Origin of the sequence: Streptomyces armeniacus (assembly GCF_003355155.1) — a bacterium.
GTDB lineage: Bacteria > Actinomycetota > Actinomycetes > Streptomycetales > Streptomycetaceae > Streptomyces > Streptomyces armeniacus.
In genome coordinates this window covers 1-57671 of record NZ_CP031320.1, presented here as the reverse complement: position 1 = coordinate 57671, position 57671 = coordinate 1, and the positions used below count along the sequence as shown (strand labels likewise).

At 72.3% G+C, this 57671-nt stretch carries 52 protein-coding genes and 1 pseudogene (1 of these 53 running past the window's edge); 26 read left to right on the top strand and 27 right to left on the bottom strand.

All coding sequences use genetic code 11. From position 1 onward, the window contains the following. From DVA86_RS00260 to DVA86_RS00245, 4 genes are all read left to right on the top strand, one after another. Positions 1–133 carry the 3' end of a carbohydrate ABC transporter permease gene (locus tag DVA86_RS00260; RefSeq protein WP_208874703.1) on the top strand. 866 nt of this gene lie to the left of the window's left edge, so only the last 133 of its 999 coding nucleotides appear in the window; its start codon lies beyond the left edge, outside the window; its stop codon occupies positions 131–133. Further along, on the top strand, positions 126–1043 hold the full coding sequence (locus DVA86_RS00255; RefSeq protein WP_208874702.1) for a carbohydrate ABC transporter permease: 918 nt from the start codon (positions 126–128) through the stop codon (positions 1041–1043). The genes DVA86_RS00260 and DVA86_RS00255 overlap by 8 nt, the downstream gene beginning before the upstream one ends. A gap of 80 nt (positions 1044–1123) precedes the next feature. Then, positions 1124–2494, top strand: coding sequence for a GH1 family beta-glucosidase (locus tag DVA86_RS00250; RefSeq protein ID WP_208874701.1), 1371 nt, complete (start codon positions 1124–1126; stop codon positions 2492–2494). 122 nt (positions 2495–2616) lie between these two features. Continuing rightward, a complete protein-coding gene (locus DVA86_RS00245; RefSeq protein ID WP_208874699.1) occupies positions 2617–4089 on the top strand; it encodes a glycoside hydrolase family 30 protein in 1473 nt (490 codons plus the stop codon). Between the two features lie 34 nt (positions 4090–4123). Here the strand turns inward: DVA86_RS00245 and DVA86_RS00240 are convergent, their stop codons facing one another. The 3 genes from DVA86_RS00240 to allB form a co-directional block, all read right to left on the bottom strand. Beyond that, on the bottom strand, positions 4124–4567 hold the full coding sequence (locus DVA86_RS00240; RefSeq protein WP_208874698.1) for a guanyl-specific ribonuclease: 444 nt from the start codon (positions 4565–4567) through the stop codon (positions 4124–4126). Between the two features lie 183 nt (positions 4568–4750). Then, the gene (gene alc, locus DVA86_RS00235; RefSeq protein WP_245997502.1) at positions 4751–5869 is read right to left on the bottom strand and encodes an allantoicase; all 1119 of its coding nucleotides are present in this window, start codon (positions 5867–5869) and stop codon (positions 4751–4753) included. A 71-nt stretch (positions 5870–5940) separates the two neighbouring features. Further along, on the bottom strand, positions 5941–7299 hold the full coding sequence (allB, locus tag DVA86_RS00230; protein WP_208874696.1) for an allantoinase AllB: 1359 nt from the start codon (positions 7297–7299) through the stop codon (positions 5941–5943). A gap of 302 nt (positions 7300–7601) precedes the next feature. Between allB and DVA86_RS00225 the strand changes: the two genes are divergently transcribed. Beyond that, complete coding sequence (locus DVA86_RS00225) at positions 7602–8414, top strand: IclR family transcriptional regulator (protein ID WP_208874695.1); 813 nt, start codon at positions 7602–7604, stop codon at positions 8412–8414. 108 nt (positions 8415–8522) lie between these two features. Here DVA86_RS00225 and DVA86_RS00220 read toward each other — a convergent pair whose 3' ends face one another. Next, positions 8523–8831, bottom strand: coding sequence for a DUF5955 family protein (locus DVA86_RS00220; protein WP_208874694.1), 309 nt, complete (start codon positions 8829–8831; stop codon positions 8523–8525). 251 nt (positions 8832–9082) lie between these two features. Here DVA86_RS00220 and DVA86_RS00215 point away from each other — a divergent pair, with 251 nt between their 5' ends. Further along, a complete protein-coding gene (locus DVA86_RS00215) occupies positions 9083–9718 on the top strand; it encodes a nucleotidyltransferase family protein (protein WP_208874693.1) in 636 nt (211 codons plus the stop codon). Positions 9719–9801: 83 nt separating this feature from the next. Here DVA86_RS00215 and DVA86_RS00210 read toward each other — a convergent pair whose 3' ends face one another. Beyond that, positions 9802–10422 carry a DedA family protein gene (locus DVA86_RS00210; RefSeq protein WP_208874692.1) on the bottom strand — a complete coding sequence of 207 codons (621 nt, stop codon included), beginning with the start codon at positions 10420–10422 and terminating at the stop codon, positions 9802–9804. Between the two features lie 110 nt (positions 10423–10532). Between DVA86_RS00210 and DVA86_RS00205 the strand changes: the two genes are divergently transcribed. The 4 genes from DVA86_RS00205 to DVA86_RS00190 all read left to right on the top strand — a co-directional run bounded on the left by DVA86_RS00205 (position 10533) and on the right by DVA86_RS00190 (position 17212). Further along, the gene (locus tag DVA86_RS00205) at positions 10533–11672 is read left to right on the top strand and encodes a sensor histidine kinase (protein WP_208874691.1); all 1140 of its coding nucleotides are present in this window, start codon (positions 10533–10535) and stop codon (positions 11670–11672) included. Then, positions 11663–12307 (top strand): response regulator transcription factor, encoded by a 645-nt coding sequence (locus DVA86_RS00200; RefSeq protein ID WP_208874689.1) that lies wholly within the window; start codon positions 11663–11665, stop codon positions 12305–12307. Before DVA86_RS00205 ends, DVA86_RS00200 begins: the two co-directional genes overlap by 10 nt. Before the next feature lie 268 nt (positions 12308–12575). Further along, positions 12576–14189, top strand: coding sequence for a malate synthase A (aceB, locus tag DVA86_RS00195; protein WP_208874688.1), 1614 nt, complete (start codon positions 12576–12578; stop codon positions 14187–14189). 134 nt (positions 14190–14323) lie between these two features. Further along, a complete protein-coding gene (locus tag DVA86_RS00190) occupies positions 14324–17212 on the top strand; it encodes an AfsR/SARP family transcriptional regulator (protein WP_208874687.1) in 2889 nt (962 codons plus the stop codon). Between the two features lie 124 nt (positions 17213–17336). Here DVA86_RS00190 and DVA86_RS00185 read toward each other — a convergent pair whose 3' ends face one another. After that, positions 17337–17939, bottom strand: a complete 603-nt coding sequence (locus tag DVA86_RS00185; protein WP_208874686.1) for a M23 family metallopeptidase — start codon at positions 17937–17939, stop codon at positions 17337–17339. Positions 17940–17970: 31 nt separating this feature from the next. Further along, a pseudogene (locus DVA86_RS35075) lies at positions 17971–18222 on the bottom strand (hypothetical protein); the annotation flags it as partial. Between the two features lie 362 nt (positions 18223–18584). Between DVA86_RS35075 and DVA86_RS00180 the strand changes: the two are divergent. Both DVA86_RS00180 and DVA86_RS00175 read left to right on the top strand, forming a co-directional pair. Next, the gene (locus tag DVA86_RS00180; RefSeq protein WP_208874684.1) at positions 18585–20645 is read left to right on the top strand and encodes a phosphocholine-specific phospholipase C; all 2061 of its coding nucleotides are present in this window, start codon (positions 18585–18587) and stop codon (positions 20643–20645) included. 150 nt (positions 20646–20795) lie between these two features. After that, the gene (locus DVA86_RS00175) at positions 20796–22910 is read left to right on the top strand and encodes a SpoIIE family protein phosphatase (protein ID WP_208874680.1); all 2115 of its coding nucleotides are present in this window, start codon (positions 20796–20798) and stop codon (positions 22908–22910) included. A gap of 55 nt (positions 22911–22965) precedes the next feature. On the opposite strand, the gene DVA86_RS00170 is transcribed toward DVA86_RS00175, so the two are convergent. From DVA86_RS00170 to DVA86_RS00135, 8 genes are all read right to left on the bottom strand, one after another. Beyond that, positions 22966–24447, bottom strand: coding sequence for an arylsulfatase (locus DVA86_RS00170; RefSeq protein ID WP_208874679.1), 1482 nt, complete (start codon positions 24445–24447; stop codon positions 22966–22968). 370 nt (positions 24448–24817) lie between these two features. After that, positions 24818–26323, bottom strand: a complete 1506-nt coding sequence (locus DVA86_RS00165; RefSeq protein WP_208874678.1) for a nucleobase:cation symporter-2 family protein — start codon at positions 26321–26323, stop codon at positions 24818–24820. Positions 26324–26681: 358 nt separating this feature from the next. After that, positions 26682–28064, bottom strand: coding sequence for an 8-oxoguanine deaminase (locus DVA86_RS00160; protein WP_208874676.1), 1383 nt, complete (start codon positions 28062–28064; stop codon positions 26682–26684). Positions 28065–28245: 181 nt separating this feature from the next. Continuing rightward, on the bottom strand, positions 28246–29178 hold the full coding sequence (pucL, locus tag DVA86_RS00155; protein ID WP_208874675.1) for a factor-independent urate hydroxylase: 933 nt from the start codon (positions 29176–29178) through the stop codon (positions 28246–28248). Positions 29179–29186: 8 nt separating this feature from the next. After that, a complete protein-coding gene (locus DVA86_RS00150; RefSeq protein WP_208874674.1) occupies positions 29187–29648 on the bottom strand; it encodes a hydroxyisourate hydrolase in 462 nt (153 codons plus the stop codon). Between the two features lie 2 nt (positions 29649–29650). Further along, positions 29651–30226, bottom strand: coding sequence for a 2-oxo-4-hydroxy-4-carboxy-5-ureidoimidazoline decarboxylase (uraD, locus tag DVA86_RS00145; RefSeq protein WP_208874672.1), 576 nt, complete (start codon positions 30224–30226; stop codon positions 29651–29653). A 233-nt stretch (positions 30227–30459) separates the two neighbouring features. After that, the gene (locus tag DVA86_RS00140) at positions 30460–30780 is read right to left on the bottom strand and encodes a helix-turn-helix domain-containing protein (RefSeq protein WP_208884247.1); all 321 of its coding nucleotides are present in this window, start codon (positions 30778–30780) and stop codon (positions 30460–30462) included. Between the two features lie 98 nt (positions 30781–30878). Next, positions 30879–31139: a YkoF family thiamine-binding protein gene (locus DVA86_RS00135; protein ID WP_208874670.1), complete on the bottom strand. Its 261-nt coding sequence runs from the start codon at positions 31137–31139 to the stop codon at positions 30879–30881. 123 nt (positions 31140–31262) lie between these two features. Between DVA86_RS00135 and DVA86_RS00130 the strand changes: the two genes are divergently transcribed. The 6 genes from DVA86_RS00130 to DVA86_RS00105 all read left to right on the top strand — a co-directional run bounded on the left by DVA86_RS00130 (position 31263) and on the right by DVA86_RS00105 (position 39327). Continuing rightward, positions 31263–32126, top strand: coding sequence for a TIM barrel protein (locus DVA86_RS00130; RefSeq protein ID WP_425470723.1), 864 nt, complete (start codon positions 31263–31265; stop codon positions 32124–32126). After that, positions 32123–33019 (top strand): 2-hydroxy-3-oxopropionate reductase, encoded by an 897-nt coding sequence (locus DVA86_RS00125; protein WP_208874668.1) that lies wholly within the window; start codon positions 32123–32125, stop codon positions 33017–33019. The genes DVA86_RS00130 and DVA86_RS00125 overlap by 4 nt, the downstream gene beginning before the upstream one ends. 250 nt (positions 33020–33269) lie before the next feature. After that, complete coding sequence (gcl, locus tag DVA86_RS00120) at positions 33270–35048, top strand: glyoxylate carboligase (RefSeq protein ID WP_208874666.1); 1779 nt, start codon at positions 33270–33272, stop codon at positions 35046–35048. 103 nt (positions 35049–35151) lie between these two features. After that, positions 35152–36639, top strand: a complete 1488-nt coding sequence (locus DVA86_RS00115; protein ID WP_208874664.1) for a catalase — start codon at positions 35152–35154, stop codon at positions 36637–36639. Positions 36640–36958: 319 nt separating this feature from the next. Next, positions 36959–37864, top strand: coding sequence for a hypothetical protein (locus DVA86_RS00110; RefSeq protein ID WP_208874662.1), 906 nt, complete (start codon positions 36959–36961; stop codon positions 37862–37864). Between the two features lie 134 nt (positions 37865–37998). Beyond that, complete coding sequence (locus tag DVA86_RS00105) at positions 37999–39327, top strand: M64 family metallopeptidase (RefSeq protein ID WP_208874660.1); 1329 nt, start codon at positions 37999–38001, stop codon at positions 39325–39327. Between the two features lie 117 nt (positions 39328–39444). Here the strand turns inward: DVA86_RS00105 and DVA86_RS00100 are convergent, their stop codons facing one another. Further along, positions 39445–41124, bottom strand: a complete 1680-nt coding sequence (locus tag DVA86_RS00100) for an AMP-binding protein (RefSeq protein ID WP_208874655.1) — start codon at positions 41122–41124, stop codon at positions 39445–39447. A 352-nt stretch (positions 41125–41476) separates the two neighbouring features. On the opposite strand from DVA86_RS00100, the gene DVA86_RS36235 reads away from it, so the two are divergent. From DVA86_RS36235 to DVA86_RS00085, 3 genes are read left to right on the top strand one after another with little or no spacing between them, the layout of a single operon-like run. Continuing rightward, positions 41477–42073 (top strand): cellulase family glycosylhydrolase, encoded by a 597-nt coding sequence (locus DVA86_RS36235; RefSeq protein ID WP_425470721.1) that lies wholly within the window; start codon positions 41477–41479, stop codon positions 42071–42073. Positions 42074–42119: 46 nt separating this feature from the next. Then, positions 42120–43970 (top strand): glycoside hydrolase family 15 protein, encoded by a 1851-nt coding sequence (locus DVA86_RS00090; RefSeq protein WP_208874653.1) that lies wholly within the window; start codon positions 42120–42122, stop codon positions 43968–43970. Next, positions 43967–45358: a glucose-6-phosphate dehydrogenase gene (locus DVA86_RS00085; RefSeq protein ID WP_208874652.1), complete on the top strand. Its 1392-nt coding sequence runs from the start codon at positions 43967–43969 to the stop codon at positions 45356–45358. Before DVA86_RS00090 ends, DVA86_RS00085 begins: the two co-directional genes overlap by 4 nt. Here the strand turns inward: DVA86_RS00085 and DVA86_RS00080 are convergent. Next, positions 45348–45830, bottom strand: coding sequence for an SRPBCC family protein (locus DVA86_RS00080; protein ID WP_208874651.1), 483 nt, complete (start codon positions 45828–45830; stop codon positions 45348–45350). The two genes, DVA86_RS00085 and DVA86_RS00080, sit on opposite strands and share 11 nt — an antisense overlap. Positions 45831–46156: 326 nt before the next feature. Between DVA86_RS00080 and DVA86_RS00075 the strand changes: the two genes are divergently transcribed. Further along, entirely contained in the window at positions 46157–47251 is a 1095-nt protein-coding gene (locus tag DVA86_RS00075) for a baeRF2 domain-containing protein (protein ID WP_208874650.1), read from the top strand. 36 nt (positions 47252–47287) lie between these two features. Here DVA86_RS00075 and DVA86_RS00070 read toward each other — a convergent pair whose 3' ends face one another. From DVA86_RS00070 to DVA86_RS00045, 6 genes are all read right to left on the bottom strand, one after another. Then, positions 47288–48382, bottom strand: a complete 1095-nt coding sequence (locus DVA86_RS00070; protein ID WP_208874649.1) for a DUF2332 domain-containing protein — start codon at positions 48380–48382, stop codon at positions 47288–47290. Between the two features lie 91 nt (positions 48383–48473). Further along, positions 48474–49604, bottom strand: a complete 1131-nt coding sequence (locus tag DVA86_RS00065) for a winged helix DNA-binding domain-containing protein (RefSeq protein WP_208874648.1) — start codon at positions 49602–49604, stop codon at positions 48474–48476. Between the two features lie 99 nt (positions 49605–49703). Next, positions 49704–49907 carry a hypothetical protein gene (locus DVA86_RS00060; protein ID WP_208874647.1) on the bottom strand — a complete coding sequence of 68 codons (204 nt, stop codon included), beginning with the start codon at positions 49905–49907 and terminating at the stop codon, positions 49704–49706. A gap of 275 nt (positions 49908–50182) precedes the next feature. Then, positions 50183–50506, bottom strand: a complete 324-nt coding sequence (locus DVA86_RS00055) for a hypothetical protein (RefSeq protein ID WP_208874646.1) — start codon at positions 50504–50506, stop codon at positions 50183–50185. Between the two features lie 96 nt (positions 50507–50602). Further along, positions 50603–51034 (bottom strand): hypothetical protein, encoded by a 432-nt coding sequence (locus tag DVA86_RS00050; protein ID WP_208874641.1) that lies wholly within the window; start codon positions 51032–51034, stop codon positions 50603–50605. A gap of 135 nt (positions 51035–51169) precedes the next feature. Continuing rightward, positions 51170–51661: an ATP-binding protein gene (locus DVA86_RS00045; protein WP_208874640.1), complete on the bottom strand. Its 492-nt coding sequence runs from the start codon at positions 51659–51661 to the stop codon at positions 51170–51172. Between the two features lie 170 nt (positions 51662–51831). Between DVA86_RS00045 and DVA86_RS00040 the strand changes: the two genes are divergently transcribed. From DVA86_RS00040 to DVA86_RS00025, 4 genes are all read left to right on the top strand, one after another. Continuing rightward, the gene (locus DVA86_RS00040; RefSeq protein ID WP_208874639.1) at positions 51832–52647 is read left to right on the top strand and encodes a helix-turn-helix domain-containing protein; all 816 of its coding nucleotides are present in this window, start codon (positions 51832–51834) and stop codon (positions 52645–52647) included. Next, the gene (locus DVA86_RS00035) at positions 52644–52895 is read left to right on the top strand and encodes a DUF397 domain-containing protein (protein ID WP_208874638.1); all 252 of its coding nucleotides are present in this window, start codon (positions 52644–52646) and stop codon (positions 52893–52895) included. Before DVA86_RS00040 ends, DVA86_RS00035 begins: the two co-directional genes overlap by 4 nt. Positions 52896–52990: 95 nt before the next feature. Then, on the top strand, positions 52991–54598 hold the full coding sequence (locus DVA86_RS00030; protein ID WP_208874637.1) for a PH domain-containing protein: 1608 nt from the start codon (positions 52991–52993) through the stop codon (positions 54596–54598). A gap of 79 nt (positions 54599–54677) precedes the next feature. After that, positions 54678–55751, top strand: coding sequence for an endonuclease/exonuclease/phosphatase family protein (locus tag DVA86_RS00025; RefSeq protein ID WP_245996170.1), 1074 nt, complete (start codon positions 54678–54680; stop codon positions 55749–55751). Here DVA86_RS00025 and DVA86_RS00020 read toward each other — a convergent pair. From DVA86_RS00020 to DVA86_RS00005, 4 genes are all read right to left on the bottom strand, one after another. Next, positions 55729–56394 (bottom strand): SAM-dependent methyltransferase, encoded by a 666-nt coding sequence (locus DVA86_RS00020; protein WP_208874636.1) that lies wholly within the window; start codon positions 56392–56394, stop codon positions 55729–55731. The two genes, DVA86_RS00025 and DVA86_RS00020, sit on opposite strands and share 23 nt — an antisense overlap. Continuing rightward, entirely contained in the window at positions 56384–57010 is a 627-nt protein-coding gene (locus tag DVA86_RS00015) for a GNAT family N-acetyltransferase (RefSeq protein ID WP_208874634.1), read from the bottom strand. The genes DVA86_RS00020 and DVA86_RS00015 overlap by 11 nt, the downstream gene beginning before the upstream one ends. Before the next feature lie 79 nt (positions 57011–57089). After that, on the bottom strand, positions 57090–57326 hold the full coding sequence (locus tag DVA86_RS00010; RefSeq protein ID WP_208884242.1) for a nickel-binding protein: 237 nt from the start codon (positions 57324–57326) through the stop codon (positions 57090–57092). 158 nt (positions 57327–57484) lie between these two features. Further along, the coding region (locus DVA86_RS00005; RefSeq protein WP_208874633.1) for a nickel-binding protein at positions 57485–57671 on the bottom strand (187 nt) is incomplete at its 5' end.

The following is a 57671-nucleotide window of genomic DNA, read 5'->3' as shown; positions in this document are numbered from 1 at the left end:
CTACCAATCCTCGTTCGTCACCTGGGACTTCGGCGCCGGCTCAGCCATGTCCGTGCTGCTGCTGCTTTTCCTGCTGCTGGTGACGGCCGTCTACCTGCTGGTGACCAGCCGGGGGAGGAAACACGATGGCTGACACCGCCACACGCCCCGCGGCTCCCGCGCCCACCCCCGCTGCCGTACGGGCGCCCGTACGGCGGTCGCCGACCGCGCCGCCGCGGTCGTTCGTGTGGACGCGGCGGATCGTGCTGTCGCTGCTGGGAGTGTTCACGGCCACGCCCGTGTACGTGATGCTCAGCAGCTCGCTGAAGCCCCTGGACGACGTCACGGGGTCCTTCCGCTGGTTCCCCAGCAACCTGACCGTGCAGCCGTACATCGACATCTGGGACACCGTCCCGCTCGCCCGCTACTTCCTCAACTCGCTGATCGTGGCGGGCGCGGCGACGGTCTGCTCGGTGGTCATCGCGGTGTTCGCGGCGTACGCGGTGAGCCGCTACCGGTTCCGCGGCAGGCGGGTCTTCACCGTCACCATCCTGTCCACGCAGATGTTCCCGGGCATCCTCTTCCTGCTGCCGCTGTTCCTGATCTTCGTCAACATCGGCAACACCACCGGGATCGCGCTCTACGGCTCGCGCGGCGCGCTGATCCTCACGTACCTCACGTTCACGCTGCCGTTCTCCGTCTGGATGCTCATCGGGTACTTCGACTCGATCCCGAAGGACCTCGACGAGGCCGCGCTCGTGGACGGCTGCGGGCCGCTCGGCGCGCTGTTCCGCGTCGTGGTGCCCGCCGCGATACCGGGCATCGTCGCCGTCGCCGTCTACTCGTTCATGACCGCCTGGGGCGAGGTCCTCTTCGCCTCGGTCATGACCAACGGCACCACCCGCACGCTCGCCATCGGGCTGCAGGGCTACGCGACGCAGACGCAGGTCTACTGGAACCAGGTCATGGCCGCCTCGCTGGTCGCGAGCGTGCCGGTGGTCGCCGGGTTCCTGCTGCTGCAGCGCTATCTCGTCGCCGGGCTCACCGCGGGGGCCGTCAAGTAGCCCCGGCGGGCGGCAGCCCGCGAACGACCGCGACCACGCACCGACCGCAGCGCGCTCCGCGCCCGTGAGAAAGGCCGTCCGTGACCGACCTCTCCCCCTTTTCCCCCCTCTCCCTGCCCGCCGACTTCCGCTGGGGCGTGGCCACCGCCGCGTACCAGATCGAGGGCGCCGTCGCCGAGGACGGCCGCGCGCCCTCCATCTGGGACACGTTCTCGCACACCCCCGGCAAGGTCGAGGGCGGCGACACCGGCGACACCGCCTGCGACCACTACCACCGCTGGCCGGAGGACCTGGCGCTGATGCGGCAGCTCGGCGTGGACGCGTACCGCTTCTCGATCGCCTGGCCGCGCGTACTCCCCGGCGGAGACGGCCCGGTCAACGAGCGCGGGCTCGCCTTCTACGACCGCCTCACCGACGCACTGCTGGACGCGGGCATCACCCCGTTCCCCACGCTGTACCACTGGGACCTGCCGCAGGCGCTCCAGGACCGCGGCGGCTGGCCGGAGCGGGCCACCGCCGAGGCGTTCGGCGAGTACGCCTCGGTCGTCGCCGAACGGCTCGGCGACCGCATCACGGACTGGGCCACCCTCAACGAGCCGCTGTGCTCCGCCTGGATCGGCCACCTGGAGGGCCGTATGGCGCCGGGGTTCACCGACGTCACCGCCGCCGTACGCGCCTCCGTGCACCTGCACCTCGGGCACGGCCTGGCCGTGCGGGCGATCCGGGCGGCGGTGCCCGGCGCCCGCGTCGGCATCGTCAACAACCTCACCCACTGCGAGCCCGCCACCAGCCGCGAGGCCGATGTGGCCGCCGCCGTACGCGCCGACGGGCACACCAACCGCTGGTGGATGGACCCGCTGCACGGCCGCGGCTACCCGGAGGACATGACCGGGCTGTACGGGGTCGAACTGCCGCTGCGCACCGGAGACCTGGACACCATCGCCGCGCCCCTGGACTGGCTCGGGCTCAACTACTACTTCCGCAACGTCGTCGCCGACGACCCCACCGGGCCGCCGCCGCAAGCCCGCGGCGTGCGGCTGCCGGGCGTGCGCCGCACCGGCATGGACTGGGAGGTACACGCCGAGGGGCTGACGAAGACGCTGCACCGGATGGCCGACGACTACGGCGCCCGGCACCTCTACGTCACCGAGAACGGCGCCGCGTACCCCGACGTGGTCGGCGCCGACGGACAGGTCGACGACCCGGAGCGGACCCGCTACCTCGAGGAGCACCTGGCGGCCTGCGCCCGCGCCGTACGCGAAGGGGTGCCCCTGGAGGGCTACTTCGCGTGGTCCCTGCTCGACAACTTCGAGTGGGCGTACGGCTACGACAAGCGGTTCGGGCTCGTCCACGTCGACTACCCCACCCAGCGGCGGACGGTGAAGGGCAGCGGCCACCGCTACGCCGACATCGTCCGCGCACACCGCCGCCGCGCACGCAGGGCGGCGTGAGAACCCGCCGCGCGCGGAGGTGTTTCCCGCTCCGCGCGCGCGGCGCGGCGCGGCACCACCCCGCGGCGCCGGCCACGGCGCCGCGGTGTCCCCCCACCCCCGTCCGGAAGGACAGCACCCTCATGACACCGCAACGGAGACGTCCACGCCTGCTCAACCCCCGTACGCGGCGCGCCAGGCTGGCCGTGCTGGGGAGCACGCTCGCCCTCACCGCCAGCGGCTACGCGCTGGTGAACACCGCCCAGGCGGACGAGAGCGCGGCCGCCACCACCGCGCAGGTCTGGATCACCACGGCGGACGGCAGCCAGAAGCTCGCCCGGGCCGACGACGCCGCCTTCGACGGCAGCCCGCAGAGCATCGACATCCAGGTCGACGCGGGCGAGCAGGGCCGCCAGTTCACGGGCGCGGGCGCGTCCATGACCGGCGCGTCCGCGCGGCTGATCTCGCAGCTGCCCGCGGACGCGCGGGACTCGCTGCTGAACGACCTGTTCTCCGGCGAGGGCGAGGGCATCGGCCTGGACTACGTGCGCCAGCCCCTCGGCGGCTCCGACTTCGTCGCCGAACTCCCCTACTACACCTACGAGGACACCCAGGGCGAGTTCTCCATCGCCAAGGCGCAGGAGGAGATCATCCCGCTGCTGGAGCAGGCCAGGGGCATCAACTCCGGCATCCGCTTCATGGGCTCGCCCTGGTCGCCGCCCGCGTGGATGAAGGACGGCGGCAAGCTGGAGGGCGGCAAGCTCTCCCCGGACCACTACGGCGACTACGCCGACTACCTGGTCCGTACGGTGCAGGCGTACGCCGACGCCGGCGTCCCGCTCACGGACCTCACCGTGCAGAACGAGCCGCTGTTCGAGACCACGTACCCGTCCACGGACATGTCCGCCGCCGAACAGGCCGACTTCTTCCGCGTCCTGGACGAGAAGCTGACGGCGGCCGGGCTGGACACCAACCTGTTCGCGTACGACCACAACTGGGACAAGCCCGAGTACCCGCTGGAGGTGCTGGACAAGACGGCGGACATCGAGCGCGTACGCGGCGCCGCGTTCCACTGCTACGGCGGGCAGCCCGAGGCTCAGCAGCAGGTGGCGGACACGGGCAAGAGCGTGTTCTTCACGGAGTGCTCCGGCACCGACAGCGACAACCCGGCCAACACCTTCGCGGACACGCTGAAGTGGCAGACCGAGAACCTGGTCATCCGCAGCCTGCGGTCGGGCTCGGAGACCGTCGTGGTGTGGAACCTGGCCCTCGACCAGAACGGCGGCCCGCACTTCGGCAACTGCCAGAACCGCTGCAACGGCGTGGTCGAGATCAACGGCGGCAACGTGACCAAGAACGCCGAGTTCTACGCGCTGGGCCACGTCTCCCGGTTCGTGGACCGGGGCGCCCACCGCATCGGCTCCACCACGCAGGAGCCGGGCGGGCTGCAGAACGTGACGTACGAGAACCCGGACGGCTCACGCGCGTCCGTCGTGCTCAACGCCACCGGTTCGAGCCAGACGTTCTCGATCACCGAGAACGGCAAGTCGCTCTCGTACGAGCTGCCGGCGGGCGCCGTGTCGACCTTCACCTGGCCGGAGGCGCCCACCGGCTGACGCACGTGCGTGACGTGACGCCGGCTGACGGGTGTCAGCAGGCGTAGTCGACGAGGTCGAAGGACTCGTAGTGGTCGGCGGTGTAGTAGTCCTCCTGCTCCTGCTCGCCGGTCACGATGCGCCGGGCTCCACGGTCGTCGGAGCCCGGCGTCTCGACGGTGTACTCGTGGTAGTAGCCCTCGCTCTGGTCGGGCAGGAGGCCCTCACGGTTCTGGAAGACGGTGCCGTCCTGCGGGTACGGGTAAGGGCCGCCCTGCTCGATCAGGTCGAGCGTCTCGTGCGCCTCGGGCGGCAGCTCCGAGTGGCAGATGTCGCCGACGGCCGCGACGCCCTGCGCGGGCTGTGCGGACTGCGACTGGGCGACCGGGGCGGGCGGTGCGGACTGGGTGGCCTGGGCCACGGCCGAGCCGCCCACGAAGAGGGAGGCGGCGAGAGCGGCGGCGGCGCCGATGCGGGTGAAATGTGGGGGGATCTTCATGCCACCTATGGTGACGCGCGTAGATGACATGTCAATGGCAACAGCACGGAATTCACTCGTTATTGGGCCGCCCCTGGCGCGTACGTTCCCGTGCCGGTGCGGGAACGTACGCGCCAGGGGCTCGCGTTGGGGCCCGTGCTGTGGCTCGTGCTGGGGCCAGCGTTGAGGCCGCGGGCCCCGAGCTCAGCCGGTGGTGAGCGCGCGGTGCCGGGCCGCGAGGCGCGCGGCGCCGTCCTCGGTCAGCGAGCCGTAGAGGCGGAGCCGCGCGATGCCGCCGTCCGGATAGATGTCCAGCCGTACGCGGCTCGCCGGACGCGCGTCCGGCACGAGGAAGCGGTGCACGGTGTCGGGCTGGAGGCGGGTGCGCGGCAGGAGTTCGTACCCTGTGCCCTTCCCCTCCGGACCCTCGGCGGTGAGCGCCGCCCAGCCCGCCGCGTTGCCCTTCAGACAGCCCGTGTCGATCTCGACCGCGCGGATCACGGCCTCCTCGGTGAGCGCGTACCGGATCCAGTCGTTGCCCTTGTCCCGGCGCCGCCGCGTCTCCCAGCCGTCGTCCATCTTGCGCGGGCGGCCGGGCTGGATCGTGTTGGTGGCGGGCGAGTAGAAGCGGTCGGAGGAGTCCAGGGCGGCGCCCCCGTTCTCCAGCGCCACCAGGTCGAACGTGCCGAGCGCCGTCAGCCACTCCGGGTCGGGCTGCACGCGCCCGTACACGCGCAGCCGGGCGACGCCGCCGTCCGGGTACTGCCGCAGGCGTATGTGCGTGAAGCGGCGCCGCGCGGTGACGGCGAAGCCGTTCGCGGCGTGGCCGCCCACCCGGGTGGGCGGGACGAGTTCGGTCCACTCCACGCCGTCCGCGAGCACCTCGTCCGGGCCCGGCGCGCCCGGAACGCAGGCGGCCTCCACGGAGACGGCCTGCGGGTGGTTGCCGCGGAAGTGCGCGGTGTCCACGACGACGCCGCTGATCACGCCGGGCGCGCCGAGCCGCACCAGTGCCCAGTCGTACGCGCCGTCCTCCGGGTGCGGGGAGCCGGCGGAGGCGCCGCGCCTGCGGCGCGTCTCCCAGCCGTCCATGACCTTGCCCTTGTGCCCGAAGCGCTCGGGGTCGAACTCGGCGGGGGCGGGCAGCAGCAGGTTCTCGCGCTCGGCGAAGAACTCGTCGTTGGCCGCGACGACCCCGGCGCCGAGCTGACGGCCCGCCAGGTCGGCGAGATACTCGAAGGGGAAGCCGCCGTCGGGGGCGCGGTAGTCGGCGTACGGGTCGCCGCCGCCGTACGGGCTGGCGGCTCCCGTGAACCGGGGCAGGGCCTCGCCCGCGGCAGCGGTGTAGTCGGCGGCGGTCGTGGCGGTGTCGGTCGTGGCGGTGTCGGGGGCGGTCACGGCGTGGTCCTCTCGATCAGTCGGCCGGTCTTGCGGAGGAGCTGTCCGTGGTCGGTGATCTGCAGGCCGCGCAGCCAGCTGGACCGTACGACGCCGTGCAGCGTCCGGCCCGCGTACGCGGTGACCTGGTTGCGGTGGTGCAGCTCGGCCGCGTCCACGGTGAAGGTCTCCTCGGGCGCGAGGACGGCGAAGTCCGCGTCGCGACCCGGCGCGATGGCGCCCTTGGTGCCGAGGCCGGCCAGGGCGGCGGGCCCGGCGGACATCCACCGCGCGACGTCGTCCAGACTGTGCCCGCGCCGCCGGGCCTCGGTCCACACCGCGGGCAGGCCGAGCTGGAGCGAGGAGATGCCGCCCCAGGCCGAGCTGAAGTCGGGGGTCTTGAGGTCGACGGTGCACGGCGAGTGGTCGGAGACGACGCAGCTGATGGTGCCGTCGGCCAGGCCCTGCCACAGCGCGTCCTGGTTCTCGCGCTCCCGGATCGGCGGGCAGCACTTGAACTCGGTGGCGCCGTCCGGGACTTCCTCGGCGGTCAGCGTCAGGAAGTGCGGGCAGGTCTCCGCGGTGACCCGTACGCCCTCCCGTTGCGCCGAGGCGATCAGCGGCAGCGCGTCCGCGGCGGACAGGTGCAGGATGTGCACTCGCGCGTCGAGCTTGGCGGCGAGGTCGACGAGGCGGGTGATGGCGTCGGTCTCGGCGTCGCGCGGGCGGGACGCGAGGAAGTCGGCGTACCGGCCGCCGGTCCGCTGCGGCGCGGCGGCGAGCTGGTCCGGGTCCTCGGCGTGGACGATCAGCAGCCCGTCGAACGCGGCGATCTCGGTGAGCGCGGTCTCCAGCCCGTCCGGGTCGAGTTGGGGGAACTCGTCGACGCCGGAGGGCGAGAGGAAGCACTTGAAGCCGTACACGCCGGCCGCGTGCAGGGCGCGCAGCTCACCGGCGTTGCCGGGGATGGCGCCGCCCCAGAAGCCGGTGTCGATGTGCGCCTTGCCGCGCGCCACGTCCTGCTTGACGCGGAGGTTCGCGACGTCGGTGGTCGGCGGCAGCGAGTTGAGCGGCATGTCGAGAAGGGTGGTGATGCCGCCCGCGGCGGCGGCGCGGGTGGCGGTGTAGAAGCCCTCCCACTCGGTGCGGCCCGGATCGTTGACGTGGACGTGGGTGTCGACGAGGCCGGGCAGCAGCACGTCGTCGCCGAGGTCCGCCAGCCGTGCGCTGTCGGGCGGCGCGGACGCGTACCGGTCGTACGCCTCGTACGGGAGCACGTCCGTGATCCGGCCGTCGTCGACCGCGACAGTGGCCGCGCGTGTCCCTTCTGGGGTGCTGACGCGTGTCGAGCGCAGCACGAGCGGGGCGTCGGACAAGGCGGCCCTCCTCTTCTCGTTTCCTCACCCGCTCCGCTGGACAGACTTCCACAGAGCGGAAATTCAACGTTCTGTTGAGAGTCTTCACGGTCCACCCCGAGCCCGTCAAGGCTTGGAGGTTTCCATGAAAAGGAATCGGGTTTCCGAATAATAGAATGTAGGGACTGTCGCTGGCGCTGCACAACGGGCCCGCACAGGGCCCCGCAAACCGGCCGTGACCGGCCCCGACGCCGCCCTTGGGACCGTCGCGCCGCCCCACACGGCCGGTAGCATGCGCCACACCCGCAGGAAAGGAAAGCGAAGTGCCGCCGACCGCCGAGCCCAAGTCCGCCACCACACCCCCGGCCTCCTCAGGGGGCGTCCAGTCGCTTGAGCGCGCCTTCGATCTGCTGGAGCGGATGGCCGACGCGGGGGGCGAGGTCGGCCTGAGCGAGCTCTCCACCAGCAGCGGCCTCCCTCTGCCCACCATCCACCGGCTGATGCGCACGCTGGTCGCCTGCGGCTACGTACGCCAGCAGCCCAACCGCCGCTACGCACTGGGCCCCCGCCTCATCCGGCTCGGCGAGACCTCGTCCCGGCTGCTCGGCACCTGGGCCCGCCCGTATCTGGCCCGGCTGGTCGAGGAGACCGGCGAGACGGCCAACATGGCGCTGCTGGACGGCGACGAGGTCGTCTACGTCGCGCAGGTGCCCTCCCGGCACTCCATGCGGATGTTCACCGAGGTCGGCCGCAGGGTGCTGCCGCACTCCACGGGTGTCGGCAAGGCGCTGCTCGCGCACACGCCGCCGGAGGAGGTGCGGGCGCTCCTCGCCCGTACGGGCATGCCTGCCGCCACGGAGAAGACCATCACGACGGCGGACGGGTTCCTCGACGCGCTGGAGCACGTACGGGAGGTGGGCTACGCGATGGACGACAACGAGCAGGAGCTCGGCGTGCGCTGCATCGCGGTGTCCGTGCCGGACTCGCCGAGCGCCGCGGCAATCTCCATCTCCGGGCCGGCGGGGCGGGTGACGGAGGCGGCGACGGACAAGTTCGTCCCGGTGCTGCGCGAGGTCGCGGAGGACCTCTCCAAGGCCCTTGCCACGACGGGCGGCACGAGCCCGAGCGCGGGCTGACGGGGGCGGCTTGCCGCCCCGCCGGCCCCGCCGCACCGCCCACCGGGCGCGCACGCGCCGCACGCGGGTGCGCGCCTTGCCGGGGTGCCCGACGCGCGCGCGGCGGGGTCAGGCGTCGCCGAACAGTTCTATCGCCTTCCTCAACTCCGCCAGCGGTGACGCGAGCGCGCTCACCGAGCCCAGCGCCGCCGCGACCAGCAGCAGCGAACGGCGCAGCCGCGGCACCTCCGGGGCGCCGCCGCGAGCCATCGTGTCGAGTGCGGCCAGCTCGTCCTCCGCCGTCTGCCTGTCCGGCAACCGTGCGGGATGCGCGGCCAGTTCACGGCGGAGCCGGTCCACTGATCTTCGCAACGTGGCGGCACGCGGGTCCTCACCACTGGCCGCCAGCGTCCGCTGCCCCACAGCCTCGCTTCGCAACGCGATCTCCCCCCACGGGTATCACTTCGGCCTCTGCCCCAACGGCCCGGCGCGAGAGGTCCGGACAGTAAACGCCACTCTCCGCGCATCCCGCCACACGGAGGGCGAAATTCAGGCCGTAATTGTTATCACCCCATGCCACTCAGTCACCAACCGCCCCCCGTTCCTCCCCCGCCTGCTCCGTGGCCGACTGGCTCAATCCCTGCGCGTCGCCGACCCGTACCGCGCCGCACCGGCCGTAGAGAGGGCCCATGACCACATCTGAGACTCCGCTTCCCGGCGCACCGGCCCCCGTCGCCGCGCTGCTTCTCGCCGCGGGCGGCGGGCGGCGGCTGGGCGGACGCCCGAAGGCGCTGCTGCCGCACCACGGCCGCCCGCTGGTCGAGCACGCGGTCCGCGTGCTCAGGGCCGGCGGCTGCGATCCGGCCGTCCGCGTGGTGCTGGGGGCCACCGCGGCGCACGTACGGGAGCGGGCGGATCTGTCCGGATGCGTGCTCCTTGACAACCCGGACTGGGAGCAGGGCATGGGGAGTTCGCTCCGCGCCGGACTCGCCGCCCTGAGCGCTACGGCCCCGGCCCCGCCCGCCGCGCTCGTCTTCCTGGTCGACCAGCCGGGCATCACCGCGGCCGCCGTGGCCCGGGTCCTGCGAACGACCGGCCACGACCCCGCCGTGCTCGCCGCCGCCACGTACGGGGGCCACCGCGGGCACCCCGTGCTGCTGGGCGCCGACCACTGGCCGGGCGTCGTACGGGAGGCGGGTGGCGACCGGGGCGCGCGGGGCTATCTGCGCGCGCACGCCGCGCAGCTCACGCTCGTGGAGTGCGGCGATGTCGCCGACCCCGCCGACATCGACACCCCGGACGACCTCCGCCGCCTCGCCCCCTGACCCGAGCGGCCCGCACGCGCGCTGCCGCCCGGCCCGACCCCGCGTGCTGACCCGCGCGAGGGCCGGGCTCGCGAGTACGAGGGTCAGCGCGAGGCGCGCCGGCTGCCGCGCCCGGACCCCAGCAGCCGTATCGCCGCGAACGCGAGCACGCACAGCAGCACCGCGGCCAGCACCGCCTTGGAGTACGCGCCGACGTAGTCGGTGACACGGTGCCAGTTCTCCCCCAGTGCGTAACCGCCCAGGATGAAGAGGGAGTTCCATATCAGGCTGCCGAGCGCGGTCAGCACTCCGAATGTCGCGAGCGGCATCCGCTCCACCCCGGCCGGCAGCGAGACGAAGCTGCGGAACAGCGGGATCATCCGGCCGAAGAACACGGCCTTCGTGCCGTGCCGCGCGAACCACGCCTCTGTCCGCTCGATGTCGGAGAGCTTCAGCAGCGGCAGCCGGACGGCCAGCGCGACCGTACGCTCCCGGCCGAGGAGCGCGCCTATGCCGTAGAAGGCGTACGCGCCGAGCACCGCGCCGAGCGTGGTGCAGACGATGGCGGCCAGCAGGTTCATGTCGCCCTGGCTCGCGGTGAATCCCGCGAGAGGCAGGATCAGTTCACTGGGGAGCGGCGGGAAGAGGTTTTCCAGCGCGATGGCGACCCCGGCGCCGACGGCGCCCAGGGACTCCATGAGGTCCGTGGCCCATTCTTCGATCATGCAAGCAAGGCTAGAAACGGCAGGTCATCCCCACCATGGTGATCTCCGCACAACAACCCTGCGGAAAACCGCAGTCCGCCGGCCGCCCCCATCCCGCTAGCGTGTCGATCATGCGGAAAGTGCAGGCGCGGACGACGCGGATCGTGAGCAGTGTGCTGGTGGGGGTGGCGTACGCCTTTGCCGAGCTGCTGTTCACCCTGCTCACCGGGCTCTGCCTGGTGCCCGTGCTGGGCTCGCCGCGCGGCAAGCGCGCGGTGCTGGACCGTGCTCGCGCCCTCGCCGTGACGCTGGCCGGGCGGCAGTGCGTCCGGCTGGCGCGCTCCGCCCCGGAGCTGTTGGCGTCGGCGTACACACCGGACCGCGCGCTGCGGTACGTCGCGGTGCGCTGGACGGCGGGGATGCTCGGCGGGCTGGTGCTGGGCACGCTGCTGCTCGGCGCGCTCTACGCGTCGTCGGCGCTGTGGATGTGGGCCGTCACGGAGATCGACGCGCCCTGGACCGTCTTCTTCTCCAGCCTGGGCGGACTCTTCCTGGTCTTCCTCGGTGTCCACGGGCTGCACGGGGTGGCCGCGCTGGACATGCGGCTGGCCCGGCACCACCTCGGTCCGAGCGAACAGACGCTGCTGGAGCGCCGTATCGCCGAGCTGGCCAGCACGCGCGCCGGGGTGCTGGACGCCGTGCACGACGAACGGCGGCGCATCGAGCGCTATCTGCACGACGGCATGCAGCAGCAGCTCGTGGCCCTCGGCATGCTGCTGGCCCGCGCGCAGCGCAGCGGCGACCCCGCGCGCAGCGCCGAGCTGGTGGGGCAGGCGCACGAGGTGGCCCGGCGCACCCTGGACGAACTCCGCGACGTGGCCTGGCGGGTGTATCCGGCGGCGCTGGACGAGTCCGGGCTGCACGCGGCGCTGGAGACGGTCGCGGAGCGGTCCGTGCTGCCCGTACGGCTGCGGGTCTCCCTCGGCCGCGAACCGCCGGACACCGTCCGTACGGTCGCCTATTTCGTCGTCAGCGAGGCGGTCACGAACGCCGCCAAGCACGCCCGCGCCACGCGCGCCGAGGTGCGGGTCGGCCTGCGCCGGGGCGTGTTGTCGGTCCGGGTCAAGGACGACGGGCACGGCGGTGCGGACCCCGAGGGAAGCGGGCTGCTCGGGCTGGCCCGGCGTGTGGCGGCGCTCGACGGGCGGCTGTGGGTGGACAGCCCGCGGGGCGGCCCCACCGTGCTCACCGCGGAGCTGCCGTGCGACTGATCCTGGCCGACGACTCGACCCTGCTGCGCGAGGGCCTCGCCCGGCTGCTCGCGGACGAGGGCCACGAGGTGACAGCGACGGTCGGCGACGCGGACGCGCTGCTCGAAGCCGTCGCGGCAGACCCGCCGGACGTGGCGGTGGTCGACGTGCGGATGCCGCCGACGCACACCGACGAGGGTCTGCGCGCGGCGCTGCGCATCCGCGAACGGCATCCGGGGGTGGGCGTGCTGGTGCTGTCGCAGTATGTGGAGAAGCGGTACGCCGCGGAGTTGCTGGAGCGGAACACGGAGGCGGTCGGCTATCTCCTCAAGGACCGCGTGGTCGAGATCGACGAGTTCCTGGACGCGCTGGCGCGGGTCGGTTCGGGGCGTACGGCGTTCGATCCGGAGGTCGTGCGCCGCCTGGTCTCGCGCAGCACCCACACCGATCCGCTGCAGCGGCTCACCCCGCGCGAGCGCGGCGTGCTCGAGCTGATGGCGCAGGGGCACACGAACGCGGCGGTCGCGAAGCGGCTCTACGTCTCGCAGAGCGCGGTGGAGAAGCACTGCAACGCGATCTTCGACAAGCTCGGGCTGTCCGGGACGGAGGGCTACAGCAGACGGGTGCTCGCCGTGCTGCGCTACCTCGGCTCGTAGCCCGCTCGGAGCGTCACTGTGATGGCACTCCGAGCCACCGGCAGGCACGGTGGGGTGTGGAGAATCTCTCGACATCAACAAACTATTGAAGTTCCACTATGAGGAAACTACTCTCCACTGGTCAGAAGCGCCGTACACCCACGACGGCGCCCGCGACCGTATCCCGGAGCCTTCGGATCCGTTTGGCACTCTGTGCCGCGCGAGTCCGGGGGCGGCCCGGCGGTCGCGTAGCAGGCTGTTGAAGGCCCGTTTGAAGGAGTGACAGAACATGTCCGCACCAGCACCGTCCCGCCCGGCCCTCGTGGAAGCCGAGCCCGTCGCGCGCCAGGGCGAGGTGCTGACCGACGCGGCCCTCGTCTTCCTGGCCGAGCTGCACCGCCGGTTCACCCCGCGCCGCGACGAGCTGCTGGCCGCGCGCGCCGAGCGGCGCGCCGAGATCGCCCGCACGAGCGCGCTCGACTTCCGCCCCGAGACCGCCCACGTCCGCGAGGGCGACTGGCAGGTCGCGCCCGCGCCCGAGGCGCTGAACGACCGCAGGGTGGAGATCACCGGCCCGACCGACCGGAAGATGACCGTCAACGCGCTCAACTCCGGCGCCCGGATCTGGCTCGCGGACTTCGAGGACGCCTCCGCGCCCACCTGGGAGAACGTCGTCGGCGGCCAGCTCAACCTCACCGACGCCTACGAGCGCCGCATCGACTTCACCGACGAGCGCGGCAAGTCGTACGCACTGCGCCCCGCCGACGAGCTGGCCACCGTCGTGGCCCGGCCGCGCGGCTGGCACCTGGACGAGCGCCATCTGACGGTGGACGACCGCCCCGTGCCCGGCGCCCTGGTCGACTTCGGGCTGTACTTCTTCCACAACGCGCGCCGGCTGCTGGACCTCGGCAAAGGGCCGTACTTCTACCTCCCCAAGACCGAGTCGTACCTCGAAGCGCGGCTGTGGAACGAGGTGTTCGTCTTCGCGCAGGACTACTGCGGCATCCCCCAGGGCACCGTCCGCGCCACCGTGCTGATCGAGACGATCACCGCGGCGTACGAGATGGACGAGATCCTCTACGAGCTCCGCGACCACGCCTCCGGGCTGAACGCCGGCCGCTGGGACTATCTCTTCTCCATCGTCAAGAACTTCCGTGACGGCGGCGCCAAGTACGTGCTCCCGGACCGCAACGCGGTCACCATGACCGCGCCGTTCATGCGCGCCTACACCGAGCTCCTCGTGCGCACCTGCCACAAGCGCGGCGCACACGCCATCGGCGGCATGGCCGCGTTCATCCCGAACCGCCGCGACCCCGAGGCCAACGAGCAGGCGCTCGCCAAGGTGCGTGCCGACAAGGACCGCGAGGCGGGCGACGGCTTCGACGGCTCCTGGGTCGCACACCCGGACCTGGTGCCGGTCGCCCGTGAGTCGTTCGACGCGGTGCTCGGCGACCGCCCGCACCAGAAGGACCGGCTCCGCGAGGACGTGCGTGTCGGGGCCGCCGACCTGACGGCCGTCGACTCGCTGGACGCCCGCCCGACGTCCGCGGGGCTGCGCAACGCCGTGCAGGTGGGCACCCGTTACATCGAGGCGTGGCTGCGCGGCATGGGCGCCGTCGCCATCTTCGGGCTGATGGAGGACGCGGCCACGGCGGAGATCTCGCGCTCGCAGATCTGGCAGTGGGTGAACGCGGGCGTCGTCCTGGACACCGGCGAGACGGTCACACCCGAGCTCGTACGGAAGGTCGCCGCCGAGGATCTCGCCGCGATCCGCGCCGAGCTGGGCGACGAGGCGTACGCGGCGGGCCGCTGGGAGCAGGCGCACGACCTGCTGCTGAGGGTGTCGCTGGACACGGAGTACGTGGAGTTCCTGACCCTGCCCGCGTACGAACTCCTGGGCTGAACTCCGCCGCACCACCGGCTGAACTTCCGGTTCAGCACTGGCGGCACGCGAGGAGATCGTCGGAACCCCTGTCCGGTTACCGCCGCGTACCAGTACGCTGCGCCGCAATTGCGGACTGGCGCGGAGGCACGCGGATGGGGGAACCGACGTTCGGCGTACTGGGATCGCTCCAGGTGCGGGTGGGCGGTGCCCCGGTCCGCATCGGTGGTCCCAAGCCCAGGGCGGTCCTCGCCACGCTGCTGCTGCAGCCCGGCGGGTTCGTCTCGGTGGACCTGCTCACGGAGGTCCTGTGGCCCGGTGGTGCGCCCCGGTCCGCGGTCGCCAACGTGCGCACGTACGTACGCACGCTGCGGCAGACGCTGGCGGCGGCCGGGGTGCCCACCGACGGGCTCAAGACGGAGCCGTCGGGGTACGCGTTCGATGTCGCGCCCGGCGATCTGGACATGCTGCTCTTCGAGCAGCGGCTGGCCCAGGCCCGCGCCGACTGCGAGCGGGGCGACGACGCCGCCGCCCTGCGCGCCTACGAGGCGGCGCTCGGCCTCTGGCGCGGCAGCGTGCTGCAGGATTTACCGCCCACCGTGGTGTGGGATCCGGCGATCACCCGGATCGAGGAGCTGCGCTCGGTCGCGGTCGACAAGTGCCTCGAAGTGCGGCTGCGCCTGGGCGAGTACGCGCCGCTGGTCGCGGAGTTGCGCGCGCGGCTGACCGAGGACCCGCTGCGGGAGGACCTGTGGCGGATGCTCGTGCACGCGCTGCACGACTCGGGCCGCACCACCGAGGCCCGTTCCGCGTACGCCGAGGCGGAGCAGACCCTCGCCGCCGAGCTGGGCGTCGAGCCGAGCGCGCCGCTGCGCGCCATCGGCGAGGAGGTCAACGGGTACGTGGGCCGGCGCCGTACGCCGCCGCTCGGGCCGGTGTGCCAGCTGCCCATGGACGTACCGGACTTCACCGGCCGCGCCGACGAGATCGCCGTGCTGGAGCGGCTGCTGTCGACGGCGGGGCGGCAGCCGGTCGTCGCGGTCGTGTCGGGCCCGCCGGGTTCCGGGAAGACCACGCTGACCGTGCACGTGGCGCACCGCGTACGGGACGCCTTCCCCGACGGCCAGCTCTACGTCGACCTGGGCGGGCTGAGCGACCAGCCGCGCGAACCCGCCGACGTACTGGCCGAGATGCTGCGCGGCCTCGGCGTCATCGACAGCGCCGTCCCCGAGAAGCTCAGCGAGCGGGCCGCGCTGTTCCGGTCGCGGCTGGCGCAGCGGCGGTTCCTCATCGTCCTCGACGACGCCGCCGGCAGCGCGCAGGTGCGCCCCCTGCTGCCGGGCACCGGCGGTTCCGCCGTGCTGGTCAGCTCGCGCCGCCGGATGCCGTCGCTGCCCGCGTACCACTCGCCGCTCGGCGTGCTGGAACGGGACGACGCCCGCGCCCTCTTCGGCGCCATCGTCGGCCCGGACCGGCTGCGCGCGGAGCAGGCGGACGCGGACCGGGTGCTCGCGGGCTGCGGCTCGCTGCCGCTGGCCGTACGGATCGCCGGCGCCCGGCTGGCGAACCGGCCGGGCTGGTCCGTCGGCACGCTGGCCGACTTCCTGCACGACGAGCGCGGCCGGCTGGACCAGCTCCAGACCGGCGAGCTGGAGGTACGGGCGAGCGCCGAGCTGAGCTACCGGCACCTGTCCGAACCGGCGGCGAAGGCGTTCCGCGTGTTCGGCCAGCTCGCCGACGAGGCGCTGCCGGGCTGGCTCATCGCGGTGGCCACGGGCGGCGCCGACACGGCCGCCGGCGGGCTGGAGACGCTGCTCGACGAGCATCTGGTCGAGGTGGTGGGCGCGGACCGGCTGGGGCTCCAGCGCTACCGCATCCACGACCTGCTGCGCTGCTACGCCCAGGAGTTGACGGACGCCGAGGGCCCCGGCGTACGGCGGCGGCGCCGGCTGCGCGTCCTGGACACGCTGATCGCGCTCGCCCGCTGCGCGAACGCCGCGATGCCCACCCGTTTCCTCGGCGTGCTCGGCGAACCGGTCCGGCCGGCCGGGCCCGCGGCGGCGATCGCGGACACGGTGCGCGCCCGGCCCGTCGAGTGGCTGGAGACGGAACGCCGCATCCTGGTCGCCGCCGTGGAGTCCGCGCTGCGCGACGGGCACGTCGCGCACGCAGCCGACCTCGCCATCGAACTGGCGGGCTTCTTCGACATGCGCGGCTACTACGGCGACTGGCTGCGCACCCACCGGCTCGTGCTCGACGCCATGCCCGCCCCGAACGACGCCCGCGCCGGCGCGCTGCTCCGCAACCTGGGCCAGCTCCACCTCTACCAGGACCGGTACACCGACTCGCTGGACGCGTTCGAGACCTCGCGCGCGATCTTCGCGCGGCTCGGCCACGAGTCCGGCGAGGCCGTCGCCGCGGTCGGCTCGGGCTCCGTGTACCGCATCGTCGGACGGCTCGACGACGCGCTGGAGGCGTTCGCGGAGGCGCTGAGCGGCTTCGCGAAGGCCGGTGACCGGCACGGTGAGGCCGTCGCGCACAACGCGGTCGCCTCCGTGTGGCTGGAGCGGCAGGACCCAGACGCCGCCGCGCCGTGGCTCGCCGACGCGCTGGAACTCTCGCGGGAGCTCGGCGACCGGCACCGGGAGGCGCAGGTGCGCCGCCGGATCGCCGTCCTGCACGAGCTGCGCGGTGAACCGCACGTCGCGCACGCCGAGTTGGAGCGGGCGCTCGGCATCTTCGACGACCTGGCCGACGCGCACTGCGCGGCGTACGTGCAGCAGAGCATCGGAGAGCTGTGCCTGCGGCAGGGCAACGCGGGGAAGGCGTCGGCGCTGCTGGTCGACGCGCTCGCCGTACAGCAGCAGCTCGGCGACCGCCGCGCGGAGGCCAGCGTGGCGTGCCTGCTGGGCGAGCTGCACCGTACGACGGGCCGGGAGCACACCGCGCGGCGGTACTTCCACCGCTCGCTGTCGACGTGGCGTCGGCTGGAGGTGCGGGACCAGGCGGAACTGGTGCACGCGAAGCTGCGCGCGCTGCGGTGAGGCGGGGCGGCGCGGCGCGGCAGGGGTGACTCGGTGCTGCAGTACGGGCGTTGCTGAGTTGCCGTACGGCGTTGCTGACCGCGGCCCCCGTGTCCGCGGTCAGCGCCTCGTACGGGCCGCCGTGTCAGCCGCAGTTCCGGCTGGTCTGCGAGCGCTTCATGAAGTCGCTCCAGCGGACGCCCTGGATGACCGAGACCACGACGGAGCCGTCGTGTATCTGCTCGTAGTGCAGGTGCGGGGAGAGCTCGTATTTCGCGGACGAGGCGCCGACACGGCCGATCCGCTGGCCCTGCTTCACGGTGTCGCCGCGCGAGACGCCGCGGGACTTGAGGTGCGCGTAGCGGGTCTGCCAGCCGTTGCCGTGCCCGATCACGACCGTGTTGCCGTAGCCGGTGTCGGTCGAGTAGTACGAGGCGATGACCTTGCCGCCCGCGCTGGAGAACACGCGGCGGCCGAAGTCGTCCGTGCTGCCGTCGGCGGCGTAGTGGTTCCAGTCGATCGAGTGACCCGGGCTGTGCCCGTCCCAGTTGCTGCCGACCCAGGTCTGGCCGCAGAGGAACGGCATCTTGAAGTTGGGCCGGGCCAGTTCGGCGGCGGCGCTCGGTTCCCCGGTCCTCGGCCCGGCGGACGAGCCATCACCCGGAGCCGCGACGGCGACCGGAGCCGCGATCACGACGGCGGCCACCGCGCCCACGGCGGCCATCAGCCGGCGGACATGTCTCTGCATGACTCTCTCCTTGTCGTCGGTCGGCACCGATTCAAGGAGGCTGGGATACAAAGCGGATACATTCCGTCCGCGCGGCGGGCGCGGGCCGCTCCGGCGGAGCCAGGACGCGGCTGTCCGCGTCCGCCCAGCAGGAGGAGGGGGCGACGTACGGGCGGAGCAGCGCGGTCAGCCGCGCGTCGCCGCGCCCGTTCAGCTCCTCCGATGCGATCTTCCGTGCCACGCCGGCGAGGTAGTCGGCGAGTTGGACGCGCGTGTCCGTACGGGACCAGACGAGCCGCGGGCCGGCCATGCCGGGCGGGCTCTCCGCGCGGTGCTTGCCGCGGAGCAGTTGGTTGGCCTCCGCGTACGTACGGCCGCCTCGGCGGGCGACCGGATTCCGGCGCGGACCTCCTGCACGGCGCGGCCCGCGCGCTCCGCGTCGAGCCGTACGCCGGCGTGCGCGAAGCGGACGCGGGCCACCATGGCTTTTCGTCCCGTACAGACAGCAAGACCCGTACGCGCGTCAGCCCGTACGGGCCTGCCCTGTTCGCGGTGCGTACGCTGCCGCTTCACGCCGCGGACACGGCCTCTTCCCTCCCGGTCGCCGGTCTTGAACACTGCGCTGCTGACGCATGTTTCCTCCCCCACCGAGAGGTCCCCACAGCCATGCCTGATCTCAATCGGCGCCGCTTCCTCCGGATCGCCGGTGCCAGCACGGGCTTCGCCGCCCTGTCGGACAGCATCGCCCGCGCCGCGGCGATCCCCGCGAGTCGCAGGTCCGGCACCATCGAGGACGTCGAGCACGTCGTGGTGCTCATGCAGGAAAACCGTTCCTTCGACCACTACTTCGGCGCGCTCAAGGGCGTACGCGGCTTCGGCGACCCCCGCCCGGCGGCGCCCGGCGGGCGCGAGAACGTGTGGCACCAGTGGGACGGCGTCCGGGACGTGCTGCCGTACCACCCGGACGCCGAGGACCTCGGCATGCAGTTCATCGCGGGCCTCAACCACGACTGGGCGGGCGGCCACCAGGCGTGGCACGACGGGAAGTACGACCAGTGGATCCCCGCCAAGTCGCCCGGCACGATGGCGTATCTGACCCGCGAGGACATCCCGTTCCACTACGCGCTCGCCGACGCGTTCACCGTGTGCGACGCCTACCACTGCTCGTTCATCGGAGCCACCGACCCCAACCGCTACTACCACTGGACGGGCCACACCGGCAACGACGGCAAGGGCGGCGGCCCCGTGCTCGACAACGCCGAGGCGGGCTACGACTGGACGACCTACCCCGAGCGGCTGGAGCAGGCCGGGGTGTCGTGGAAGGTCTACCAGGACATCGGCGACGGCCTGGACGCCGAGGGCAAGTGGGGCTGGATCGAGGACGCGTACCGAGGCAACTACGGCGACAACTCGCTGCTGTACTTCAACAAGTACCGCAATGCCCAGCCGGGCGACCCCCTCTACGACAAGGCCCGCACCGGCACCGACGTGAAGAACGGCGACGGCTGGTTCGACGTCCTCGCCGCCGACGTACGGGACGGGAAGCTCCCCCGCGTCTCCTGGATCGCCGCCCCCGAGGCGTTCACCGAGCACCCCAACTGGCCCGCGAACTACGGCGCCTGGTACATCGCCCAGGTCCTCGACGCGCTGACCGCCGACCCGGAGGTGTGGAGCCGTACGGCGCTGTTCATCACGTACGACGAGAACGACGGCTACTTCGACCACGTGCCGCCGCCGTACCCGCCCGCCTCCGCCGACCGCGGCCTCTCCACCGTGGACACGACCCTGGACCACTTCCCCGGGAACGCGGGCTTCGCCGCCGGACCGTACGGGCTCGGGCAGCGCGTCCCCATGCTCGTCGTCTCGCCGTGGAGCACCGGCGGCTACGTCTGCTCCGAACTCTTCGACCACACCTCGCTGCTCCGCTTCATGGAGCGCCGGTTCGGCGTCGAGGAGCCGAACATCTCGCCCTGGCGGCGCGCCATCTGCGGGGACCTCACCTCGGCCTTCGACTTCGGTCTGAAGGACACCGAGCCCGCCGCCCTCCCCGACACCGACGGCTACGAGCCGCCGGACCGCGAACGCCACCCCGACTACGTACCGGTGCCGCCCGCGCAAGGCCGGCTGCCGCGGCAGGAGCCCGGCGCCCGGCCGGCGCGCCCGCTGCCGTACGCGCCGCACGTGGACGCGCTGGTCACGCCGGACGCCGGGCGGGTCACGCTCACCTTCGGTGCGGGCGGCGGCGCCGGTGCGTGGTTCTGCGTCACCTCCGCGAACCGTACGGACGGGCCGTGGACGTACACCGCCGAGGCCGGCAAGGAGCTCTCCGACGCCTGGCACACCGAGTGGTCGAACGGCGCGTACGACCTGTCCGTACACGGACCGAACGGCTTCCTCCGCACCTTCCGCGGCCCCGGCGGCGCCGCGGGACCCGAGGTGACCGCGCGACACGACGCGGAGGGCGGCGGCAGCGTCGAGCTGACCCTGACGAACGCGGGCACGGCCGACTGCCGCCTCACCGTCACCGACGCGTACGGCGGCGACCCGGCGACGGTCGCCGTGCCCGCGGGCGGGCGCGTGGTGCGGCGGGTGGCGCCGCAGGGCGGCGCGCGCTGGTACGACCTGCGGGTGACGGCCGACACGGACGACACGTTCCTGCGCCGGTTCGCCGGACACGTGGAGAACGGCGAGCCGGGCGTCAGCGACCCGGCCCTGCTCACGGACTGACGGGCGGACCGGAGACGGGAGGGTCCAGCTGCCCGATCCCGTCACTTCTCTGGGCAAACCCGCCTAATATCTGCATACAGTGTCAGGGTGATGACCGACGGACCACGCGGGCGTCCCGCAGAGCACCGCTGACCAGGCCAGGCACGCGGCATGGGCGCTGAGGGACCCGGAAGGCCGCCGGGCGGCGACACCGCGCCGCCCGGCGGCTGGCCCGCCGACGCGGACACCGCTCTCACGCTCAACCACAGCGGCTGCTGGGACTGGGACCTCGACCGCGGCGTCCTGCACCTGGACGGCCCCGCGCTGGAGCTGTTCGACCTGACCGCCGCGGAGTACGACGGCGACCCCGCCCACCTCGGCTCCCGCATCCCCGCCGCGGAGACGGCACGGCTGGACGTGCTGATCGCGCAGGCGCTGAGGAGCGGCCGGGAGCGCTACGGCGCGTACTTCCGGCTCCGCCGCCGGGACGGCTCCATGCGCTGGACCCACACCCAGGGCAGCATCCAGCGCGACGCCGGCGGGCGCCCGTACCGCATCATCGGCATCGTCCGCGACGCCACCGAGGAGCTCAGCCAGCCCGCCGAACGGACCACGCTGGACGTGGAGCGGTTCCGGCAGAACGGGGTGGTGGAGCTGACGACCGCCGCGCTGGCGCACGCCCGTACGGTCCGCGAGGTCCTGCACGCCCTCGAACGCTCACGCGGCCTGGAACAGCTCGGCGCGATCAGCGTCATCGTCGGCATGGTCGAGGACGGCCGCATCCGGCTCATCGGCAACAGCGGCTCCGACCACCCGCCGGAGCTGGTGCTCACCCGTATCGACGACCCGCTGCCGCTCAGCGAGGTGGTGCGCACGCTCACGCCGCGGTTCATCGTGTCGCGCGAGGACTTCGCCGTCCGCTACCCGTACGTGTGGCCGTACGTCGAGAGCGTCGGCGCGTCCGCCGCCGCGTACCTGCCGCTGATCGCCCAGGCTGCCCCGATCGGCGCGATCGGGCTCCTCTACCGCGGCAGACACCCGTTCACCCCCGAGGAACGGACCCTGCTGACCGCGCTGACCAGCAGCATCGCCCAGAGCCTGCAGCGTGCCCGGCTGTTCGAGCAGGAGCACGAGCTGGCCGAGGGGCTCCAGCAGGCGATGCTGCCGCACTCCCTCCCCATCGTCCCCGGCCTGCGCGCCGCCGTCCGCTACCGCTCCGCGCGGCAGGGCCGGGACATCGGCGGCGACTGGTACGACGTGATCCCGCTGCCCGGCGGCCGGGTGGCGGCCGTCGTCGGCGACGTACAGGGCCACGACACGCACGCCGCCGCCGTCATGGGGCAGCTGCGGATCGTGCTGCGCGCGTACGCCGCCGAGGGGCACTCGGCGGCGACCGTGATGGCGCGCGCGTCCGCGTTCCTCAACGACCTCGACACCGGCCGCTTCGCCACCTGCCTGTACGCCGAGGCCGACCCGGCCAGCGGCTGGCTGCGGCTCGTACGGGCCGGCCACCTCACGCCGCTGCTGCGCCGACCGGACGGCGGCTGCCGCCCGTTCCCGGTGATGGGCGCGCTGCCGCTGGGGCTGTCCGCGTACTTCGGGAAGCTGGAGTACCCGGTGACCACCATGGAGATGGAGCCGGGCGAGACCCTGGTGATGTTCACGGACGGGCTCGTCGAGGAGCCCGGCACCGACCTCGACGACGGCGTACGGGCGCTGGCCGACCGCGTACGGCACGCGCCGCCCGGCGTGGCGGCGGGCGACATGGAGGAGCTGGCCGACCGCCTCTGCGGCCGGTCCGAGCGCTGGCCCGGCGCCGACGACATGGCGCTCGTCCTGCTGCACCGCGAGTCCACCGCCGTGTCGCAGCCCGGCCGGCGGCTGCACCAGCGGGTCGCCTCGGGCGATCCGCAGGGGCTGGCCGCCGCGCGGCACATGGTGCGCTCCGCGGCCCGCTCCTGGCGGGCCGGGGAGCGTGCCGACGACGTGGAGCTGGTCACGGACGAACTCGCCACCAACGCGCTGCTCCACACCGACGGCGACGCGGTCGTCACCGTGTACCCGCTGGCCGGGGCGGAGCCCCGGGTACGGGTCGAGGTGACGGACCGCTCCAGCACCCACCCGCAGCTGCGGGAACCCGCCGACTCGTCGCTGTCGGGGCGCGGCCTGCTGCTGGTGGACCAGCTCGCGGACGTGTGGGGGGTGGAGTCGCGCGGCACGGGGAAGTGCGTGTGGTGCGAGTTCGGGGGCGGGGGCGGCGCGGGCGCGGGCGGCGCCAACGGCTGACGCGAGCCGGGCGCGTATGTACGGGCGAGGGGGCGCGTACGTACAGGCGCGCCCGTCAGACGCGGGCCGGCGGCGGGTCCTGCCACGCCTCGCGCAGCAGCGCGACCATCCCGGACACGATCCGCGGGTGCCGGTCCGCGACGTTGTGCCGCTCGCCGGGGTCCTTCCGCAGGTTGTACAGCTCCACGTCCCAGCGGTCGTCCGGCACCGTACGCTCACGGCCGGGCGCGAACCGGACGATCTTCCACTCCCCCTGCCGCAGCGCCTCGCAGACCCGCAGCCCGCGGCCCCGGTCGGCGGCCTGCGCGCGGGGCGTGGTGTGCGGGTCGTTCCGGAACCAGTAGAGGTAGCGGTGCGCCTCCGGGCGCCGCCCGCCGCCCATGAGCCCCGCCACGGAGAGCCCGTCGATGCCGTCCGGCACGTCGGCGCCGCCCAGTTCGGCCAGCGTCGGCAGCAGATCCGTGAGCGGGGTCTTGCGGTCGGTCACCGCACCGGGCTCGATCCGGCCGGGCGCCCAGGCGACGAGCGGGACCCGGATGCCGCCCTCGTACAGATTCCGCTTGAAGCCGCGCAGCTCACCGGTCGCCTCGAACCGCTCCGGGTCGACCTGGCCCTCCTCGTGCGGTCCGTTGTCGCTGGTGACCAGGACGACGGTGTCCTTCTCCAGGCCCTCGGCGCGCAGCCGGTCGACGATGTCCCCCACGAGCGTGTCCAACTGGCTGACCTGCACGGCGTGCCCCTTGTTCGCCTTCGACCAGAGGCGCCGGGCGTACTCGGCGGGCTCGAGTCTGCGGCTCGGCGCGTGCGGCACGTTGGGGGCGACGTACAGCAGGAAGGGCGCGTCGCCCGCCGCGTTCCGCGACACGAACTCGAGCGCCCGCTTCCGGAACAGCTCGGGGGCGTATGTGCCGCGGCGGTCGTGCATGTTGGCGCGGAGGACGGTCTGGCGGCCGTTGTCCCACAGGGCCGTGGGGTAGAAGTCGTGGGCGCGGCCGTGGCCGATGTAGCCGTAGAACTCGTCGAAGCCACGCCGGTTCGGGTGGCTCGGCTGGTTCGCCTGCTCCGGCCCGAAGCCCCACTTGCCAATGCACGCCGTACGGTAGCCGCGCTCGCGCAGCACCTCCGCGAACGTCGTATCGCCGTCCCCTATGGACGCCTGCCCGCCCTGGAACGGGTTCGTGCGTACGGTCGCGTGCCCACTGTGCAGCCCCGTGAGCATCGAGCACCGGGACGGCGCGCAGACGGGCGCGGCGGCGTACGCATGCGTGAAGCGGAGCCCGTCGGCGGCGAGTTCGTCCATCCTCGGGGTGTCGATGAGCTGCTGCCCGTACGAGCCCAGCTCTCCGGAGCCGAGGTCGTCGGCGACGATCACGACGAGGTTCGGGTGCCGTCGCGGCTTGCCCTGCGGCTTCGGTTCGCCGGAGGGGGTGGCGTCACTGTCGTCGGCGAGCGCGGTGACGGCCGCGGTGACTCCGGCCAGACCGAGTGCGGCGACCGACCCGGTGAGTATCTGGCGACGGCTGCTGGTGGCGTGCAAGTCGTTTGCTCCTTCAGGCTTCACGCTGAAGGATCATCTTGACCCACGGAATGGGTGCCTCTGTCCCGTGTGCGACGGCCCCGGAGGGGCCTCGGCCCCGCGCCGGGGCCCGGACCTGCCGCGCCTCGTCCCGGCGGGGGCACGGGGCGGGGCGGGCCGCGTCCGTATCGATACGCAGTTGTATCCGAACGGAGCCGGGCCCGCCCGCCTCCGCTTGAACCTCGGCCCCGACGCAGGTGAGCTGCGCCACAGGGCGGTTGACCGCCGGCCCGCAGGTCGCCGCCGAGCGGATGCGACCCACAGCGGGCCGTGGCCGCCCCGGTCCGTCCTCAAACGCCGGACGGGCTGGATTCGGCCGAGCCAGTGGATCTCAGTGCGCGCTTGACTGCCGTGCGCGGCGCGGCTGGGAGATCTCCTCGCCCGGTTCCATCGCGTGGGCCACGCCCGAGTCGTCCGCCGGCGAACCCCCGCGCTCCCCCAGGTGGTTGAAGAGAAAGTTCAGCACGATCGCCGCGATGCATCCCGTCGAGATCCCCGAATCCAGGACAATACGGGCGCTCTCCGGGAACGCGTGATAGAAGCCGTCCGCTGTGATCGGGATGATGCCCACGCCCAGCGAGACGGCGACGATCATCACGTTGTTGTCGTGTTCCAGGCCCGCCTTGACCAGGGTCTGGATGCCGCTCGCCGCGACGGACCCGAAGAGGACGACGCCCGCGCCGCCCAGCACCGGCAGCGGCACCGTGGCGATGAGGGCCGCGGCGACGGGACACAGTCCCATCAGTACGAGGATGCCGCCGCCGACGGCCACGACGAACCGGCTGCGTACCTTCGTCATCGCGACGAGCCCGATGTTCTGCGCGAAGGCGCTGCACGTGAAGCCGTTGAAGAAGGGGCTGATGAACGAGCCGAGGGTGTCGGCCCGGAGCCCCGCCGCGATGGTCTTCTCGTCCGAGGGACGTTCCACGATCTCGCCGAGGGCGAGCATGTCCGCCGTGGACTCCGTCATCGAGACGATCATGACGATGCACATGGAGACGATCGCCGCCGCCTGGAACTGCGGCGCCCCGAAGTGGAACGGCGTGGGGAAGCCGACCACGTCGGCCTCGCCGAGCGCGGTGAAGTCCGTGAGCCCGACCGGGACGGCGATGGCCGTGCCGATCACCAGGCCGAACAGCACCGCGATCTGCTTGACGAAGCCGCGTGTGAAGCGGCGCAGCAGCAGCACGATGACGAGCGTGGCGGCGGCCATCGCGATGTTCTTCTTCGCGCCGTAGTCGGACGCCTCGGCGTCGCCGCCCTGCGCCCAGTTGAAGGCGACGGGCAGCAGCGAGACGCCTATGAGGGTGATGACGGTGCCGGTGACGACCGGTGGGAAGAACCGTACGAGCTTGCTGAAGTACGGCGCTATGAGGAACCCGAGTGCGCCTGCCACCAGCACCGAGCCGAAGATGACGGGCAGTGCGTCCTCGGTGCCCTGCGAGCTGACGATCGCCAGCATGGGGGCGACGCCGGCGAAGGTGACGCCGTTGACGAACGGCAGCCGGGCGCCGATCTTCCACACGCCGAGCGTCTGGAGCAGGGTCGCGATGCCCGCCGTGAAGAGGCTGGCGCCCATGAGGAAGGTCAGTTCGGTGACGGAGAGGCCGACGGCCGTGCCGACGACGAGCGGCGGTGCGACCACGCCCGCGTACATCGCCGCCACGTGCTGGAGTCCCGCGGTGACGAGCTTGAACGGGGGGAGGGTCTGGTCGACGGGATGCTTCGGTGGGACCGGGCTCTCAGCCGGGGTCTCGTCCGGGCCGGAGCCCGTGGCCCCCTCCGGGCCCTCGTCCGGGGTGCTGCCTTGCGCGGTGAACCTGGGCGTCTTGGCCACGCCGGTTCCTCCTGTCGGTTGAACGGGTGTCGGCGTCGGTTCCGGCGCCGACACGCGGTTTCAGGGAGGTGCGGTGCATTGCGGGTGCTCGTATGCGGTTGTGGTTCGTCGCGCCCGGGTGCTGCTTGTGGCCTGTCCGCCGGTGGTGCGGCCCGTTCCCGGGGACGCGGGGTGCCCGTGCCCCCGGGAACGGTCGTCCGAGCAGCCCGCTCGGCTGCTCAGACCCGGCCGGGACCGTCCTCCCGGCCGGAGTCGATGTGTCGTTGTACGGACACAGCGCCGTAGCGACAAGTCGCCTCTGTGGCTGTGCCGTCGGGCAGCGGCGCCGGTCAACGGCGCGGCGCCGCTCCCCCGTTGTTCAGTCCGCGTCGGCCGCGATCCGCGCGAGCCGCCGCGCCTGGTCCCGCGCGTCGCGCGCGACGTCGTCCTCGTCGACCGTTCGCAGCCGGCCGTCCTCCACCACCGGTCGTCCGCCGACCAGCGACAGGGTGACGGGTGCGGCCGCGCCGAGTACGAGTGCCGCGACCGGGTCCTCGATCGAGGAGTGGCCGATGCCGTCCAGCTTCCACAGCACCAGGTCGGCGAGCTTGCCCGGTTCGAGGGAGCCGATCTCGGCGGTACGGCCCAGCACGCGCGCGCCGCCGTACGTGCCCAGGCGCAGCGCCTGCCGTGCGGTGAGCGCGTTTTCGCGGTGCCGTCCGAGGCGGTTCACGAGCAGGGCGTTGCGCAGTTCGGTGTGGAGTTCGCCGGACTCGTTGGACGCGGTGCCGTCGACGCCGAGCCCGACGGGGATGCCCGCGGCCAGCATGTCCGGCACGCGTGCGATGCCCGCGGCGAGCCGGGCGTTGGAGGACGGGCAGTGCGCGACGCCCGTACCGGTGCGGGCGAACGCGCCGATGTCCGAGTCGTTCATGTGCACGCAGTGCGCCATCCACACGTCGTCGCCGAGCCAGCCGGTGGACTCGAAGTAGTCGGTGGGGCCCATGCCGAACAGCTCGTGGCAGAACTTCTCCTCCTCGACCGTCTCCGAGCCGTGCGTGTGCAGCCGTACGCCCTTGCGGCGGGCCAGCGCGGCGGCCTCCCGCATCAGTTCGGTGGAGACGGAGAAGGGGGAGCACGGCGCGACCGCGATGTGCAGCATCGAGCCGAACGCCGGGTCGTGGTGCCGGTCCACGGCCTCCTCGGTGGCGCGCAGCGCGTCCTCGGTGGTCTCGCAGGCGAAGTCCGGCGGCAGCCCGCCGTCCGACTCGCCGCGGTCCATGGAGCCGCGGGCGGCGGTGAACCGTACGCCGGTCTCGCGGGCGGCCCGGATCTCCGCGCCGAGCAGGTCGCCGGAGCCGCGCGGGAAGATGTAGTGGTGGTCGGCGGCGGTGGTCACGCCGCCGCGGGCCAGCATGGCGAGGGAGCCGCGGGCGCCCGCGTACACCATGGGCTCGTCGATGCGGGCCCAGGTGGGGTAGAGCGCCACCAGCCACTGGAACAGGTTGGCGTCCTGGGCGAGGCCGCGGGTGAGCCACTGGTAGAAGTGGTGGTGCGTGTTGACGAGCCCCGGGGTGACCAGGTGACCGGTGCCGTCGACGCGGCGTACGACGCCCGGCAGGCCCTCGGGGGCCGGGCCCGCGCCGACGGACTCGATGACGTCACCGGCGACGACGATGTGGCCGGTGGCGTACTCGGTGTCGGCGGCGTCGACGGTCGCGACGGCGCAGTTCTCGATGACGGTGCGCTCGGTGTCTGCCATGAGGGATTTCCTCGTTCTCTTCGGCGGGTGGGCACGGCAGGGGCCCTCGGTGATTTGAGTGCCGGAGCCGGCGGGACAGCTGACAGGACCGTCCCGCCGTGACCGCTCCGGGTGCCGATGACGCGGTGAGCTGTGTGCTCCCCGCGAGTCAGAGGTGGTCGGGGATCAGTGGGCCGGAGGGTCAGAGGTTGGTCATGTCGACCGGGATGCGCTGCTCCGCTCCGTCGCGCAGCACGGTCGCCTCGATGAGACCGTACGGGCGGTCTGCGGCGTAGTAGACGGCGCCGTCGGCCGCGTCGTTCTTCAGCCCGAACGGTTCGAGGTCGACCCGGAAGTGGTGCTTGTTCGGCATGGAGAACCGGATCTCGTCGATCTCCGCCCGGCTGTTGATCACCCGCGAGCCCATCTGGTACAGCGTCTGCTGCAGCGACAGGGAGTACGTCTCGGCGAACGCGTGCAGCATGTGCTGCTTCGTCTGCGCGTACGACTTCTCCCAGTGCGGCGGACGCTGCGCGTCATCCGTCCAGTTGTGCCGCCAGACGGCGGTGACGTCGGTGGCGAGGATGCGGTCGTAGTCCTCCTGGAGCGTGGTGTACCGGTCCTTGACGTAGCCCCAGAACTCCGAGTTGGTGGAGTTCAGCACCGTCAGCCCGGTGAGGCCGGTGAGGATCTCCCAGCTCTCGCCGTCGTAGGTGATCTGGGCGGTACGGGTCTCCTGCCCCTTGCGTACGAACGAGTGCCGCACCTCGTCGGCGCCGATGAAGCGGGAGTTGGCGTCGGAGGTGGCGATCCGCTCCCAGGCGTACTCCTCGATCCGTATCCGCGCCCTGCCGATCGGCTCCTGGCTGGTCACGAAGTGCCGGGCGAGCGCGATGCCGAACTGCTCGGGCGACTCGATGCCGTGCTCCTTGGCGAACGCGTACACCGTGTTCTTGGTGGTGTCGGTCGGCAGCACATGGGAGTTGGAGCCGGAGTAGTGGACGTCGTCCATGTCGCCGGAGAGGGCGACCGAGACGTTGAGGTCGCGGATGTGGTGGGTGGCCCCGTTCCGCGTGATCTTGACGACGCGGTTTTCCGCCTTGCCGTACTGGTTCTGGCCGAGAATCGTGGGCATGTTGGGTGTCAGCTCCCTCGGTACACGGAGTAGCCGAACGGGTTGAGCAGCAGCGGTACGTGGTAGTGCTCGCCCGGTGTGACGGTGAAGACCACGGTCACCTCGGGGAAGAAACTGCCACTTTCCCTTTCCTCAGGGGCGCTGTCCCTTACGCGGGGGGCGTCCTGCTGTTCCTCGGCTTGCCTGCCGGTCTCTTCTGTCTTCGGTTCTGTGCTTGCTGTCCTGCCGGTGAAGTACGGCTCGGTCACGAACGAGAGCCGTACCTGTGTGCTGCCCTCCGGCAGTGCCGGAAAGTCCTTGCAGCGCCCGTCCGCGTCGGTCTCCGACGTCCCGTACGCGGTCCAGTCGCCGTCCGCGCCGCCGCGCACCGACAGGTGGACGGCCACGCCGCGGGCGGGCTGTCCGGCGCTGGTGTCCAGGATGTGCGTGGACACCGAGGCCGTACGGGCGGTGTGCGGGGCGGCGCTCATGGTCAGGCTCCTTCGTGCGTGGCGGCGGCCTCGGCCCCGGTGCCGGTCCCGGTTGCGGTCTCGGTCCCGGTTTCGGGTGCTTGCGCGAGGCGGGTCAGCCGGATGCGGTTGATCTTCAGCAGCTCGGAGCGTACGGCCTCCCGCTCCCGCTCCGGAGGGTTGCCGAGGCGCTCCCGTACGGCGTCCCGCATTTGCTCGCCGTCCAGTCCGGTGGCGCAGATGAGGAACACGTGGCCGAACCGTTCCTGGTAGGCCAGGTTCAGCTCGAGCATCTCCGCCTTCAGCTCCTCGGACGCGCCGGCCATCCCGCGCTGTTCGCGTGCGGATGCCGGGTCGCCGGGCTTCGGGCGGCCGATGGGCGGGTGCCCCGCCATGGCCTCGGCCAGATCGTCCGCGCCGAGCTCGGCCATGGCGGCGTCGCTGGCGTGGAAGAGGGCCGCGGTGTCGGCGTACGGGCGCCGGGCGAGGACGCGTTCGCCCCACGCCGACGAGGCGCACACCTCGTGCAGCGCGGCGCGTACCTCGCCCGCCTCGGCACTGTTCAGCCAGGTCAGACCTGGGGTGGGGGTCGACGTCACGTGGGCCTCCGAGGCCGTGGTGCGGTTCGGGCTGGGAACAGCTAAGTCCCCACCGGACACCGCGTCAACACTTTGTTGAAACTCTCGGAAACTCTTGACTCCGCCGGAACTACGCCGGAATCCCCGCGGAACCCCCGGGAAACACGGCCGCCGCCCCGGCATCCGGGACGGCGGCGGCCTGCGGCTTACGGCTTACGGCTTACGGCTTACGGCCCACGACGGGGCCGTCGCGGCTAGCGGCCCTCTTTGGCGTTCTCGCGGTTGAGGTAGTTGTAGACGGTGAAGCGGCTGACGCCCAGCGCGCTGGCGACGGTCTCCACACCGTGCCGCACCGTGAAGGCGCCGCGCATCTCGAGGATGCGCACCACCGACTGCTTGGTCTTGCGGTCCAGCTCCGCGAGCGGAACGCCGTGCCGCCGCTCCAGCTCGGCCAGGATGTGGTCCAGCGAGTCGGACAGGTGCGGCAGCCGTACGGCCACCACGTCCTCGCCCTCCCAGGCCAGCACGACGTCGTCGCCCCCGGCCTCGGCCGGCGGCACCAGCTCGCCGCCCATCGCGTCCACCAGCGGCTTGACCGCTCGTACGAACGGGTGGTCGGGGGCCGGCCGGTCCGCGTGCGGCCCCTCCGGGGCGCCGCTCTCCGCCGCGGCCGTCACGCGTCCACCCCGCCGTCCGCGGGCAGCACGTTCACCTGGAGCGACACCCGCGTCGCGCCCGCCGCCAGGGAGCGGCTGAGCATCGCCTGGACCGCCGCGAGCACGTCGTCCGCGGCACCTTCGGCCGTGTTGCCGAACGGGCCGACGTCGACCGCGTCCAGCCCCGCGTCCTGCACGGTCTCCCGCGCGACGACCGCGTGCCGCGGCGCCTCGTCGAGATCGAACGGCTCTGTCGTGAACTCCACCTTCAATCGCACGCGCCCAACCTACTGCCCCCTCCCCCTCTTGACAGCCCCGGTCCTCGCGCTGCAATGTTCCATTGAGTAGAAAGTTACTTCCACATTACGGAAGACTCGATAACGGAAGGGAGCACGATCACCGTGGCCCCCCTCGCAGAGATCGACAGCACGGACCACCGGTTCACCGTCAACCTGTCGATCCTCTTCACCGAACTGCCGCTCCTGGAGCGCCCCGCCGCTGCCGCCGCAGCGGGCTTCACCGCCGTGGAGCTGTGGTGGCCCTGGGTCGACTCGCCCGTTCCGGAGCCGTCCGAACTCGACGCGCTGCGCTCCGCCCTGACGGACGCGGGCACGCGGCTGACCGGGCTGAACTTCTACGCGGGACAGCTGCCCGGCCCCGACCGCGGCGCCCTGTCCGTCCCGGGCGAGGAGTCCGACCGGTTCCGCGCGAACATCGACGTCGCCGCCGACTTCGCGGAGTCCGTGGGCTGCACTGCGCTCAACGCCCTCTACGGCAACCGCGTGGAGAGCGCGTCCGACGCCGAGCAGGACGCGCTCGCCCTGGAGAACCTCGCCCTGGCCGCACACGCCGCCGACCGGATCGGCGCCGTCCTGCTGGTCGAGGCGCTGAACGCCCCGGAGTCGCCGAAGTACCCCCTCGTCAGCGCGCCGAAGGCGGTCGAGGTCGTCGACGCCGTCAACGAGGCGACCGGCCTGGGTAACGCCCGCTTCCTCATGGACCTGTACCACCTGTCCATGAACGGCGAGGACCTGCACCGGGTCATCGACGCGTACGCCGCCAAGACCGGCCACGTGCAGATCGCCGACAACCCCGGCCGCGGCGCGCCCGGCACCGGCGAACTGGACTTCGCCGACCTGCTCGGGCGGCTCGCGAAGGCCGGCTACGACGGCTGGGTCGGCCTCGAGTACAAGCCCGGCGACGCACCGAGCGCCGCCTCCTTCAACTGGCTGAGCGGGACCGCACACGGAAAGGCATCCTCATGAGCACGCTTCCGAAGATCGCCTGGATCGGCCTGGGCATCATGGGCTCCCCCATGGCCGAGAACCTGATCAAGGCCGGCTACGACGTCACCGGCTACACCCTGGAGCAGGACAAGCTGGACCGCCTCGCCGCCAACGGCGGCACCGCGGCGCCCTCCATCGCGGCGGCCGTCGGGGACGCCGACGTGGTGATCACGATGGTGCCGGCCTCCCCGCAGGTCGAGGCCATCGCGTACGGCGACGACGGCATCCTCGCGAACGCCAGGCGCGGCACGCTGCTCATCGACATGTCCTCCATCACCCCGCAGACGTCCGTCGATCTGGCCAAGGCGGCGGCCGAGCGGGGAGTCAAGGTGCTCGACGCGCCCGTGTCGGGCGGCGAGGCGGGCGCCATCGAGGCCGTGCTGTCCATCATGGTCGGCGGCGAGCAGGCCGACTTCGACCAGGCCAAGCCGATCCTCGACACGCTCGGCAAGACCATCGTGCTGTGCGGACCGCACGGTTCCGGGCAGACGGTGAAGGCCGCCAACCAGCTGATCGTCGCCGTCAACATCCAGGCGTGCGCCGAGGCCGTCGTCTTCCTCGAGAAGTCCGGCGTGGACCTCCCCGCCGCGCTCGACGTGCTCGGCGGCGGACTGGCCGGTTCCACGGTGCTGGAGCGGAAGAAGGAGAACTTCAAGCAGCGGGACTTCAAGCCCGGCTTCCGTATCGACCTGCACCACAAGGACATGGGCATCGTCAGCGACGCCGCCCGCAGCGTGGGCGCGGCCCTGCCGGTCGGCGCCGTCGTCGCCAACCTCGTCGCCTCCCTGCGCGCGCAGGGCGACGGCGGCCTGGACCACTCCGCGCTGCTGCGCGGCGTGGAGCGGCTGTCCGGCCCGCCAGAGAAGGCGTAACCCGAGCAGCCCCCGCACCAGGCCCACTTCACAGCCCGTTCCCGGGCTCAGCGCGGCACACGTCGCGTACGAAACGTCCGGGCGGCGGCGTCGACACCTGTCCTGTCGCGCCCGAGGCGCCGCCGCCCGGATATCCACCGGGAGCACAGCCCCCGCCCCGGCCGATCCCCAGCCTCCCCAGGCAACCAGCCTCCCCTTCCCCAGGCCCCAGCCGCACCCTTCCCCCGGAAGGCCGGAACAGGAGTACCCCATGGCCCGAATGACCGCTGCCCGCGCGGCAGTCGAGATCCTGAAACGCGAAGGCGTGGACACCGCCTTCGGCGTGCCCGGCGCCGCCATCAACCCCTTCTACGCGGCCCTCCGCGCCGCAGGCGGCGTCGAGCACACGCTCGCCCGCCACGTCGAGGGCGCGTCCCACATGGCCGAGGGCTACACCCGTACGAAGGCCGGCAACATCGGCGTGTGCATCGGGACTTCGGGCCCCGCGGGCACCGACATGATCACCGGTCTCTACTCCGCCACCGGCGACTCCATCCCCATCCTCTGCATCACCGGCCAGGCGCCCACCGCGGTGATCCACAAAGAGGACTTCCAGGCCGTCGACATCGCCTCCATCGCCGCGCCCGTCACCAAGAAGGCCACCACCGTGCTGGAGGCGGCGCAGGTGCCGGGCGTGTTCCAGGAGGCGTTCCATCTGATGCGGTCGGGGCGGCCCGGACCGGTGCTGGTGGACCTGCCGCTGGACGTGCAGATGACGGAGATCGAGTTCGACCCGGAGACGTACGAGCCGCTGCCGGTGCACCGGCCCGTGGCGACCCGCCGGCAGGCCGAGAAGGCGCTGGCGATGCTGGCCGCCGCCGAGCGCCCGCTGATCGTCGCGGGCGGCGGCGTCATCAACGCGGACGCCTCCGAACTCCTCGTCGAGTTCGCCGAGCTGACCGGTATCCCGGTGGTCCCGACCCTGATGGGCTGGGGCGTCCTCGGCGACGACCACCCGCTGAACGCCGGCATGGTGGGCCTCCAGACGTCGCACCGCTACGGCAACGCCACGTTCCTCGAGTCGGACTTCGTCCTCGGCATCGGCAACCGCTGGGCCAACCGCCACACCGGCAAGCTCGACGCGTACACCGAGGGCCGTACGTTCGTGCACGTCGACATCGAGCCGACGCAGATCGGGAAGATCTTCCCGCCGGACTACTCGATCGTCTCCGACGCCGGCGCCGCCCTCCGCCTGTTCGTGGAGGTCGCCCGCGAGCAGCGCGACGCGGGCACGCTGCCGGACCGTACGGCGTGGGCGGAGACCGCGCGCGAGCGCAAGGCCACGATGCACCGGCGTACGCACTTCGACCAGGTGCCGATGAAGCCGCAGCGCGTGTACGAGGAGATGAACCGCGCGTTCGGGCCCGAGACCCGCTACGTGTCGACCATCGGCCTGTCGCAGATCGCGGGCGCTCAGTTCCTGCACGTCTACCGCCCGCGGCACTGGATCAACTGCGGCCAGGCCGGGCCGCTCGGCTGGACGGTGCCGGCGGCGCTGGGCGTCGCGACGGCGGACCCGGAGGCGAGCGTCGTCGCGCTGTCCGGGGACTACGACTTCCAGTTCATGATCGAGGAGCTGGCGGCGGGCGCGCAGTTCAACATCCCGTACGTGCACGTGCTGGTGAACAACTCGTACCTCGGCCTGATCCGGCAGGCGCAGCGCAACTTCGACATGGACTACCAGGTCTCCCTGTCGTTCGAGAACATCAACACCCCCGAGCTGGGCGTGTACGGCGTCGACCACATCAAGGTCGCCGAAGGGCTGGGCTGCAAGGCGCTGCGCGTCACCGAGCCGGACGAGCTGCTGCCCGCCTTCGAGGAGGCGAAGAAGCTCGCCGCCGAGCACCGCGTCCCGGTGATCGTCGAGGCGATCCTGGAGCGGGTCACGAACATCGCGATGAGCGGCAGCGACATCGCCAGCGTGAACGAGTTCGAGGAGCTGGCCACCGAGCCGGGCCACGCGCCCACCGCGATCACGCCGCTGGTCTGACGGCCGGCAGCAAGTTTCAACAAACTGTTGACGTTTCATCGGAGCGGTCCCTACGCTCCACCACGCGGAAGACGGCTTCCGCGCTCCCGTAGGAAGGTCATCCATGCCCCAGCCCACGCCGACGCCCCGCGCCGCCCGGCCGCGGACCCTGACGACGGAGTCCGGCGCACCCGTCTCCGACAACCAGAACGCCGCCACCGCGGGCGCCGGCGGCCCGCTCCTCCTCCAGGACCAGCACCTGCTGGAGAAGCTGGCGCGGTTCAACCGCGAGCGCATCCCGGAGCGGGTCGTGCACGCGCGGGGCTCGGGCGCGTACGGCTACTTCGAGGTGACGGACGACGTCACCGCGTACACCAGCGCGCACTTCCTGGGCGCGGTCGGCCGCCGTACGGAGACCTTCGCCCGCTTCTCGACCGTCGCGGACAATCTGGGCGGGCCGGACGCCGCCCGCGATCCGCGCGGCTTCGCGCTCAAGTTCTACACCGAGGAGGGGAACTACGACCTCGTCGGCAACAACACCCCGGTGTTCTTCATCAAGGACCCGCTGAAGTTCCCCGACTTCATCCACAGCCAGAAGCGCGACCCGTTCACCGGCAAGCAGGAGCCGGACAACGTCTGGGACTTCTGGGCGCACTCCCCCGAGGCCACCCACCAGGTCACCTGGCTGATGGGCGACCGCGGCATCCCCGCGTCGTACCGGCACATGAACGGCTACGGCTCGCACACGTACCAGTGGACGAACGCCGAGGGCGAGGCCTTCTACGTCAAGTACCACTTCAAGACCAACCAGGGCATCCGCTCGCTCAGCAGCGAGCAGGGCGCCGAGCTCGCCGGCACCGACCCGAACAGCCACCAGACCGATCTGCTCCAGTCGATCGAGCGCGGCGTGTACCCGTCGTGGACGCTGCACGTGCAGGTCATGCCGGCGGACGAGGCGGACGGCTACCGCTTCAACCCGTTCGACGTCACCAAGGTGTGGCCGCACGAGGACTACCCGCTGCGGCGGGTGGGCCGCCTCGTGCTGGACCGCAACCCGGACAACGTCTTCGCCGAGGTCGAGCAGTCCGCGTTCTCGCCGAACAACTTCGTGCCCGGCGTCGGCCCGAGCCCCGACAAGATGCTCCAGGGGCGGCTGTTCGCGTACGCCGACGCGCACCGCTACCGGCTCGGCGTCAACCACACCCAGCTGCCCGTCAACGCCCCCAAGGCCACCACAGCCCGGAACTACGGCCGCGACGGCCTCATGGCCGCCAACGCGCAGGGCAGGCACGCGAAGAACTACGAGCCCAACTCGTACGACGGCCCTGCCGAGTCCGGCAGCCCGCTGTCCGCGCCGCGCCCGCTGTCCGGCTGGACCGGCACGCACGAGGCGCCGCAGCACACGAAGGACGACGACTTCTTCCAGGCGGGCGAGCTCTACCGGCTGATGTCCGAGGAGGAGCGCGGCCGGCTCGTCGCGAACATCGCGGGCGGGCTGTCCCAGGTGGCACGCGACGACGTGATCGAGCGGAACCTCGACCACTTCCGCGCGGCCGACCCGGAGTACGGCGCCCGCGTCGAGGAGGCCGTACGGGAGCTGCGCGAGGGCTGAGGCTCAGCGCGGCGGGCCACGGCGCCTCGGGGCCCGCGAACCGGACCGGTGCGGCCGGCCGTACGGGACGGCGTACGGCCGGCCGCGCTGCGCGCGCGGGCGGACGGACGGGTGCTCGCGGGGGCGGGCGGACGGCGGCTGCCGGGGCGGCGAGCGGCGTGTTGTGCGGCCGGTCGAACGTGCCGCGCACAAGCCCGTCGTACGGGCCGACCGCAATGACGTTTCTGTCACGTTCCTCTTCGTAAACCCCTTCTCATCGGGGACGATGTGTCCAGACCCGTTTGCCCGTCACACCATCGCCCCGCCGGGAGCCCCAGAGATGGCCGAAAGCGTGTCCGTGCGCTGTCCCACCTGCCGTCGCGAGCACACGTACGCACCACCCAGCTACCCGTGCGCCTGCGGCGCGCCCGTCAGCCTGCCGCTGCTCAGCGGGGGCGTGCCGGTGCGGGTGGAACACCGTACGTGGGCGGGCTCGTGGGTGCCCGTGCGGTGTGCCAGCTGCGGGCGGCTCGACGAGTGGCCGCAGCCGGAGTTCGGGTGCACCTGCGGGACGATGGTGCGGGTTCCGGTCGCGTCGCCTGGCACCCGGCCGCCCTCGGCCCGGCAGCCGGGCGCGGGGAAGCCGGCCGCCGGCCGGGCGGAACCGGCCGAACGGCCGGGCGCGGAGCCGCCGTCCGCACCCGAGGCGGCACGGCCCGAGCAGGCACGCGCGGAGCAGCCGCGGTCCGAACCGACGCGCGCCGAACCGACGCGCGCCGAACCTCCCGCCGCCGGGAGTGGCACCCCGCCGCAACCCCCGCCCCGTACGGCCGGGCCCGCCGGCTCCGCCGGAACGCCCGCCCGCCGCCCGGCGTTCCGCCCGGTGACCATCCGGACCGCGCAGGACGCCAAGACGGCCGCCGCGCAGTATCTGCGCTGGCTCGGCTTCTCCGAGGTCCGCATCGCGGGCAACCGCCCCGCATCCGGCGTGGACCTGCGCGGCCCCGAGGTCGTCGCGCACGTCGACCCGACCACCACGCCGACGACGCTCCGCGACATCGAGACGCTGTGGCTCAACGGCCTCAACGAGTCGGCCACCGCGGTCTGCTTCTCCCTCGCCGGTTACTCGCACGAGGCCCGCAACCGCGCCGACGAGCTCTCGCTGGCGCTGTTCGTCCTTGACCTGACCGGCACTCCGCAGCCCGTCAACGACCCGGCGGACGAGCTGATCCGTACGATCGCCTGACCACTCCCGGCCAACGGCCGTACGAGTGTGACGGTTTCTGTCGTTGACAGGTACATACCTGTCTTCTTTAGTTCTCTGTGGCTAGCTGCTAGCTCGCTTCCCCCAAGCACCCCCCACACCACAGGGAGCACCCCGTGCGCAGACGACGCACCATCAGAATCGGCGCGGCGGCGGGCGTGACCGCCGTCGCCGCACTCGCGCTCGCGCTCGCCGCCCCCGGCCAGGCCGCGCCGCCCGACGAGCCCGAGCGGGACAAGGCCCAGGGCACCCACCGCGTCGAGTACTTCGACGGCCCCAACGCCCACCCGCGGCATGTCGAGGTGTCCGCCGAGACGCCGGAGCGGCTCCGCGGCTCCGGCTCCGTCGCGGGCGACGGGGACGTCACCCCGGTCGTCGAGAACGGCCCCACCGCCGACAAGCTCGACATCGCTGTCATCGGCGACGGCTACACCGAGGCGGAACTCCCCCAGTTCCACACCGACGCCAAGGAGAGCTGGACCGAACTCGCGGGCGTCGAGCCGTACACCACGTACCAGAACCTCTTCAACGTCTGGGCGATCGACGCCGTCTCCCAGGACTCCGGCGTCTCCGGCGACCCCGACCAGGGCACCGTGAAGAACACCGCCCTCGACTCGCACTTCTGGTGCGACAACCTCGAGCGCCTGCTGTGCGTCGACACCGCCAAGGTCGAGAGCTACGCCCGCAACGCCCCCGAGGCGGACCTCGTCATCGTCATAGCGAACAGCGCCAAGTACGGCGGCGCGGGCTACAACGGCGTCCAGTCCGAGCTGGGTTACGACGGCATCGCCACGCACTCCGGCGGCAACGACCAGGCCGGCCAGATCGCCATCCACGAGACGGGCCACTCGCTGGGCAAGCTCGCCGACGAGTACGCGTACGAGGACTCCGAGTACACCGGACCGGAGACCGGCGACCTCAACACGACCGTCCACACCGCCGACGAGCTGGAGCAGAACGGCACCAAGTGGGCGCGGTGGCTGGGCGAGGCGACCCCCGACGGCGGGGTCATCGGCGCGTACGAGGGCGCGGCGTACCACACGCGCGGGCTGTTCCGGCCGAGCGAGGACTCGATCATGCGGACGCTGGGCCGCGAGTTCAACCTCGTCGGCCGCGAGGCGATGATCGCCGGCTTCCACCGGCACGCACCCGCCCTGGCCAGTGACACCCGTACGGCGCGGGCGCTCGGCAGCGAGGACACCGTGACCGTACGGGTGCCCGAACTGACCGGGGACGCCCGGCAGATCACGCTGCGCTGGTATCTGGACGGCAAGGAGGTCGAACGGCTGCGGGGCGACCGTACGGTCCGCCTCGCCGACGTCGTCGGCTCCGGCGGTGGCAGCCACCGGCTGACGGCGAAGGCGACCGACCCCACGGCCGCCGTACGCGACCCGGCGCTGCGCGCCGACCTCACGAAGTCGCTCACCTGGCGCGTCGAGGGCTGAGCCCTCTCGGCCCGTGGGCCCGGGGCCCGTACGGCAACGCGACCGCCGTACGGGCCCCGGCTGGCGTACGGGCTCCGACCCGGGCCCCGGCTGCCGTACGGGTCCCGGGCCCCGCGCTCACTCCCGGTGCTCCTCCCCCGGCGTGCTCGCCGCGTGCTCCCGCAGCTCCACCCGGCGGATCTTGCCCGAGATCGTCTTCGGCAGGTCCGCGAACTCGATGACGCGGATCCGCTTGTACGGCGCCAGCACCCCGCGCGAGTGCTCGAACAGCGCCTTCGCCGTGTCCGGCCCCGGCTCCCAGCCCGCGGCCAGCACCACGTACGCCTTGGGCACCGACAGCCGTACGGCGTCCGGTGACGGCACGACCGCGGCCTCCGCGACCGCCTCGTGCTCCAGCAGGGCGCTCTCCAGCTCGAACGGGGAGATCTTGTAGTCGGACGCCTTGAAGACGTCGTCGGCCCGGCCGACGTACGTGATGTACCCGTCCTCGTCCCGTGAGCCGATGTCGCCCGTGCGGTAGTAGCCGCCGGCCATCACCTCGGCTGTACGCTCCGGGTCGCCGCGGTAGCCGGTCATCAGGCCGACGGGGCGGCCGTCCGGGCCGTCCAGGCTGAGGCTGATCTCGCCCTCGTCGGCGGGCTCGCCGCTGACCGGGTCGAGCAGCACCACCTCGAAGCCCGGCGTCGGACGGCCCATCGAGCCCGGCTTCAGCCGCTGGCCCGGCGAGTTGGCGACCTGCACGGCCGTCTCCGTCTGCCCGAAGCCGTCCCGGATCGTCACGCCCCAGTGCCGCTGCACGTGCTCGATGACCTCCGGGTTCAGCGGCTCGCCCGCGGCCACCACCTCGCGCGGCGGGCGCCGCAGCTGGCTCAGGTCCGCCTGGATCAGCATGCGCCACACGGTGGGCGGCGCGCAGAAGCTCGTCACCTCGAACCGGTCCAGCTCGGCCATCAGCCGGGCCGCGTCGAAGCGTTCGTAGTTGTGGATGAAGATCGTCGCCTCGGCGTTCCACGGGGCGAAAAAGTTGGACCAGGCGTGCTTTGCCCATCCCGGCGAGGAGATGTTGAGGTGCACGTCGCCGGGGCGCAGCCCGATCCAGTACATGGTGGCCAGATGCCCCGCCGGATACGACAGGTGGCTGTGCTCGACCAGCTTGGGCAGCGCGGTCGTGCCCGAGGTGAAGTACAGCAGCAGGGTGTCGTCGGCGCGGGTCGGGCCGTCCGACTCGAAGGCGGCGGGGGCGCCGTACGCGTCCTCGTACGCGAGCCAGCCTGCCTGCGTCTCACCGCTCCCAACGGCGATACGGGTGTAGTCACCGGGCACGTCGTCGAACTTGCCCGCGTCCTGCGCCCGTACGAGCACGTGCCGCGCGTCGCCCCGGCCGATCCGGTCGGCGAGGTCGGCGGGGCCGAGCAGCGGCGTCGCCGGGATCACGACGGCGCGCAGCTTCATCGCGGCGAGCAGGGTCTCCCACAGCTCGGCCTGGTTGCCGAGCATCACCACGATGCGGTCACCGGCGCGTACGCCCGCGGCGGTACGCAGCCAGTTCGCCACCCGGTCCGAGCGCTCGCGCATGGCGGCGAACGAGATCCGCGTCTCGTCGCCGTTCTGCTCGACGAGGTGGAGGGCGGTCCGCTCGTTGCCGTCGGCGATCCGGTCGAACCAGTCCAGCGCCCAGTTGAAGTGCTCGGGCCGGGGCCACACGAAGTCCGCGCGGGCCGCGTCGTAGTCCTCGCGGTGCCGCAGCAGGGTGTCGCGTGCGGCGCGGAACGTGTCGTGGGGGCTGGTGTCCGTCATGCGTGTCTCTCCCCGCGTGGTGTCCGGTGTGTGCTTGCCGTGCCGGCCGGGACCGGCGTACGGGCCAGGGGCCTCCGGCCCCGCCATCATTCCCGCGCCGGGCGCGTACCGCCACCACCTGCGCCGGAACGGGGCGGCAAAACGGGCCCGGAAAGGGCGGCCGGGCGGCATCGGCACCTCTGTGAGAACTAAACCGCGACTAAACGGCGGCCCGCCCGTCGCACTCGGAGAATGACGGCTGCGCACCGGCGCCGGGGGCACAGTGCCCGCAAGGAACGACGATTTCGCACGCCTGCGATGTCACCGTGTCCGCGCGAGTCTTCGCGTGCGTGCTCCATGTTGGGAGTGAGAGATGAAGGAAACTCGTCACGCCCCGGCGGTCTTCGGGGCGGACCCGCGGCACAACACCGTCTTCTCGATCCACATGTACGGGGTCTTCGACACCGAACCCGAGGTACGCGACTGTATGAACCGGTTCGTGGCAAGCGGACTCCCCGTCGTCGTCGGCGAGTTCGGTGACGCGCACTCGGACGGCAATCCCGACGAGGACGCCATCATGGGCACCGCGCAGGAGCTGGGCCCCGGCTGTCTCGGGTGGTCCTGGAGCGGCAACGGCGGCGGTGTCGAGTACCTCGACATGGCGACGGGCTTCGACGCGAGCAGCCTCACGCCCTGGGGGCAGCGTCTTCAACGGCCCCGACGGCATCAAGGAGACGTCGCGCCCGGCGAGCGTCTTCGGCTGAACCGCCCGCCCGGCGGAGGTCCGGCGCCCGGACCGCCCAGGCCCGCCGGGCCACTCAGGTCCAGCGCCGGGGCCTCCGCCGGTTCTCCGCCGGGCGGCCGCCCTTTTCACCGGAGTGCACTACTGCCGCGGAGGCCGGATCGCGCTCCGGCGCGAGCCCCGCAACGGTGGGAGCACACGCGCTCACCGGAGGAACGGAGCGCGTGACGATCGCGTCCCACGGTCGTTCCCGGCGTTGCGGAAACGAGGCGGCATGCACGATCCCGACCCACCGTTCCGGCCGGTCCGCAGGCGGGACGGCTACCTTCCGCTGGAGGATCTCGCCCTCATCGGGGACGGCACGACCGCCGCGCTCGTCGGTCTGGACGGCTCCATCCCGTGGATGTGCCTGCCCCGGTTCGATGCCGAACCCCTCTTCTGCGGCCTGCTCGACCACGCACGGGGCGGCCGGTTCGTGCTGGCGCCGGAGGACGTGGTGGAGGCGAGACAGCGGTACGAGCCCGACACCGGCGTACTCACCACCGAGCTGCGCGCTCCCACCGGCCTGGTGCGGGTCACCGACGCGCTGGCGCTGCGTTCCGGCGCCGACCTCACCGACGACGTACCGGCCGGCCGTTCCGAACTCGTACGCTCCGCGGTGGTGCTGTCCGGGAACGTACGCCTGCGGGCGGAGCTGGAGCCGCGCGGCGGTGCGCAGACACGGGCGCTGTTCAGCGGGCTGGAGGTGGTTCCGTCCCGGCGCCCGGACCTGCGGCTCCACCTGCGGTCCAACCGCCCCCTGACCGGCCTGCACAGCACACACGACCTGCGGGAGGGCGACCGCCTCGATCTCGTACTGTCCTGGGGGCGCTTCCACCGCAACCGCCGGTTCGACACCGACACGACGCTGCGGGAGACCGCCGGCGCGTGGCGCCGCTGGATGCGGCACTTCGACTACGACGGCCCCGAAGAACCCCTGGTCAGGCGGGCCGCGATCACGCTCAAGCTGTGCGACGACTGGGCGGGCGGGGCGCTCGTCGCGGCGCCCACCTCCTCCCTGCCCGCGCCCGTCGGGGGCGTCCGCAACTGGGACTACCGCTACGCCTGGATCCGCGACGCGGCCTTCGCCGTGTTCGCCCTGCGCCGCATCGGTTTCGGCGGCGAGGCCGACGCTTTCCTCGGCTGGGTGCTGGACGCGTTCGAGTACGGCCGGCGGCCCCGGATCATGTACGACCTCCGGGGAGGCCCCGTCCCGGACGAGGTAGAGGACGACGAGCTGGAGGGCTACCGCCGCTCCGCCCCGGTGCGCTGGGGCAACGGCGCGGCCGACCAGCGGCAGCACGACATCTACGGCGAGATCCTGGACTGCGCCGACCAGTGGCTGCTCTCCGGCGGCGAGATCCAGCCCCCGCTGTGGGCGAGCCTGGCCGGGCTGGCCGACGCCGCGGGCCGGGCCTGGCGGCAGCCGGACCAGGGCATCTGGGAGGTACGCAGCGACGCCCGCGTGTTCACGTACTCCGCGGGCCTGTGCCAGGTGGCGCTGGACCGTGCCGCGCGGATCGGTGAACGGCTCGGCCTGCCCGGACAGATCACGAAGTGGCGCACCTCGGCCGACGAGCTGCGCCGGCTCATCCTGACGCGGTCCTGGGACGAGGACGCGCAGACCTTCAGCGCACACCTGGACGGCGGCGGCGTCCTCGACGCGAGCCTGCTCGCCCTCCCGCTGCGCGAGGTGGTGCCGGCGGACCATCCGCGGATGATGGCGACCAGCAGGACCATCGCGGAACGCCTGTCGGCGGGCAACGGGCTGCTCTACCGCTATCTGCACGAGGAGTCCCCCGACGGACTGGCCGGCGACGAGGGCGCGTTCGTGCTGTGCAGCTTCTGGCAGGTCGACAACCTCGTGGGGCAGGGCCGGGTCGAGGAGGCCGGGCAGCTGTACGCCTCGCTGTGCGCCAGGGCGAGCCGGGTGGGGCTGCTGCCGGAGCAGATCAACCCGACCACGGGAGAGTTCATGGGCAACTTCCCGCAGGCGTTCAGCCACATCGGCATCATCGGCAGTGGCGTGAACCTCGCCCGTGCGAAGGCGGGCACCTCGGCGACGAAGGCAGGGACACAAGGATGATCAACCGGCTGACGGTGTTCGGCGGTACGGGCGACCTCACCGCGCGCTTCCTGCTGCCCGCGCTGGCGGCCCTGCGGGCGGCCGGGCATCTCGGCGACCGGATGCGGCTGACCGGCGCGAGCAGGGAGGACTGGGACACCGAGCGGTACCGGGAGTGGGCCGCCGAACAGCTCGGCCGGCACGCCGGGCACTGCCCGGGCGACGCGAGGGAGGCGGTCGCCGCCTCGGCCCGCTATCTGCGTGCCGACGTCACGGACCCGGGCGACGTCGCCGCGGCCGTCGCGGGCGACGGACCCGTCGCCGTCTACCTCGCCCTGCCCCCGGCGCTCTTCCCCGCGGTGATCACCGCGCTGCACGAGGCGGACCTGCCTGCGGGCAGCCGGATCGTACTGGAGAAGCCGTTCGGCGAAGACCTGTCCGGCGCACGGGAGTTGAACCGGCTCCTCGCCGGCCTCGTACCGGAGCAGGCGGTGTTCCGCGTCGACCACTTCCTGGCCATGACGACGGTGCAGAACGTACTCGGCAGCCGCCTGGCCAACCGCGTACTGGAGCCCATCTGGAACAGCACCCACATCGCCGAAGTGGACATCGTCTGGGAGGAGACCCTCGCGCTGGAGGGCCGGGCCGGCTACTACGACCACGTCGGCGCGCTCAAGGACATGATCCAGAACCACCTCCTGCAGCTGCTCTGCCTCGTGGCCACGGAGCCGCCGATCACCCTCGGCGAGCGCGACCTGCGCGACCGGAAGGTCGACGTCCTGCGGTCCGTACGGAGCCTCACCGAGCACGACGTCGTACGCCGTACGCGCCGCGCCCGCTATCTGCCCGGCCGTGTCGCGGGCCGCGACATCCCCGCGTACGCCGACGAGGACGGCGTGGACCCGCGGCGGCGCACCGAGACCTTCGCCGAGGTGGAACTGGAGCTGGACAGCTGGCGCTGGGCCGGCACCCGGTTCCGGCTCCGCAGCGGCAAGGCGCTCGGGGCGGACCGCAAGGAGGTCGCGGTGCGCTTCCGCTCCGTCCCTCACCTGCCCTTCGGCCACAGCGAGGAAGCCCTGCCCAACGTGCTCCGCTTCCAGCTCGAACCGGAGGGGCTGACCCTCGACCTGACGGGCATCGGCGCCCACGCGGACGAGCTGGCCCCGCTCTCGCTGAGCGCGCGGATGGAACCGGCGGACCTGCCCGCGTACGGCCGCCTCCTGCTGGACGTACTGACGGGCGACCCCGCCCTGTCCATCCGCGGCGACGAGGCCGAGGAGGCGTGGCGCGTCGTCGAGCCCGTGCTGTCCGCCTGGGAGAGGGACCTCGTGCCGCTGGAGGAGTATCCGGCCGGCTCGGACGGCCCGCCCGCCCGCGGGAACGCGGCGGTACCGCCGCTCACGGAGTGACCGGGCCCCCGGGCGCCGGGCCCCCGGCGGGCGCACGCCCCTGCTCACGGAGCGCGATCCGGGCCAGCTTGGTCAGCATCATGCCGTTGCGTACCGCGACGAGGTAGTCCACGGGCAGCCCGTGCATCCTCGTACCCGGTCCCCGCAGGGCGTGCCAGTCGAGGACGAGGAGAGTGTGCTCGCCCCACGGGATCAGGTTGATGGCGATGCGGGCGGCACCGAACGGGTCCGCCTTTGCCTCCAGTTCCAGCCGGCGCTCCGGTTCGCAGATGCGGACGACGCAGGTGTCGTCGAGGCTCACGCCGCCCACCCCGACACGTACCCGCAGGCGGGCGCCCACGGCGGGCCAGTGCGGGTCGGCGGCCAGAATCCGCTGCGTGCCCGTCACCCACTCCCCGTAGCGGTAGCCGTCCGACAGCAGGGCCCAGACCTCGGAAGGCGGGCTCAGGACCAGACGGCGGTTGCGGGCCACGCTGACCACACTCCTTCCGCAGGACGGGGCCGTGAACGCGCGGCGGCCGCACGGCACAGTCTCCGACGCTAGCCATACGAGGCGCCTCCGGCACGCCCGTCCCCCGCTCCGGCGCCGCGCGCCGGACTCGCTGACCAGGCGCGATCGCCCACCGCCGACCGCGGTCACGGCGACGTCCAGCCAGGTGACGGCGGCGGCACTATGGACGAAATAGCCTGTATCAGGCAAAGCACTCGCATGCCTACAGGCAGGGCTTATCGTGCTGTCCGTTGCGGTTGCGGTGAACCTCAAGGAAAGGCGGCAGGGCGACTCTGCCCGGAATCATCATGGATCTTGCGTTCCTCCAGCCTCTGTACGCGGACGACGCCGACGTCGTATCCGTCCATCTGGACACCTCACGCGTGGCGCACGACGCCGACAAGCAGATCGAGCTTCGCTGGCGGGCGGCGCGGCGGTCGTTGAGCCGGCAGGGCGCGCAGGAGGCGGACCTCGCCGTACTGGACGACGCCGTGGGAGGCGCCCCTGACCTGCCCGGCCCGCAGGGCGAGGCGCTGTTCGCCTCGGCCGGCCGGCTGCTGGGCGCCTTCACCCTCGCCGAGCCGCCGGCGGCGGACAGCGCACGGGTGCTGCCGGTGCCGGACCCGCTGGGTGTGGCCATCGACCGAGACCACCAACTGCCGCACGTGGTCGTGGCCGTGGACCGGGAGGGTGCCGACGTGGAGGCCTACCCGGCCGCCGGGCACGAGCCGGTGTCGCGCCGTACGTTCAACGGCAGCACGCTCCACATCACACGGGTGCGTGCGGGCGCCGAGGCGCAGGCCTCGTACCACCGGCGCACCGTCAACGTGTGGACGGAGAACACCGCGCAGGCGGCCGACGACGTACGCGCCGCCGCGGCCGGCGTCGAGGCCGCCGTGGTGCTGATCGCCGGGGACCCCAAGGCGGTGGGACTGCTGCGCGGGCATCTGGCCGAACGTCCGCTCGACGCGGAGGTGGTGTACGTCGAGGGCGGCCGCACCGACACCTCCGCCCGCGAGGGTCTGCGGGCGAGCGTGGACGCCGCCATGCACGAGGCCATGACCGCCCGGCACCGCGCCGTACTGGAGCGCCTGGAGGCGGAGCTCGCCGGTGACCGGGCGCTCCAGGGCATCCCGGCGGTCAAGGAGGCCCTGGCCGAAGGGCGAGTGGAAACGCTGCTGCTGGCCGCCGACCGCGACGGGGACCCCGAGCTGTACGCCTCACGCCGTGAACCGCGGGCCCTGGGCACCGAGTCCGCGGCACTCGGCGCCGACCCGACGGCCTTCAGCGCCCCGGCGGCACCGCTCCTGCTGCGCTCGGCGGTCCTCGGCGGAGCTTCGTTCACCGAGGTCCTTCCCCCGACGCGGTGCACGGACGGCGTCGCCGCCCTGCTGCGGTACTGACGGCGCGTGCCACGGCGTCGGGCAACGGCGCCCGGCTCACCCGGAGGAGCCGCCACCGCCCAGCCACGCCAGCCAGCGGCCCCGCGACCAGCAGCGGCCGACGGCCTCCGCGCGCAGGGCGGATGCCTCGCACACCGCCAGGCCGACGATGCTGTGCCCCGAGGCGCGGCGGTCGCCGAGCGTCGGTACGGCCGGCGCGACGCCGACTCCCTCCGCCGACACCCACGCCACCGCACGGCCGGTCGCCGCTTCGTCGAGGCGGTGCAGGAAGCGCAGGCGGTGCTCGAGCGGGTAGTCCGACAGCGCCCACGTCGTGATGACGACGGGCAGGACGTCCGCGGGCACGCGGGCGAACGCGTCGGGCAGCGCGTCGACGGGGTCGCCGCGCAGCAGTAGCGGAGGAGCGGCCGCCGCCAACGCCAACTCCGCCTCCAGCTTCGCCATTTGGCCTTGCCGGTCCGGCTGGTCCGGCTGGTCCGGCCACTGGCAGGCGCGCAGCCACCTGGCGTCTGCCGCGTCGGTCACGTCGTACGGGTCGGGGCCGACGCCGACCCGTACGACGACCTCGGGCACCGCGCCCGTCGGCAGGCGCCGGTCTCCCCTGACCTCAGCCGACAGCCGTACGGGAGACGACGGGTCCCCCAGCGACTGCCCGTTGCCGTACGTGATGCCGACGCGGTCGACGTGGAGATTCAGCCCGGCCGAGCCGCCGACGTCGATCAGCCCCACCGCCCGCGCGCCCACCCGGCGCGCCGCCTCGGCAACGGCCGGGTACAGCACGGCGCAGCGCCGGGTCTCGTACGTCCGCGTCTCCCGGCGCACCGCGATGGCCACGACCTCGTCGGTCATCCGCAGCAGCGTGCCGGTCGCCGCGTCGGCGGCGGCGTCGACGTCCCCGGCGGCATAGGCCGCGGCGAGCTCCGGGGCGCGTCCGGCGAGGGCGAGGTCGTGCAACGCGGCGAGGATCACGGCGGGTTGCCGCTTGCGCGCGGGCGCCGACTCGATGGCGCGCAGCCCTTCGCCGGACTCACTCAGGGCGACGGCGACGCGCTCGTACAGTGGCGACTTTCCGGCGGCGTCGACCTCACCGAAGCGGCGGTACGTCTGCGCGAGTGTGCGGGTTCCACCCACGGCTACGGCGCTCTCTGCGGTCGGCAGCTCGGCATCCGGCGAGTCTAGCCGCGTACGCCTTTCGCGTACGGGTCAGCCGCCCCCGTACGCCTCACCCCTCCCCGTACGGCGGCTCCCACCACACCGCGTGCTCCGCGCCCGGCGTGTGGAACGCGAGCAGCGCCGCGCCCTCCGCCTCCAACGCGTCGCGCGCGGCGCGCGGCAGAGACGTGAACGGCTTGATCTCCAGCGCCGCCCGCGTGTGCTTCCGGTCGGCGTCGATCCGCCACGTCCCCCGCAGGAACCCGTCCGACAGGAAGACCGGCAGCGCCTCGAAGCCCTTCCAAAAGTGCCGCTGCGCGCCCTCGCCGACGATGCGCGCGCGGTCCTTGTGCCCGATGAAGACGTTGTCGAACTCCGGCAGGAAACGCGCCGGAGCGGGCACATCCGCGTCGGGACGCGGCGCGTCCGGCAGGTCGTACAGCTCGGTCCCCGACTCGTCCCGGAAGACGGCCAGTTGGTCCCGCTGCCGTTCGATCACCTCGCGGAGCCGGGTCAGGCCGCTCCACATCTGTACGTCCTGCACGGACGCCGGCCCGAACGCCGCCAGGTAGCGCAGCACGAACGCGTCCAGGTCGGCGTCCTTCTCGGCCACGGGCTGCCTGCCCAGCCAGTGCCCGGCGGTCGTGTGCCGGGCCAGCCCGCCCCGCTGCCACAGCCCGCGCGGCGTCACCTGTACGAGCGGCAGCAGATGCCGCGCAACCATCCCGAGCGCCTGCACCTGCGTACCGGGCCACTCCTCGGCGAGGATCTTCCCCAGCTCACCCGAACTGCGCGGCTTCTCCTCCAGCAACTCCCGCGACCGTACGACCACCTGCTCCAGATCCACCCCGGCCAGCCGCTTCCCGAACGCCGACTTCAGCGTCCGGTCCTGCACCACCTGTACGAGCGGCCGCAGCGCGAGCGCGTCCCGCGCGGTGACGGTGTGGATGGTGCACCGCATCATGCTGAGCCGCACGAACTCCCGCTCCCCGAACCGCCGCGAGAAGTCCTCCGGATCGAATCCGTCGAGCCTGCTCCACAGCGCGGTGTAGTGGTTGGTGGGCACCTGCGTCTGCAACCCCACCAGCTGCTCGACGGCCCGAGCGGCGTCCATGTCCGCACGCCGCAGCAGCAGTTGCCGTTCGAGCGTCGCCCGGTTGAGCGCGCGGGTGGAGAGCACGGAGGGTGTCGTCGCCGTCATGCCCACGACGCTACGGTCCCTTGCGGACGATCCCGGTCCTCAACGGGTGCAGCGCCGCTCGATGCCCACTCAAGCGGCCTCCGCGTCGCGCCGCCGCCGCTACGCCGCCGCGAACACCATGCGGAGGACCGCGACGGTGATCAGAGCCGCAGGAACGGCGTACCACCAGCACCGCAGCCGGGCCACAGCGACGAACGCCGCAGTGAGCCCTGCGGCCAGCAGTTCGCTCGCGATACCGAGAACCGCCATCAGCCGGACGGTGTCGGTCGCCGTGGTGTCCCACGAACCCTCTGACGCGGTCATGAGCGCGTTGAGGACGAAGAAACCGCCAACACCGTTCAGAGCGACCAGGACCAGGGCACACAGCACGGTCAAGCCGTGCGCTGCCGCCCGACCGGACACGGGCTCCGCGCCGGACCTAGTCACGCAGAGCCCGCCTCGCGTCATCGACGTTGTTGTTGAACCCGCGGCCGTATGCCTGCGCCGCGTCGCTCTCCCAGTAGGGGCCACCGTTGTACCTCGCAGCGAGCTCCTGATACTGCTGAGTCGTCATCTCACTTGCGGGCACGTCCGCGAACTCACTCTCCGCCTTCAGCTGAGCCAGGTACTCCGACGCAATGTAGATGTTCGTCCCCGGATTCTGCGTGGGCGGCCTCGACCTCGTCTCGCTGAGCGTCGGTCATATTGGCCGGATCGTAGCCCAGGACTTCCGCCGAGCGTCTGATCTGGATTGCCATGGGGCCCATGGAGGTCTCGTCGGCTTCACCATCGAGGCCGACCTTGCCAGCGACCCACTGGGTCACCCAGCCCGCATCGTGTTGGTTCTGCCGGTAGTTGTCACTCACGTCGTCGACCCAGCCGGGATCCCCCTGCACCTCTTGCCAGGCGATCCCGGCAATCATGTCCGGCGGCAGCCCGGTGTACGCGGCGGCGTCCTTGATGTGTTCTCGATTGTGGTGGATCCAGTCCCGCCGCTCTTCATCGGAGTTCGAAGGAAGTCAGTAGTTGTGGTCCTTCGCATCCGGCAGTCCGTCCAGTCGTGAACGTATATCGCGCAGCTTCGCTGACACGCGTTCATCATCAGGAATCGGCGTGATGCCATCGACCTTCGGCCCGGATCCTGGGAGCGCGACGTTGGGGTCGTCCGCCGCTTCGGCCACTTCCTTCCGCAATGCCGGAATCCCTGCCAGCAGCTTCGACGGGTGCGGGATATCACCTCGGAAGTCCGGCAGAGACCGATACGCTTTCCCTAGTTCTGCGAGGCATGCGTCGCGAGCATCGCTCTCGATCTTCGCAGCATGGGAATAGCTCGCGTCGGCCTGATTGTAGTAGCGCTCCGCTTCGTCGCGAATCTTGTCCACGTCCACCGTAATCTCTGCCAACCAGTCCAGTGCGCCGGTCCTCTTGCGGAGGTCCTCCCAGGTCAGCACGGCGCTTCTCCCAGAGTAGACGACGTGCGAGACCCAACTACATGTTCAAGACAGGCGCAGGCTGGGCCCGCTCGGGCCCCACAATTTCGCGCGAGAGGGTTGATAAGCCAGCGAACAAGTCAACGACGAGATTCCTCAGCCCTCGCCAGAGGTGACAGGGCGGCCGCACTTGGGCGCGCGACCCGTACCGGACGGCAGTGGGACCTCCGCCCATACGGTCTTCAGCGGGGGCGGCCCCTCCCGTACGCCCCAGCGGTCCGCCAGCGCGCGCACGAGCAGCAGACCCCGGCCCGATTCGGAATGCGGGGACGGTGTCTGATCGGCAGCCGTAGGGAGGCGTTCGGGGCGGGTGTCAGACACCTCGATACGCAGCCGGTCGTCGTCCGTGACGGCGAGCGTGAGCCGGAAGTCCCGGCCGCGCGTACGGCCGTGGAGCGCGGCGTTCGCCGCCAGTTCGGACACGATCAGCGACACGGTGTCCGACGTGTCCGAGCCGTACGGGACGCTCCACGCGTCCAGCTGCTGCGCGGCGAGCCGCCGCGCGAGGCGGGCGCCGCGCCGGGTGGAGCTGAGCTGCTGCCTGAACGTACGTACGATCGCGGGGGTTTGGGCGTGCTGGGCTGTCATGCGGCCGAGCGTCGCGACCGGCCGGGGCGCCGGACAGGACCAGCCCTGGTACAGCCCCGCTTGTACTGGTTGACGCTCTGGACAGGGTCGGTCACCCTACGTGACGATGATGAGCCAGTTGATGTTCGGCGGAACGGGCACGGGAACGCGCACCGGAATGGGCGGGCGGCATGGGAGCAGAGCCGGAAGTCTCGGACAGCCTCAGGGGCTTCGGGGCGGTGCTGAAGGCACTGCGGGAGGAAGCGGGCCTGACGCAGGAGGAGTTCGCCGAGAAGGTGCGGTATTCGGTGCACTACGTGGCGAAACTCGAGCAGGGGAAACGGTATCCGCCCCAGCGTTTCGTGGAACGCGCGGGCGCGACGCTTGAGGCTCCGCGCGTGCTGCGCGCGGCCGCGCGGTATCTGACGCGCAGGCAGGGGCTCGCGTCCTGGTTCCAGCAGTGGGCGAGCATTGAGGAAGACGCGATCTCGCTTTGCGCCTATGAATGCCGGGCGATCCCGGGCCTGTTGCAGCCCGAGCCGTACATCAGGGCACTCTTTGAGCGGAGATTGCCACCGCTCACAGAGGACCACATCGAGCGCCAGGTGACAGCCCGCCTGGAACGGCAGCAACTCCTTACGGAGCGCCCTGGCACGGCCTTCAGCTTCATCATCGAACAGGCGCTATTGGAGAGGCGGGCAGGAGGGCCGGGGGTCGCGAAGGCCCTCGTCGATCACCTGCTGGGTCAGGGTGAACGACGCAACATCGAGATCCAGGTGATGCCGCTGCGACAAGAGGAACACGCTGGTGCCGACGGCTTGATGTATCTGGCCGAGACCCAGGACCACCAGTGGATCGGCTACACCGAAGGGCAGCTCTCCAGCAGTCTGCTCGCCGCCTCTGCGGACGTGAGCACGCTGCTCCAGCGCTACGGCATGCTCCGCTCGCAGGCCCTCAGTCACGCCGCTACGGTGGCACTCCTGGAGCAACTGCGAGGAGCGTTATGAGCGTTGAACAGTTGGCATGGTTCAAGAGCAGCTACAGCGGCAGCGACGGAGACAACTGTCTGGAAGTCGCGATGGAATGGCGCAGGAGCAGCCACAGCGGCAGCGGGGGCGACAACTGCGTAGAGGTCGCCACCTGCCCGCAGACCGTGCACGTACGGGACTCCAAGGACACCCGCCGCCCCGGGCTGGCCCTCACCCCCGACGCCTGGGCGGCGTTCGTCGCGCACGCGGCGGGCGCGCGGCACTGATCGTCAAGGCGGGCAGCACCCGGCAGTGACATGGTGTCCGTGGCTGCCGGACGCCGTACAAGCGCGGGCGCACCGCCGCTGGCAGGGTGACTGGCATGAACAATGTCCGGGAAGTCACCTGCCGTCCCCGTTGGCAGGGGGTTCTGTGGTTTTTCGTCGGGCTCGGTGCGGCCGGGGCCGGTCTGGCCGCAGTACGTGTGGTGCGCGTCGTGCACGGGGGCGGCCTCCTGGACGTGTGGCTCGGTGCCGGACTCGTCCTCGCGCTGGGAGGTGTCGCGGCGCTGTACGCGGTCACCGCCCGCGTGCGCGCCGACTCGTACGGCGTCCACTCCCGTACGCTGCTGCGCCGCCGCAGCGTGCCGTGGACGGACATCGCCGACCTGCGCATCCGCCTGAAGCACGAGCACAATCACCACGTCGAACTGGCCCGCCGCGTCGACCTCTCGCTGCGCGACGGGCGCACGTGGCTCCTGCCGCAGCCGCAGAGCTGGGAGCGCGAGGACCCGGACTTCGACGCGAAGGTGGACGCGTTCCGGGTGCTGCACGCGCGGCACGGGGCGCCGGAGTCGAGCCATCTCCCCGTCATCTCGCACCGCACCGCCGGGAGCGGCGGCTGGGCCGGGCCGCTGAGTCTGTGCGTGTTGCTGCTCGCGGGGGCGGGCCTGGCCGCGTGGTTCGTGCCCGGCGTCGAGTCGAACCAGCAGGCGTGGCGGTCGGCGGCCCCGTGCACCGCCGGGACGCCCGCCGCCGAGCGCGACGAGTGCCTGGCGACCGTTCCGGCCGTGATCGAGAAGACCGACGCGAACCGGCCCAAGAAGCCGAGCTGGCTGTACTTCACCGACGACCGGCCGCTGAACCGGCTCCGCGTCTCGTACGAGGGCGCCCGGGGGTTCGAGTCCGGCGACCGCGTCGAACTGACCATCTGGAACCGCGAGGTGCGGGAGGTCGCCGGAGAGCATCACGTGTGGCGCGAGCACGTCACCCCCGCCAGGGACGTGGCCGTTGTCGCGGCGACTCTGGCCCTCATCGCGGGCTACCCCGCCGCGCGCGTGGTGGTGCGCGTGCGCGGGCGGCGGCTGCTGCCGGACGACGAGGTGCTTCCGTCGGCGCTGCCGTTCGCGGGGGCGCTCGCCGGTACGGCCCTGTGGGTGCTGCCGCTGTGCTGGTTCCACCCCACGACCCTGTTCACCTCTCCCACGGCGACGGCGCTCGCGTGGGCGGCCGGGGGCTCGCTGGTCTCCCTGGGCCTCTTCGCCTGGGCCTGGCGGGCCACCCGCGTACGTACTCCCCGGGAGTCCCGGACGCCCGCCGGGAAGACGGGACGGCGGTCGGGGCCGAAGACGGGGCCGGTGTTCCTGGCCGCGCGCTTCCTGGAGCACACGGACTACAACCCGCGCGGTTTCGGCACGCACATCGTCCTCGGTGACGGGCCGCCCGCGGTGACGCCCCACTCCGGGCCGGGACGGTTCGCGGCGAAGACCATCCCGGTGGCGCGGCTCACGGTCGGGGAAGTGCGGCGCGTACGTGGCGACGACGGCGACACCGTCTCCCGCGGCTGGCACATCGCCGTACTGGACGACGCGGGCAAGCCGGTCCGCCTCGCGGCCGCCCCCGCGGACCTGACCCGCATCCTCGGCGAGTTGAGTCTCGCGCAGGCGACGCAGGCCATGAACGCCACGCACCCCGCGAACCCCTCACCGTGATCACATCGGCGGTCCGCGCGGGCGACGCGCGGCGGCCCCGTGGCGCGGGCGCGGCGCGGGGTAGGGCACCATCAGGGGCGTGTACACGGGGCAGGACGACTACGAGTACCGGGGTGAGACGCCGCCCGAGCTGCGGCCCGAGGCGGACACCGCGCCCGACCGGCGCGGGCTGGACGCCTCGGCGCGGCGTGCCGCCCGTACGCGGCGGGGGCGGGTGCTCGCCGGGCTCGGCGTGCTCCTGCTGCTGCCGGTCAGCGTGCCGCTCGGGTTCCGGATCGCTGACGCGGACGGGCCGACGCCCGTGCCTCAACTGCTGGCGTTCCTGCCGTGGTTCCTGGCGCCGGGCTGGCTGGCGCTGCTGGCCGCGGTGCTGGGGCGGCGCTGGTTCGTGATGCTGTGGGCGGTGGCGGTGCTGGCGGCGACGGGGTGGTTCATCCGGCCGTACGGGGCGGACGCGCCGGCACCGCGTGAGGAACCGCCGACGGCGCGGTTCCGGGTGCTGACCGCGAACCTGGAGTACGGCGACGCCACGCGGCAGCTGGTGAGCGCGCTGCGCCGGGAGCGTCCGCAGCTGGTGTCGGTGCAGGAGTGCGAACGGAAGTGCGCGGCGGCGCTGCGTACGGCCGAGATGCGGGAGGCGTACCCGCACCGGGTGATCGCCCCGGGCAACGGCGCGGACGGTTCCGCGCTGCTGAGCACGTACCCGCTGCGCAGCACCGAGCCCGTACCCGGTGAACTGTCCATGCCGGGCGCCGTCGTGGACATCGCGGGCACGCAGGTACGGGTGCAGGTCGCGCACCCGATGCCGCCCATGCCGGACGGGCTGGTGACCTGGAACCGCGAACTGGACCGGCTGCGCGCCTACGCCGACCGCGGCGACAGCCCGACGCTGCTCGCGGGTGACTTCAACGCGAGCCAGGACCACGCCGCGTTCCGCGACATCCTCGACACGGGGCTGCGGGACGCCGCCCGGCTGCAGGGGCAGTCGCGCACGCCGACGTGGCCGAGCGCCACGGCGCCGCCGCTCGGCGCGCAGATCGATCACGTGCTGCTGAGCGAGGAGTTCGAGGCGGCGGACGCGCAGTTCGTCGACATGAACGGTTCGGACCACCGGGCGCTGCTGGTGGACCTCAAGCTGTACGCGGCGGGCTGACGCCGGGCCGTCGCCCGCGGCCCTCGGTCGCGGTCGCGGGCGGGGTCACAGTCGCGGCCTGCGCGATCACGCACACGGTGGGGCGCGGCGCGGTGTCGCCGATCAGCACCTCCCGTACGGCGAACCCGGCCCGTTCCACGCCCCGTGCCACGCTGTCGCCCACCGAACGGGCCTGGCCCGCGTCGAGCGGCTGCCCGAAGAGGTACAGGCGGCCGTGCGGCGCCAGCCAGTCCGCGACGCGGGCGGCGTCGGAGAACGGGCCGCGCCAGAACACGCCGACGTGGGCGGCGAACACCTTGTCGAACGCGCCCCGTTCGAAGTCGGCGTCGTTCATCGCCGTCTGCACGATCACGGCGCGGCCCGCGTCGACATGCGCGCGGTTCCGCGTACGGGCGGCGGCGGCCATCTTCGCGGAACGGTCGATCGCGGTGATGCGGCCGGTGCCGGTCAGCCGTTCCGCGACCAGGCTCACGGCGACGCCGTGGCCGCAGCCGATCTCCAGGACGCGGTCGTCGGGGCGTACGTCCATCGTGCGGACGGCCCACACGTGGCGCTCGGCCTCGGGGCCGCCGCCTGTGCCGGTACCGCCGGTACCGCCGGTGCCAGCGGTGCCGCCTTCCGCGCCGCGCGGGCTACCAGACATCGCCGTCTCGCCAGTCGCAGACGAGATCGCCGTCCAGGTCCAGCGGCGGGGCGTCCGGCACCGGCGCCGGCACCGGCAGGACGTACACGCCGTCGTCCTCCTCCGCTGTGCGCCGCAGTCCGTCCGGGGCGAGCACGTACGTCCTGCCCCGCCACGGCTGCCAGCCGCGGGCGGCGTAGAGGCGGGCGGCGCCGTCCGCGGCGGAGAGTGCGCCGAGGTCGTAGCCGCCGCGCACGTACCGTTCCGCCTCCGCCATCACCCTGCCGCCGTACCCGCGGCGCTGCCGGTCGGGACGTACGGCGACGCCTTCCACGTAACCGGTCCGCAGCGCCCTGCCCCGGTGCAGGAAGCGCCGCTGTACGACGGCGGCGTGCGCGATCAGCGCCGCCTCGCCGCCGGGGCCCGGCTCCCACAGGAGCACGTGGACGCCGCCCAGGGTGTGGTCCCAGTCCTCGTCGCTGTACGCGCTGTACGCGCCGTGTTCGCTGTGCGCGCCGTGCTCGCCGTCGAAGGCGTGCGTGAGCAGCTCGCGGACAGCCGCGAGTTCGGGTGCGGTCAGATCCGCGGTGTGCGCGGTGCGTGTGGTGTGTACGGTGCCGCCCACCGTGCCCGTCATTCGTCCCCCCGCCCGTTGGGGCCTGCGCGTCCTGCCCGCGAGCGTACGTGGACGCGTACGGCCTTGGCCGCCGTACGCGTCAGACGCTGAACGGCACCTCGTGGACCTCCTCGGCCGGGTGGCCCGCCCGCTCGTGGATACGGCGCACCGCGTCGGCGGACGGCGCCTCGGAGAGGCAGTAGACGGTGCCGGACTCCGGGTCGGCCCACGCCTTCTCGAAGTGCACGTTCTCGTCCTTCTCGATGGCCTGGTCGGCGGCGTGCGCCGTGCTCGCCGTGCTCGCCGTCGAAGGCGTGCGTGAGCAGCTCGCGGACAGCCGCGAGTTCGGGTGCGGTCAGATCCGCGGTGTGCGCGGTGCGTGTGGTGTGTACGGTGCCGCCCACCGTGCCCGTCATTCGTCCCCCCGCCCGTTGGGGCCTGCGCGTCCTGCCCGCGAGCGTACGTGGACGCGTACGGCCTTGGCCGCCGTACGCGTCAGACGCTGAACGGCACCTCGTGGACCTCCTCGGCCGGGTGGCCCGCCCGCTCGTGGATACGGCGCACCGCGTCGGCGGACGGCGCCTCGGAGAGGCAGTAGACGGTGCCGGACTCCGGGTCGGCCCACGCCTTCTCGAAGTGCACGTTCTCGTCCTTCTCGATGGCCTGGTCGGCGGCGTGCGCC

Excerpts from the sequence above, each read along its gene's own strand:
- DVA86_RS00255 (WP_208874702.1), top strand. The coding sequence starts at position 126 with ATGGCTGACACCGCCACACGCCCCGCGGCTCCCGCGCCCACCCCCGCT.
- DVA86_RS00245 (WP_208874699.1), top strand. The coding sequence starts at position 2,617 with ATGACACCGCAACGGAGACGTCCACGCCTGCTCAACCCCCGTACGCGG.
- DVA86_RS00240 (WP_208874698.1), bottom strand. The coding sequence starts at position 4,567 with ATGAAGATCCCCCCACATTTCACCCGCATCGGCGCCGCCGCCGCTCTC.
- DVA86_RS00215 (WP_208874693.1), top strand. The coding sequence starts at position 9,083 with ATGACCACATCTGAGACTCCGCTTCCCGGCGCACCGGCCCCCGTCGCC.
- DVA86_RS00210 (WP_208874692.1), bottom strand. The coding sequence starts at position 10,422 with ATGATCGAAGAATGGGCCACGGACCTCATGGAGTCCCTGGGCGCCGTC.
- DVA86_RS00205 (WP_208874691.1), top strand. The coding sequence starts at position 10,533 with ATGCGGAAAGTGCAGGCGCGGACGACGCGGATCGTGAGCAGTGTGCTG.
- aceB (WP_208874688.1), top strand. The coding sequence starts at position 12,576 with ATGTCCGCACCAGCACCGTCCCGCCCGGCCCTCGTGGAAGCCGAGCCC.
- DVA86_RS00190 (WP_208874687.1), top strand. The coding sequence starts at position 14,324 with ATGGGGGAACCGACGTTCGGCGTACTGGGATCGCTCCAGGTGCGGGTG.
- DVA86_RS00185 (WP_208874686.1), bottom strand. The coding sequence starts at position 17,939 with ATGCAGAGACATGTCCGCCGGCTGATGGCCGCCGTGGGCGCGGTGGCC.
- DVA86_RS00180 (WP_208874684.1), top strand. The coding sequence starts at position 18,585 with ATGCCTGATCTCAATCGGCGCCGCTTCCTCCGGATCGCCGGTGCCAGC.
- DVA86_RS00175 (WP_208874680.1), top strand. The coding sequence starts at position 20,796 with ATGGGCGCTGAGGGACCCGGAAGGCCGCCGGGCGGCGACACCGCGCCG.
- DVA86_RS00160 (WP_208874676.1), bottom strand. The coding sequence starts at position 28,064 with ATGGCAGACACCGAGCGCACCGTCATCGAGAACTGCGCCGTCGCGACC.
- pucL (WP_208874675.1), bottom strand. The coding sequence starts at position 29,178 with ATGCCCACGATTCTCGGCCAGAACCAGTACGGCAAGGCGGAAAACCGC.
- DVA86_RS00150 (WP_208874674.1), bottom strand. The coding sequence starts at position 29,648 with ATGAGCGCCGCCCCGCACACCGCCCGTACGGCCTCGGTGTCCACGCAC.
- DVA86_RS00140 (WP_208884247.1), bottom strand. The coding sequence starts at position 30,780 with ATGGGCGGCGAGCTGGTGCCGCCGGCCGAGGCCGGGGGCGACGACGTC.
- DVA86_RS00125 (WP_208874668.1), top strand. The coding sequence starts at position 32,123 with ATGAGCACGCTTCCGAAGATCGCCTGGATCGGCCTGGGCATCATGGGC.
- gcl (WP_208874666.1), top strand. The coding sequence starts at position 33,270 with ATGGCCCGAATGACCGCTGCCCGCGCGGCAGTCGAGATCCTGAAACGC.
- DVA86_RS00115 (WP_208874664.1), top strand. The coding sequence starts at position 35,152 with ATGCCCCAGCCCACGCCGACGCCCCGCGCCGCCCGGCCGCGGACCCTG.
- DVA86_RS00110 (WP_208874662.1), top strand. The coding sequence starts at position 36,959 with ATGGCCGAAAGCGTGTCCGTGCGCTGTCCCACCTGCCGTCGCGAGCAC.
- DVA86_RS00100 (WP_208874655.1), bottom strand. The coding sequence starts at position 41,124 with ATGACGGACACCAGCCCCCACGACACGTTCCGCGCCGCACGCGACACC.
- DVA86_RS36235 (WP_425470721.1), top strand. The coding sequence starts at position 41,477 with ATGAAGGAAACTCGTCACGCCCCGGCGGTCTTCGGGGCGGACCCGCGG.
- DVA86_RS00090 (WP_208874653.1), top strand. The coding sequence starts at position 42,120 with ATGCACGATCCCGACCCACCGTTCCGGCCGGTCCGCAGGCGGGACGGC.
- DVA86_RS00085 (WP_208874652.1), top strand. The coding sequence starts at position 43,967 with ATGATCAACCGGCTGACGGTGTTCGGCGGTACGGGCGACCTCACCGCG.
- DVA86_RS00075 (WP_208874650.1), top strand. The coding sequence starts at position 46,157 with ATGGATCTTGCGTTCCTCCAGCCTCTGTACGCGGACGACGCCGACGTC.
- DVA86_RS00065 (WP_208874648.1), bottom strand. The coding sequence starts at position 49,604 with ATGACGGCGACGACACCCTCCGTGCTCTCCACCCGCGCGCTCAACCGG.
- DVA86_RS00060 (WP_208874647.1), bottom strand. The coding sequence starts at position 49,907 with ATGACCGCGTCAGAGGGTTCGTGGGACACCACGGCGACCGACACCGTC.
- DVA86_RS00055 (WP_208874646.1), bottom strand. The coding sequence starts at position 50,506 with ATGATTGCCGGGATCGCCTGGCAAGAGGTGCAGGGGGATCCCGGCTGG.
- DVA86_RS00045 (WP_208874640.1), bottom strand. The coding sequence starts at position 51,661 with ATGACAGCCCAGCACGCCCAAACCCCCGCGATCGTACGTACGTTCAGG.
- DVA86_RS00040 (WP_208874639.1), top strand. The coding sequence starts at position 51,832 with ATGGGAGCAGAGCCGGAAGTCTCGGACAGCCTCAGGGGCTTCGGGGCG.
- DVA86_RS00035 (WP_208874638.1), top strand. The coding sequence starts at position 52,644 with ATGAGCGTTGAACAGTTGGCATGGTTCAAGAGCAGCTACAGCGGCAGC.
- DVA86_RS00030 (WP_208874637.1), top strand. The coding sequence starts at position 52,991 with ATGAACAATGTCCGGGAAGTCACCTGCCGTCCCCGTTGGCAGGGGGTT.
- DVA86_RS00020 (WP_208874636.1), bottom strand. The coding sequence starts at position 56,394 with ATGTCTGGTAGCCCGCGCGGCGCGGAAGGCGGCACCGCTGGCACCGGC.
- DVA86_RS00015 (WP_208874634.1), bottom strand. The coding sequence starts at position 57,010 with ATGACGGGCACGGTGGGCGGCACCGTACACACCACACGCACCGCGCAC.